Origin of the sequence: Marinobacter sp. Hex_13 (assembly GCF_001566815.1) — a bacterium.
Classification (GTDB): domain Bacteria; phylum Pseudomonadota; class Gammaproteobacteria; order Pseudomonadales; family Oleiphilaceae; genus Marinobacter; species Marinobacter salarius.
Window position 1 is genome coordinate 1 of sequence record NZ_LSMM01000039.1, and the last position, 52,387, is coordinate 52,387.

Sequence of the window (52,387 nt, forward strand, 5' to 3'; positions counted from 1 at the left end):
AGCCGGTGTAGTCACTGACTTCGGTGACGGGTACCTGGTTTTCCTTCAGGAGGCGAAAGGTGCCACCGGTAGAGAGCAGTTCGATGCCGCGATCGGTCAGTGCACGGCCGAATTCAACGATACCGGTTTTATCAGACACGCTGATCAGCGCACGACGGACGGGGGTATTAGCCTGATTTGCCATGGGTCACTTATTTCTGCTGGGTATGAACGAATGAAGGCCTCGCGAATGATGTCCGGGAGGCCCTCGTTGCAATCGGGTAGCTGGATTATAGCAGACCGTACTGTTTGAGCTTCTTGCGCAGGGTGCCGCGGTTCAGGCCAAGCATGGTCGATGCCTTGGTCTGGTTGTTGCGGGTGTATTTCATCACCTGTTCGAGCAGCGGGGCCTCTACTTCCGATAACACCAGTTGGTAGACCTCGGTCACCGGGGCGCCATCGAGTTGGGCAAAATAATTTTTAAGGGCAACTTCCACGCTGTCGCGCAGGGTAACCGTGTTGCCGCTGCTGTTCACCGTTTGCAACTGATGAATATCATCGTTGGCCGGTGGGGTCAGGTTGTCTTTAGCCAAAGTCTCAGCGGTCATGCTGCGAATACCTCTCCATTTCGTAAGCCTGCAAAGTACTGTTGAATGCTGTCTTTCTGCGCCATCGCGTCGTCGATGGCGTTGAAGCGTTTTCTGAACTGTTTCTCTTCGTCGTGGGACTGGAGGTACCAGCCCACGTGTTTCCTGGCAATTCGCACGCCCATGGTTTCGCCGTAAAAGCGGTGCAGGGCGTCCAGGTGTTCGCTTAGTACCTGTTCCACCTCATCCACAGGCGGCTCGGCAAGGTGCCTACCGGTTTCCAGAAAATGCAGGATTTCCCGGAAAATCCAGGGCCGGCCCTGTGCGCCACGGCCGATCAGCAGCCCGTCGGCGCCGGTGAATTTCAGTACATGCTGTGCCTGTTCCGGCGAGTTGATGTCGCCGTTGGCAAATACTGGAATGCTTACCCGGGACTTCACATCGGCGATCGTGTCGTACTCGGCCTCGCCCTTGTAGGCATCGGCACGGGTACGACCATGAATGGCCAGGGCCTGGATGCCAGCGTCTTCGGCCATGCGGGCAATCAGTGGCGCATTCCGATGTTCCCTGTCCCAGCCCGTGCGCATCTTCAGTGTCACCGGGATGTCCACGGCGGCCACGACCGCTTTCAGGATATCCCGCACCAGCGCCTCATCTTTCATCAGTGCTGAGCCGGCGGCCTTGTTACACACCTTCTTGGCCGGGCAGCCCATGTTGATATCGATGATCTGGGCGCCGAACTCGGCATTCAGTCTGGCGGCGTTGGCCAGCATTTCAGGGTCGCCGCCGGCGATCTGTACTGAACGGGGCTCGGGTTCACCTTCATGATTCATACGCGTTTTTGACTTGCGCGTATGCCACAGTTTGCTGTCCGCAATGACCATCTCGGATACCGCCAGGCCAGCGCCCATGCGCCGGCAGAGCAGGCGAAAAGGACGGTCTGTTACACCGGCCATAGGTGCAACAATCAACGGATTGGGCAGGGTATACGGCCCGATTTTTGCCGTTGGCAGCATGATCTGAATCCGTGTAACAGCGGGTTAAGCGAACGTCGGAAGTGAACGGCTGCTCAATAAGTAACCGATCCTGATCCGAAGGGCGGTAATGATACCGCTGGCAGAGATCCTATTGAAGGGGCGAAGCCATGAAAAAATTGATTATTTTTCGTCCTTTCTGGTTGACTTTCAGTCTATTCGGTGGCGGTCCCTGGTTTCTGTCGAGTGAGGACTTGCTTACTCCTGATAGGCTCGGAAGGCGATATTGTAGTTCACGGCGTCCTTTCCGGGATCGCGGATATTGATGACAATCCTGACCGGAGTATCAGTCGGCATTGCCTCAAGATCACGGCCGTCTCCCGCCAGATACTCGTCCGGTGTGAACACACTCTGGGCGACCACATCACCATTCAGATTGGAGAACGTCAGGGCAATGGCGGGGAATGGCTGTTCAAAGGCGGCCCGGTTGATGATGACGGCATCAACCACCAGTTGGCTGCGGTTTTCCGGGTTGGTCCTGACCACCAGTTTACGGCTTTGGATGGCATCCACATTGATCAGCGGTTTCAGTTCGCAACCGGCGATCTCGCAGCCCTGTTCGTAAAAGGGGCGCAGTTCCGGTATGGAGGACAGGCGGTCGAACTGGAACCAGGTGACTTGCGCCACCAGGACGCCGAGCAGCGCGAGTATGATCAGGGTCCATAACGCCGCTCTCACGCGCCCCCTACCATTGCCTGCTACAGAGACCGGTTCCCTGCGCAGGTTACTGTAGGGGGAAACGGCGACTAGAGGTTCGTTGTCAGTCACCGGGCCAGCGTCATAGTCGAAGGATGATGATTGAGGTTCATCGACGTAGAAACCATCCGCGTTGTCTACGGGCTCCAGGCTCAGGTCTTCGGGTTGCCGTGGTGTTTCTTCGGGCTCATCCCAGGCTGGCTCCTCAAATGGCTCGTTCTCGGGGGGCTCTGGTTGTGGTTGCTCGAACTCCGCAGGTTCTTCTGGTGGCTCGGGTTCCGTGGGTGCGGGCTTGGCTTTGCGCCTGGTGTCGTCTTCTTCGGACAACATTGCCTCGGCCCAGCTTTCATCGATTTTTTCGTCGGTTTCGTCGTCGTTGTCAGTCTCGAACGTGCCACCGCTGCGCTCGTCGACGGTGCGAAAGCTGTCGCTCAGTTCGTCGTCGGAGAAGGTCAGCCGGGTACCAGCGTATGGGCCCTCGGCCGCATCCTCCTCAGGGTTGTCCGCAAAAATCAGGTCATCATCCGAGGCGAACCCCTGATGCGCTGGAGCATCCTGCTGTTCCAGGGCTGCCGGGCCGCTCTTTGGGCTGGAGGCACCTGAAGAGCCCTCGCTTATCCGGTGTTCGACGGCATTGAACACCGCCATGCAGTTGCCGCAACGCACTTTTCCGCTGGCTACGCTCAGCTGTGCGTCGGTGACCCGGAACCGGGTTTCACATTTTGGGCATCGTGTCTGCAGGCTGCTCTGGGTCATGCTTCTTTCCTGTAAGCGGCGTCGCTACGAGTCACGGAGTTTAGTTGGTTCGTAAGAGTTCGTCACCTGTCGTTGCGCCGTCCTGTGAGCCGTATCCACTCCTCGCGTTGTTCCGGCTCGTCCATGATGAACCAGGGCTCGTAGGCCTCCATGACCTCCCGGGCCTGGTTGGACAGTATGCCGGACAACACAATATCACCGCCCGGTTTTACCTTTGCAGCCAACCTGGGCGCCAGGCCAATCAATGGCTGGGCCAGTATGTTAGCCAGCATGATGTCCGCCATGGTATCGGGTTCATCCCCGGGCAGGAACAGGTCCAGCCGGTCTTCTTCAACCTTGTTGCGGCGCGCGTTTTCGCGGCTGGCTTCCAGTGCCTGGGGGTCTGTATCGACCCCGATAACGTGGTCGGCGCCCAGCAACAGGGCCGCAAGACCCAGTATGCCGGAGCCACAGCCATAGTCGATCACCTGCCGTGAGGTCACGTCCTGACCATCAAGCCATTCCAGGCATAGCGCCGTGGTGGGGTGAGTTCCGGTGCCAAAGGCCAGGCCGGGATCCAGCAGCAGGTTGGCGGCGTGCGGGTCCGGAGCGTCATGCCAGCTGGGCACAATCCAAAGCCGGTCACCGAAGCGCAGCGGCTTGAAATCGTCCATCCATTCACGCTCCCAGTCCTTGTCCTCCACCAGGGTAACGTCGATGTCGGGCAGTGACTGTTGTGTCTGCTGGTGCCAGGCATCCTTAACGGCGGCGCAGAGCTCTTCGATATCGCGATCGGACCCGAACAGGCCGGTGACGCTGGTCTGGTGCCAGAGCGGTGTTGTGCCCGGGTCGGGTTCGTACAGGGGCTGGTCGGCGGCATCTTCCATGGAGACGGCCTCAGCGCCCATCTCCATCAGCAGATCCTCAAGCTGGTCCGCGTTATCGGGATCAGCCGGGATCTGTAGTTGTATCCAGGGCATGTGGGTGTCCTGTTTGGTAGACGAATCAACGGGTCAGTCCCGTATCAGTTTTTCCAGATAATGGATAGTGAAGTCTACCTGTTTAAAGCCGCCATCGCGTACCAGTTTCCTGTGCAAGGCCTGGTTGGTCTTGATACCTTCAACCACCAGTTCGTCCAGCGCGTTCTTCATGCGGCGACGGGCTATTTCCCGGTCATCGCCCCAGGTGATCAGTTTGGCCACCATGGAGTCGTAGTACGGCGGTACCGTGTAGCCGCTATAAAGATGCGAATCCACTCGTATGCCGTTGCCACCTGGCGCATGGAAATGCTTGACCTTGCCTGGGCTGGGAACGAAGGTTTGCGGATCTTCTGCGTTGATACGGCATTCCAGCGCATGGCCGGAGATCTTGATTTCGTCCTGGGTGTATTGCAGGGGCAGGCCGCTGGCAATGCGCAGTTGCTCACGAACGATATCGACACCGGTCACCATCTCTGACACCGGATGCTCCACCTGCACCCGCGTGTTCATCTCGATAAAGTAGAAGGCGCCGTCCTGGTACAGGAACTCGAACGTACCCGCACCCACGTAGCCAATTTCCTTGCAGGCGTCGACACAGGCCTTCAGGGTCTTCTCGCGCGCTTCCGGGTCGATATTCGGTGCAGGGGCTTCTTCGATGACTTTCTGGTGCCTGCGTTGCATGGAACAGTCACGGTCGCCAAGGTGAATGACGTTGCCGTGGGTATCCGCCAGTACCTGCACTTCGACGTGGCGGGGGCGTTCCAGATATTTTTCGAGGTAAACCGTAGCGTCCCCGAAAGAGTTCTTGGCTTCCGACTGTGTGACCTGCACGCTCTTCAGCAAGGCCGCTTCGGAATGAACCACCTGCATACCACGACCACCACCGCCAGATGCGGCTTTGATAATGACCGGATAGCCAATTTTACGGGCGATTTCCAGGGTGCGGTTGTCGTCATCCGTCAATGGGCCGTCTGAGCCCGGCACGGTGGGAACGCCTGCCGCAATCATTGAGTTGATGGCAGAAACTTTGTTGCCCATCAGGCGAATGGTATCGGCTCTGGGGCCGATAAAGCGGAAGCCGCTTTTTTCAACCTGTTCGGCGAAATCCGCGTTTTCGGCGAGGAAGCCGTAACCTGGATGGATACCGACGGAGTCCGTCACTTCTGCCGCACTGATAATAGTCGGGATGTTCAGGTAACTGTCTGTTGCACTGTTGGGGCCGATACAGACCGACTCGTCCGCCAGACGGACATGCATGAGGTCACGGTCGACCTGGGAGTGGACAGCCACGGTTTTGATGCCCAGCTCCTTGCAGGCGCGCAGGATGCGCAGGGCAATTTCGCCGCGATTTGCGATCAGGACTTTTTCTAACATAGCCATGAGAGTATCACCGGGTTCAGGAAATGATGATCATCGGCTGGTCGAACTCGACCGGCTGACCGTTCTCCACCAGGATCTCGGCGATGGTGCCGCTTTTATCTGCCTCGATCTGGTTCATCATCTTCATGGCTTCGACGATGCACACCACGTCGCCGGCTTTCACTGACTGCCCGACTTCCACAAACGCTTTCGCGGTGGGTGAGGGCGAGCGGTAGAAGGTGCCGACCATTGGCGACTTCACCGCATGGCCGGAAGGCTCTGCCGGCTTTGCGGGCTCGTCGGCGGCTGGCGCGGACGGCTGCGGTGAGGCGGGCTGGGGTGCTGGTGACGGATACTGTGCCATATACTGTGGCGCAGCCAGTTGTTCACGACGCCGGGAGATGCGAACAGAATCATCACCCTCGTGAATCTCCAGCTCCTCGACGTCGGATTCCTCCAGCAGTTCGATAAGTTTCTTGATCTTGCGAATGTCCATAGTCAGTCCGATCCCGTTTTAATCAGTTCTATCGATGAATTCGTTGCAGGGCGGCTTCGAGTGCAAGGTCGTACCCCAGGCTGCCCAGCCCGCAGATAACGCCATCGGCGATATCAGAAAAGTATGAGTGATGACGGAATGCTTCCCGCGCATGCACGTTGGAAAGATGGACCTCAATAAACGGTATGCCCGAGGCCAACATGGCGTCCCGCAGTGCAACACTGGTGTGGGTGAACGCCGCCGGGTTGAAGATGATGAAATCAACCCCTTCTGATCTGGCTTCATGTATCCGCTCAATCAGTTCATATTCCGCGTTTGACTGTAAATGTAGCAGGTGATGGCCATCTTCGGCGGCTTTCCGGTGCAAACGGTCGTCAATGTCCGCCAACGACTCGTGGCCGTACACCTCCGGCTCGCGGGTTCCCAGCATGTTCAGGTTGGGGCCATGAAGTACGAGTATGGTCGACATGATTTTGTCTGCCTTGCTGACTTTTTTACAGGATCGCCGAATTTAGCGACATTTTCCCACAATGGTGCGTTCTTGAAGTCTTCAGATCAACACTTTTTGACAATCGGGTGTGTGTCGAAAAGTATCTTATCTCTGTGTCGAAAAGAATCTTACCCACGCACAAGCAATCTTTGTCGTTTGCACGGTCATTGTCGTGAAGGGGGATCAGGAGTTCTATAAGACGTTGGTTTCATAGAACGGCCCCGAGAGCGGGGCGGGGCCGTTGCTGGGGAGAGCCCGCCAGTGGCGTTTGGGCTCAGTCGCCGGCGGCGGTCACGCAGTTTCGGCCCTCGGCCTTGGACCGGTAAAGAGCCTTGTCCGCCCGTTCGCAGAGAGCCTGGGAGGTATCACCCTTCCAGGCGGCAACGCCGCAACTGAAAGTGACATTAAACTCCCGGTCGCCAGCCGGTTGCAGCAGCTCCGAGAAACGCTCGCGGATTTCGTTCAGCACATTGCGGGCATCGCTCTCGCGGGTGTCCGGCAGAATAATGGCAAATTCCTCGCCACCGTATCGGCCAATGTGGTCGGTCTTGCGCAAGCGCTGTTTCAGGAACATGGACAAACTTCGCAGCACGCGGTCGCCAATGGGATGGCCAAACGTGTCATTCACCTTCTTGAAGTAGTCGATGTCGATCATTGCAAAGCACAGTTGCTGGTCTTTCTGCCGCGCCCGCACGATCTCCTGATCGAGCAGGTGCAGGGTATGAGTGTGATTGAATAGGCCGGTGAGGCTGTCGCGGATCATCAGCGCCAGCAGTGACCGGGCGCGGCGGCCCCGATTGTGTATGGTGGAGATCAGGTGTTTCGGGTCAATCGGCTTGGTCAGGAAGTCATCGCCCCCCAGGCTCATGGCATGCAGCTGTTTGGAAACGTCTTCTTCGGCGGATAGGTAGATGATTGGCACGCTATGAAAACGGTCCTGCTGGCGGATTACCCGCGCGATTTCCATGCCGGTGCAGCCGGGCATGTACATGTCCAGAATGATGATCTCCGGCGAGAACGACTCCAATGCATGAATGATTTCCATCGGATCGGTGATGATGTGGGCATTCATGCCCGCTTTTTTCAGAACCGTTTCCATGAACTTGGCCTGAGCGCGGGAGTCATCCAGCACCAGCACTTTGTAGGGCTCAACGGTATTGCCGTGGGTGTAGGTCTCGATCTTCTCGATCAGCTGGCCGGGATCAACCGCCGGGTAGAAGAATTCCTCGCCACCGCAGCGGGACGCCCGCAGGCGGGTTTGGATGGTGCCATCTTCGTCGCTCATGAAGATGATGGGGATGGGTGTGTCGTGTCGCTCCTGAAGCCGCTCGATGGTGGCAATTCCGCTCAGCGGCTCGCCGCCGTAGTTAACGTCCATCAGGATGGTTTCGGGTTTGTGAAGTGCGCAGGCTTCGATCAGCTTGTCGGCGGTGTTGAACGCTGACGCACGGAAGCCGAAGAACTCAAGCTGGCGGATCAGGCGGCTGGCCATCTCTTCACTGGCCAGAGCAATATAGACGGGCGTGCGTCGATACTGTTGGGGAGCCTCGCTGGCTTCCTGGTCGGTCCGTCTCAACGTGCATTGGGACAGCTGCTCTATGGCGTCCTGGAGCTTGCGATCCAGGCTTTCGGGAAGCGCGGTGCCTTCCGGCCACTCACCGATCAGGTCAAAAACCTGGCGCCCGGAATCGGCATGGCTTTCCATGTCGAAGCGCTTTGCGTAGCGAACCAGCTTGTCGGCTGCCCTGGCAAAATCGCCCCTGAAGGCGGCAGACTGGCCGGTGTCTTCGTGGATCTTTTGCCATGTATCCAGGACGACGCGCGCCTGGGTGGTGACACGGCGAGCGAAGTGCTGCCTGAGTTTGTCTTTCTGGCTATCGTCGTTCATTGTGCTCCGGCCTGTGTTTTTCTCGTTCTGAGCCGCCCGTTTCCGGTACAAGCGGATATTTTCAACATTAGTCTTTTTGCAGAGTCTATAGTGTTTAATGTTGTCGGCGTAGGTGACGCTGTGTAAATGTTTGTCAACTCTGCGGGGCAGGTCACACCAGATAGCCGACAATCGTTGTTTCAGACTAGGGGCTGCCAGTGATGGCACGGACGCAAAACGACCGACAGATCTCTCGCCAGCAAGGTGTTATTACCTTGCGCAGTCTGCTGTTGCTGTTTACCGGTGGCATGTTGCTGCTTGTGCTGGTGGCGGCGGCCAGCGTCAGTTTTGACCGGTTCCGGGACTACATGTCGGGTCAGCTCCAGGGCCATGCCCGGGATGGTGCCACGGCCATTGGCCTGTCCCTGTCCAATGCCATTGACGGTCGCGATCCAGTGGCCTCGTCTTCATTGATCGATGCGGTTTTCGACAGTGGTCGTTATCTCTCGGTGGTCTACGTCAATAATCAGGGTGAGGAGGTGGCCGGGCGGGAAACCTCCCTGCGTGAGGTGGATGTGCCGGGCTGGTTTGTGGCGCTGGCGGATCTGCCACTGCCGGTGGGTGAAGCGGAAGTGGTGCGCGGCTGGAGTCGACTGGGTAAGGTGCGGGTCGTAAGCCACCCTGGCCGGGCCTACGAAGACCTGTGGGTGGTGACGGTTAGAATCGTGGCCGGCTCTGCCCTGATTGGTGGCCTTGGGTTGATCGGCCTGTTTTGGATGATGACACGCCTGATGCGTCCGCTCAGGGCTGTTGAGAAACAGGCCAGGGCCTTGGGTAAACGGGACTTCAGGCGTCGGGTCGACATTACCTCCACGCGGGAGTTGAACCAGGTCACCCACGCTATGAACCAGATGGCGGATGACCTCGGGCGACTTTTTGAAGGGCAGGCCAAACTGATCCAGCACCTGCGCAAGGTGAACAACGAAGACAGCCTGACCGGTCTTGCGAGCCGGCAGGCGTTCGAGCAACGCTTGAAGGTTGAAGTGGAATCGGAAGAGCGGTCCGCCCCCGGGGTGCTGTTCCTGATCCAGTTGGAAGAGTTCGCCCAGTATAACCAGAGTTATGGCCGCGACGAGGCCGACCGCTTGCTGGTTCGCATTGCGGGGGCGCTGAATACGTTTGTCCATGCGCACAGCGATTCGTTCGCCGGCCGCATGACGGGTGCCGGGTTTGCTGTCTTCCTGCCTGGTGTTTCACGTGCCGATGGGGTGATCTGGTGTCGCCAACTGGTCGAAGAGCTGGATGGCATCTATTCCGACCTCTCCGCTCCCATGGATGTGTCTGTTCATGCAGGCATTGCCCAGGCTGCTGAAACCCGCAAAGCGGGCGAGCTTATGTCAGCGGCCGACGAAGCGCTTCGGCAGGCACAGATGGAGGAGGGATCTGCCTGTCATGCCGCTGATCGCGACCGGCCTGAGCACCATGACAGTGAAAAGTGGCGGATCATGATTGGCGAAGCGATCACCCAGGGACAGATGTCGCTGTGGATGCAGCCCATGATCAGCAATGGCGATAACGGGGTGCTGTTCCATCAGGTCTTTTCCCGGATGAGAACGGAGGAAGGCTGGATCAAGGCTGGTATTTTCGTGCCCATGGCGGAACGCTTTGGCATGATCCCCGACATTGATCGCTGGGTCCTTGAGCGTTCCCTGGCGCTTCTGCATACGGAACCAGACACTCGCCTGGCGTTAAGCCTGGGCATGGTTTCGGTGGCCAGTGAGGCATTCCGCAAAGAACTTCTGGAGCAGCTGTCCGCTGCCGGCAAGGAGCGCCGGCGATTGCAGATTGGTATTTCCGAGCAGGCTGTTCACCACCACCGGACGGCGGTAGGACTCCTGGTGCGTGGGTTGAACCGGCTCAAGGTGCCGGTGATTGTCGACCGCTTCGGTGTAGGCGGGGTGCCCTTCAGCTACCTGAGGAATCTGAGGTTCCAGGCACTGCGTATTGATAACAGCTTCGTTCATGATATCGACAGCCATGAGGACAACCGCTTCTACCTCGAATCCGTGACGACCATCGCCCACAGCCGCGGCGTGCGGGTCTACGTCACGGGTGTTGAAACCGCCGGTGAATATGCGGCACTGCAGGGTGTCGGTATCGATGGCGCAATGGGTTACCATCTGGGTCGGCCGTTTGAGGCGGGACATTAGCGAGTGATTGAGGCCCCAGGGCCGAAAAACGCCGCAAATTGCATAAACGTTGCCGTTGCTTCATGGTATTCGCAGTGCGCGAACGGATAGCGTCCGGGATAAAACGACAAACAGGGGAACTGAAAACCGATGCCAGGAAAAATCAGACAGTATTTCAGTGATCGCAAAGACGACGTTCAGGACTACACCGGCGGAGGGGTTGTCGGCAAATTTATACTGGCCGTTGTGGTTGTGTACCTGCTTGTTGCCCTGGTGCTAGGCATGATCTGGAGCAGCGAGCCAGACGTTTTCTCGGTACGCGAACACACACGTGCCGTGGCCAATGAGATGCAGCGTGAACCGGTGGCCGGGTTCGCAACAACGGCAACCATGATCCGGGTGGCGGAGACTCTTCTCGATAAGCCTGGCGGTTACGTTTCGAACGACATCTTCCCCCCAGGGCTTTGGCTCGACAACATGCCTAACTGGGAGTACGGGGTGCTCGTTCAGCTTCGCGACCTGTCCCGTGCCATGCGCAAGGACATCAGCCGTTCCCAGAGTCAGTCCGCTGAGGACCCTGACCTGACGATTGCTGAGCCCCAGTTCCACTTCGACAGCGGTAGCTGGGCCATTCCCTCCACCGAGGCGGAGTATCGTCGTGGCATCCAGGCCCTGTATAGCTACCTGGATCGCTTATCACGCCCCGATCAACCCAACGCCCAGTTTTTCGCCAGGGCTGACAACCTGGCCAACTGGCTGGCGGACCTGGAAACCCGCCTGGGCAGTCTATCCCGAACGCTTGGTGAGAGTGTTGGCAAAGCGTCAGTGTCCGACGCCGTGTCTAACGTCAATCCCGGCGACCCGCTTTCGGAAGATGTCATGGGCGAGGAGGTCAAGACCTCCTGGACGAAGATAGACGACGTGTTCTATGAGGCGCGCGGCAGTGCCTGGGCTCTGTTGCATATCTTCCGCGCCATTGAAGTGGACTTCCGCAAGGTGCTTAACGACAAGAACGCCCTGGCCAGCGCCAAACAGATCATTATCGAACTGGAAGGTGCGCAGGGTGAAATGTGGAGCCCCGTGATTCTGAACGGCAGCGGCTTCGGTGTGCTGGCCAATCACTCATTGACCATGGCGGCGTACCTGTCCCGCGCCAGCGCTGCGATCAGCGACATGCGTGACCTGCTGACCCGAGGCTGATGCCGGTACAGCATCGCCGCATAAAAAAAACCGGGCCACGCAGCCCGGTTTTTTTGTCATCGACTGAAAGCGTCGCCGATCAGCCTTTGTAGGCCTTCACGGACGCTTCGATGGCCTTCTTGGCTTCGGCGGCGTTGGCCCAGCCCTGAACCTTGACCCACTTGCCCGGCTCCAGCGTCTTGTAGTTCTCGAAGAAGTGCTGGATCTGGTCGCGGAGCAGTTGCGGAAGATCTTCCACATCTTTCACGTCGGTGTAGCTCTTGGTGAGCTTGTCGTGGGGTACGGCAACCAGTTTGGCGTCGCCACCGGCTTCGTCTTCCATGTTCAGCACGCCAACCGGGCGGCAGCGAATCACGGAACCGGCCTGAACCGGATACGGGGTCACCACCAGCACGTCAATCGGGTCACCGTCGTCAGCCAGGGTGTGGGGAATGAAGCCGTAGTTGGCCGGGTAGAACATTGGCGTAGCCATGAAGCGGTCTACCAGCAGGGCGCCCATGTCCTTATCCAGCTCATACTTCACCGGGGAGCTGTTGGACGGGATTTCGATGGCCACGTAGATGTCTTCCGGCGGGTTCTTGCCAGCAGGGATATGGTCGAAGTTCATGGTCGATCCTTTCTGAAGTGCGTTTAACTGCGTTTAAAAAGTGGGCGCAATTATACGGGACAATGGTGTGGATCGAAACTAAACGTTGGTATCGCCTTACCGCTACAACCGCATCTGCTTGGCGATCAGTTCCTTCATGATCTCATCGGTACCGCCGCCAATCGACAGGATCTTGCCATCCCGGTAAAGCCGCTCTACGACGGATTCACGCATGTACCCCATGCCGCCGTGAATCTGAACGGCCTCGCGGGTGACTTTCTCGCACACCTCCACCGCAAAGTTCTTCGCCATGGCAACCTGCTTAATCGGGTTCTTGCCCGCCTGCATCAGCGCGGCACAGCGATAGGTATACTCCCGCGCCACGTCCACTTGGGTGGCCATGTCGACCAGCTTGTGACGGGTGACCTGGAATTTGTTCACCGGCCGGCCAAACGCCTCCCGTTGGCCGGCCCAGGCTATCGAGGCTTCAAGGGCGATTTCGGCCGTCATGTAGGCCATGATGGATAAACTGAGGCGTTCAAACAGAAAATTGCTCATGATCGCGATAAAGCCCGCATTCTCGGCACCGATCAGGCGGTTGGCAGGCACCCGGCAGTCCTCGAAAAACAGCTCCGCCGTATCGCTGGCCCACCAGCCCATTTTCTTGAGCTTCTTGCCGGTGGAAAAGCCGGGCATATCGCGGTCAATCAACAACAGACTGATGCCACCATGGCCCTCGCCACCGGTGCGTACCGCAACGGTGTAATGATCGGCACGCATGCCGCTGGTGATAAAGGTTTTGCTGCCGTTGACGATGTAGTCATCGCCGTCCCTGACGGCCCGGGTTTTGATATTGGCAACGTCGGACCCGCCGCCGGGCTCGGTAACTGCCAGCGCGGCAATCTTCTCGCCTCGCAGCACCGGGGGCACAATCGCTGCTTTTACGTCCTGCTGCGCCCACTTCGCCACCGGAGGCAGGCCGATATCCAGCGACCCCAGCCCAGCCACCAGGCCGCCGGAGGTGGATCGCATCAGCTCTTCGGAGACGGCGACTTTCATGAAAATATCGCCTTCACCAATGCCGCCAAGACTTTCCGGAAAACCGACCCCAAGCAGCCCGGCCTCCCCAGCGGTCTTATAAAGCTCCCTGGGGAACTCGCCAGCTTCCTCCCAGTCGTCTATGTAGGGCAACACATGAGTGGCAACGAACTTGCGGGCACTCTGGCGAACCTGTTCGTGGGTATCGTTGAAATAATCAGACACGGAAAGCCTCCCTGTGATCAAAAATCATGGAAGCAGTCTCACTCAATTTCAGCAACCAAGCAAGCGCTTGGTTTGCAGAAGGCCCGAAAAGAGTCCAGGCCGTGGAGAGACAGGGACATCAGGGGACGTCAAAAACAAGGATGTTTTTGTCGAGCGTACACGGACGTATTAACAGCGTGCCCCTGATGTCCCTGTCTCTTCACGGTCTCCTCCGTAGTCAGCCGTCCTGTCGGGAGAAACTCTTTACCCCGTCTTCGGTACCCAGCAACAACAAGTCCGCAGGACGCCGAGCAAACAGGCCATTGGTCACAATGCCCACAATGTTGTTCAACTGCTCTTCCACCTGAAGCGGGCGGGAAATATCCAGATTGTGGATGTCCAGGATGATATTGCCGTTGTCGGTGGTGAAACCCTCGCGATAAACCGGGTCGCCGCCGAGCTTGACGATTTCGCGGCCAACGTGGCTGCGAGCCATGGGTACCACCTCCACCGGAAGCGGAAACGCGCCCAGAATATCCACCTTCTTGGACCCATCGGCAATGCAGATAAACGTCTTGGCCACCGCCGCTACGATCTTCTCACGGGTCAGGGCGCCGCCGCCCCCCTTGATCAACTCCAGGCGTTCATTGGTCTCATCGGCACCATCGATATAGAACTCCAGGGGGCCGGCACTGTTGAGGTCGTAAACCGGAATACCATGGCTCTTCAGGCGCTCAGCCGTGGCGTCGGAACTGGCGACGGCGCCATCGAAATCGGTGCGGATATCCGCCAGCAGATCGATGAAACAGTTGGCCGTACTGCCGGTACCCACGCCGATAACGCTCTCCTGATCCAGGTGCGGCCTGATATGGTCCAGTGCGGCCTTGGCGACGGCTTTCTTCAGTTCGTCCTGATTCATCGATCGACTCCGGTTTTGCAGGAAAGTGTGGTTAAAGTCGCCATTATAGCCCTTCTGTGGGGCGAGCTTATAGACGGAACCCCGGCAAAGTTTCTACACTGTCCGTTTTCCCAACGACAATCCAACTCCGGACGGACCCATGCCGCAACGCTACATAAAGAAAATCCTCGATGCTCGTGTTTACGACGTGGCCATCGAGACTCCGCTGACCGAGGCCCGTAGCCTCTCAAAGCGCTTTGGCAACAACATTCTGCTCAAGCGCGAAGACCTTCAGCCGGTGTTTTCTTTCAAGATTCGTGGCGCCTACAACCGGATTGCGCAGCTCTCTGAAGAGCAGAAAGCCAAGGGCGTGATTTGTGCCTCTGCTGGCAACCATGCCCAGGGCGTGGCCCTGGCTTCCAAGAACCTGGGTATCAAGGCGGTCATCGTCATGCCTCAGACCACGCCAGAGATCAAAGTGCGGTCTGTGCGTGATCACGGCGCCAAAGTGGTTCTCAAGGGCGACGCTTTTGACGAGGCCGCAGCTCATGCTCAGGAGCTGATCGCGAAGCACGGCTACACCTACATCCCGCCTTATGATGACCCGGACGTCATCGCCGGGCAGGGCACTGTGGCCATGGAAATCATGTGGCAGTTCAGCAAACCCATCCATGCCATCTTTATCTGCGTTGGCGGCGGCGGACTGATTGCTGGTATGGCGGCCTACATCAAGTACCTGCGCCCGGAAATCAAGGTGATCGGCGTTGAACCCGAGGACTCCAACTGCCTGCAGGCGGCCATGAAGGCTGGCAAGCGGGTGGTACTGGACGAAGTGGGCATCTTCGCGGATGGCGTGGCCGTCAAGCAGATCGGCAAATACCCCTGGGAGATCTGCAAGGATCACGTAGACGAGGTGATCACCGTCTCCACCGACGAAATCTGCGCCGCCATCAAGGATGTCTTCGAAGACACCCGCTCCATCGCCGAACCGGCCGGTGCGCTCGGCGTGGCTGGTATCAAGAAGTACATCGAGCGCGAACAGATCGAGAATGAAAACCTGGTGGCCACCCTCAGTGGGGCCAACATGAACTTCGATCGTTTGCGCTATATCTCGGAGCGCACGGAAATCGGTGAAAAGCGCGAGGCCATCCTGGCGGTGACCATCCCGGAGAAACCGGGGGCCTTCAAGACGTTCATCAACGCCCTGCACAAGCGCAGCATCACCGAGTTCAATTACCGCTACGCCGATGCCACCAATGCGACCATCTTCGTGGGCATCCAGATTGCGGCGGGCGGCCATGGCCGTGAAGATCTTATCCAGGATCTGCGGGAAACCGGATATTCCGTCATAGACCTGACTGAGAGCGATCTGGCGAAGCAGCACATTCGCCATATGGTGGGTGGTCATGCGCCAACCATCACCAACGAGAAAGTTTTCCAGTTCGAGTTCCCGGAGCGCCCGGGTGCCTTGCTGAAGTTCCTGATGTCCTTGGGCACGCGCTGGAACATCTCCATGTTCCATTACCGCAACCACGGTGCGGCCTACAGCCGTGTTCTGCTGGGCGCCCAGGTGGAAGACGACGAAGTGAAAGACTTCGAGAAGATGCTCGACAAGGTTGGCTTCCGCTACGAAAACATGACTGACAATGAGGCTTATCAGCTGTTTTTGGGAGCCGGGAACAATAAGTCTGGGTAACGCGGATTAGGATTGGGTACGGCTGGCCTTCCAAAACTGTGCGGAGCCATGGATGGCGGAGCTCAAGCGCCACATGGATGTGCTTGAGCGTGTTTTGGAAGGCCAGCCGCACCCAATCCGGACGGTGAACTCCTGCTCTAGAAAGTCTTACAAAACTTTAATCTGTGAAAAATTGTAAAACACGGGATAGGTGTTAGTCTTTCGTCTAATTCTTGAAAACAAGAATAGTCAACTGATTTAGATCGATTTTACTATTTAAAATACCGGAGAATCCCCTCATGGGCCGCAAGCCTGACATTATCCGGACGGTCGTGCTGATTTTCGCCGTTGGCCTTGTTATTACTGGCTTCACATCACTTCAGGCCTCTGATGATGAGCCTACGGCCTCCGATAGCGAAGCCTTTACAGTGTCCGCCGTTCGAGACTAAACCTTACCGAAAGCTCTTTGATCTCATTCGGTAACGCTCTCTGTCAGTCACCACACTGTGCAGAGGGATATCCCAGGGTTCGAGCGGTAACTCCGATACTTTCTGACAGTCATGGGCCAGCCCGATCAGCTTGGGGGCCAGTCGTGGCCGGATTCGCGTGAACGCAAAGGTGCGATCATAGAAGCCGCCACCCATGCCCAGCCGGCCACCGAAACCATCAAATCCCACCAGCGGAAACAGCACTGCATCCAGCGCCCATGGTGGCCGCTCCAGCCCCTTGTGGAAGGGTGGTTCCGGAATGCCAAAGCGGTTGGCTGTCAGCTCGGTGCCATCGGTAAAAGGGCTGAAAACCAGCCTGCCGCGGTGCACCGGATGCAGCACCGGCAAATAGAAGTGAATGCCTCGCCTGCGGGCAACATGAACGTACACCTGGGGATCAATTTCACCGTCGTTGGGCAGGTATACGGCAACGTGGCGGGCCCTGAAAAGGTCAGGATGTTTCAACAGGTTCAGCGCAAGCTGGTCAGCGGCAATCTGTTGTTCTTCCACAGACAGCGAGCGGCGCTTCTTCCGAAGGGCCTTGCGAAGATTGCTTCGGGATTGCGAGTCAGGGTGCTCTTCAAAGGGCTGGGGTGAGACAACGTTGGTCAACATAGAGCTTTTTCTACCATCGGGCTGCCCCCGTTGTACAGAAAAATGTCGCCTGTCACCGGTCTCTGGTTATGTCGGTGTGGCGAGCCGATAGGCTATCATTGGCCCTTCAAACTTTTCGTTCAACAGCAGGTCGACCCATGAACCATGATGCATTAACGAGTGTCCTCGAATCAGACGGCGAAGAACGATACGACTATTTCCTGAGCCAGGTCGGGGAGGAGCGTGAAATCTGGATTCTGGTGAATGCGGAGAATCGCTTCCTCAAGATCGTGTCTGAAGATGGCGATGTGGAGTACCTGCCGGTATGGCCCAGTGAGGCATTCGCGGTGGAGTATGGTAAGGGTTCCGACGATCTCACGCCTAAGCGTATTCCGTTGCCGGATTTTTTCAGGAAATGGGTGCCGGGTTTGACGAAAGATGGTCTGGACGTCGGAGTGCTGCCTGGCCTGGATGAAACCCTTTGGATAACCGAGCCGGAAGAGCTGAAACGCGACCTGCAGGATGAATTGTCGAGTTTCTGAGGATCCTGGTTGAAAGTAAAGCTTCCCGGGCTGCCGTTATCGGATGTGGCCCTTGAACCCAAAGTTCAAGGTCGGTGGCCGCTGTGACATATTAGGCTTTCCCCGTATGGGGACGTGCTCACAATGCCCTGAAGTAGCCACCTGGGTAGTGCGCATCGGCTCGAGGACGAATCCGACCAGCGAACAGCCCAGGAAGTTAATTTCATTATACGGGCATTGCCGGGGCTGATTGCAACACCTGAATCGGATTCCTGTGTAAGGACTAGTTACCGGTGCCTTCACCCAGTGCGGTATCGAGCTTTTCGTCCATGGCGTTGAGAATTGAACTGGCGGTGTCCGACATGGTGTCCCGCTCAAGCATCTCATTGGTGATGTTGAGTGCCGCCATCACGGCGATACGTTCGGTACCGAATACCTTGCCGCTGGCCCGTATTTCCCGCATTTTGGTGTCCAGGTGCCTGGCGGAGCGGAGAAGGGCTTCCTGCTCTTCCTGGGGGCAGGCGACCAGGTATTCCTTGTCGAGAATCTTGACTTCGACGGTTGTCGGCTGCTGTGGCATCAGTGGTGCTCCAGGGCCCGGAGGCGGCCTATCATGGCTTCAATCTTGTTTTTGGCAAGATCATTCTTGTGCATGAGCTGCGCTCGCTCACGGTTCCAGTCGTCCTGCAGCTCGCGCAGCATCGCGTTGTCACGTTCCAGTTTGCGACAGTGTTCGATCAATCTGTCGAGTTTGTCCGCCAATGCCTGTAGTTCGGACTGTTCCATGAGTCGTCCAACGCCTGTATCAAAGAAGTGAACTAACTATAAGTGTGGACTGCAAGCTGGTCAATTTACAGGGATGTCATGGCCCGCGTTGCGTGATGTCCGTCACTCTGGGGCCACGTGTCCCAGCCCCTGTTTTCGGCTGCCTCGCCAGGCCTGGAGTGCTGGAATCAGTCCCACGAGCAACGCTGCAAGAGGGACGCTGGCGAGGATCGACCATTCCGTTGCATTCAGCGGCCGCAAGCCTACCTGAGCGCCCCATGTATCCAGTAGCCAGGGGCTAAGAGCCGCGATGCCGGCCGCTCCGGCCAGGATCGCGAGCCCGCAGGCCGCAATGGCCAGCAGAATGCATTCGATCACGTGCAATGCCGCGATGAGGGCGGGCGAAGCCCCGGTAGCCCTGAGAATCGCCACTTCCTGCCGCCGCTGCGCTTGCAGAGTCAGCAACACGGCCACGAGCCCGACCAGGCTGGTGACCACGACAAAGCCGGTGATGCCCAGCAAGGCTTTTTCGAACTGACCCATGATTCGCCAGAGTTCGCTGAGCGCCACCCCCGGGAGAATCGCCGACAACGGTTCGAGCTGCGATTCGTTGATCTGGCGCTGAACCTGAAAAGTCAGCACTTTCCGGTCGATGCCCACGAATGCCGCGGTAATCGCGTCCGGTGTGAGGTCCCTCTGCCTGGCCTGTTCGGGCGTGACGGTTCGCCCGGGGATGGCAACACCGGATTCCCAGCCAATATGGATGGCTTCGAGGCCCTCCAGGCTGACGTAAACTGCCTGGTCCACCGGTGTGCCAGTGGGAGCGAGGATGCCAGTGACCGTAAACGGAGTGTCCTTGTGGTTGGAGAAGCTGGTCTTGCCGCCGCCATGGGACAGGACAACCCTGTCGCCAGTCTGGTGAGCGTGCTTGCGGGCTACTTCGGCCCCCAACACCACGTCGAAGACATCGGCGAACCATTCTCCCTCGGCCAATGCGGGTTTCTGGTCCCGACCGTAGCGGAAATGTTCCGGGAACTGCTCGCTGGTGCCGACAACCCGGTGCCCGCGATAACTGTCACCCAGGGATATGGGCACCAGCCAGCCGATGCGCTCATCCTCCTGCAGTTTCTCGTAGGTACTCCAGCGGATGTTGTTGGTGGCGTCACCGATGTGAAAGACCGTGTACAGCAGCAGGTTCAGCTGACCGCTGCGAGCGCCCACGATCAGGTCGGTGCCGGAGATGGTGCTGGTAAAGGACTGCTTCACTTCGGTGCGAAGGTACTGAACGCCCAGAAGCAGGGTGATGCTGAGCGTCAGGGTCAGGGTTACCAGCGCCAGTACCCTGCGCCGATACCAGAGGCTTGCCATGGCCAGAGACAGTGCCAGCCGCAGGTTCATGGGGTCACCTCCAGGGCCAGTTGGTGGTTAAAGCGTTGGGCCAGGCTCTTGTCGTGACTGACAAAGACAACGGATGAGTGTTTTTCCGCCGCCAGCCCCAGCAACAACTCGATAAAGCGGTCCCGGTTGTCGCTGTCCAGGGCCGAGGTGGGCTCGTCGGCGAGGATCAGTTCCGGGGCGCCGGTCAGTGCCCGGGCGGCGGCTACTCGCTGTTGTTGCCCGACGCTGAGGGTGGTAACACGCCGGTGCCAATGGCTCTGGGGGATGCCCAGGGCAGTCAGCAGGGATTTCGCTTCTGCCTCCGGCGAAGACAAGGCCCGCGCTCGGCGTTTCCGTGAAAGCTTGCAGGGCAGTGTGACATTGTCCAGCGTGCTCAGGTAGGGCACCAGGTTGAACTGCTGGAAGATAACGCCCATGTGGTCGGCCCTGAATCGGTCGCGTTGGCCGCTGGTCAGGCCTGCCAGGTCTGTGCCCAGTAATTCCAGGCGACCGGTGTCCGGCACGATCAGGCCTCCCATCAGGCTCAGGAGTGTGCTCTTGCCGCTACCGCTGGGGCCTCGCAGGAAAAGGTGTTCACCGCTGTTCAGTGTTACGTCAGGATAGCGAATGCCCGGCTGGGTCCGGTCCCAGCGAAAAGTGAGTTCGCTGATGCGGAGGGTTTGCCGTGGGGTTACGGAACTCTCTGAGGTTACGGAACTATCTTTGTGCAAGTCTGTCTTGCCGGTCATGTCAGGCATTGGTCATCCGGTGTATGATCCCTGAATCGTTACAGGAGACGTCAGTTTTATGTCAGAACCTCTGGAATCCCGCTCGCGGCAACGCTCTCTGTTTGCCATCCTGTGTATGGTGGCGCTGGTCGCGGCCTTCAGTCTTTCAGCCGCCGTTAGCGCAAAAGACGCCTCGCAAGAGATCGACTGGCTGGAATTGATGCCAGAGGAGGATCTCAACCTACTCGAGAATATGCCAGAAGTCTCCCACGAGGGTGACGGCCCTGCCACATTGCCGGACGAGATCATGACAGGCCGCGTGGTGCCTGAAATGGATGGCCGGTCGGGCCGGATTCCGGGTTTCGTCGTGCCGCTGAAAACCACACAGGATATGCGCATTCTGGAGTTTTTCCTGGTGCCATACTATGGCGCCTGCATACACGTGCCGCCACCTCCTCCAAACCAGATCATCCATGTGAAGTACAAGAAGGGCTTCAAGCTGGAAGCACTCTACGATCCGGTGTGGATTGAGGGCACCCTGAAGATCGAGAAGACCGAGAACGACATTGCTTCGTCCTCCTACTCCATCGTGGCGGAGAACGTCTCACCCTACGAGGAGTAATGTCTCTGCAGGGCGTTCATAGGTCAGTTGTTGACAGTAAATGCCCGGTTTGAGGGTGTCAGCCGGGCACTACCCTGGCCAGAGGGGCTGACCCATTCGACGGTGAGCTCCTCCATGCCCTCGAACCTCTCCATCAGTGCCGATGTGAATTCCTGATCGGCGTCGATGCGGTTGCATTCCAGTTGCTGGGATACGTCGTATTCCCGATGAGTGGCTTCCCCATGATGTTCTTCGTCATGATGTCCTTCGTCGTGATGTTCGGCCTTGTGATGATCGTGCTTGTCGTGGCCGTGATGAGTCTCCCCACCATGGTTTTCGTCTTCCCCGCCGAGTTCCACGGCTGCGGCTGTCACGCGGCAGTCGGCCGCTGCGGTGTTGACCAGCGGCGTGGTTTCCAGCCAGCGGGTAATGTCCGCCAACCGGCTTTTTTCCGCCTCTGTGCGGGCGCCATGCTCGAACCCGGCGAGGTTGTAGGCCGGGGAATTGAGCATCAGGTCAATACGGTTTTCTTCCACCGCCATCTGCAATCGGGCATGGCCGTGCTCGTGGGCGCCGGGATTGTCGGCGGCCAGCGCCATCGGTGCCAGGCTGCAGGCGGCGACCATACATCCAAGTGTATGCAGCGAGCGTGGACGGTTGGGGGGTAAGCGTTTAGCGGACATGGCAGGCGGCTCTCCTTGAAATTGATATGTTATAACATAATTTACTCTTTCCCGCTCCGGAATCAAGAGGGCAAGTGTCTTAAATGCGCCTGAATGCTAGGATAGGGCCTTCACTCATTCATACAGGACCGTCCCGTTTCATGTCCGAAACCGACACCTCCAACGCCCGCGCCGTCGCCTTTGAGCGCTGGGCGAATATGTTCACCGCTCACAAGGCTTTCAGTCATCCATCAGAGCTCCATGGCGTGCTTTGTGGCCGGCTCGCTGCCGGCGCTCGTATCAATGAAGAAGAATGGCTGGCCATGGTGTGTGAGCACATGGGCCTGCCCCAGACTGCGACCGACGAATCGGACGAATTGCGGGAATTTATGGCCTCGGCCTATAGCCAGACGCTCGAGTTGCTCAAGGCCACCGATATGAGTTTTCAGCCCTTGCTGCCGGACGATGATTACGCCATCGAGCAGCGACTGGAAGCACTCACCTCTTGGGTGCGTGGGTTCCTCGAGGGCATGGCGCTGTCCGCTGGTCAGGCACTGGGTGAGGCGCCGGACGAGATTCGCGAACTCATTGAAGATCTGGTGGCGATCAGTCAGGTGGCCGATGATGACGAGCCGGACGATGAAAGCGAACAACAATTGATGGAAATCGTCGAATATGTACGGCTGGGGGCGCTAGCGGTGTTTACTGAGTTCAATCCGCCGGAAAAGCCGTCACCCAATACCCCGACTTTGCACTGAACAACGCTGATACCCGTGGGAGACTTCATGGCTTCACTGATACCCGTCAAGGAATTCAACGATCGCCGGCACCGGCTGATGGAAAGAATGGCGCCGGATAGCATTGCCATACTGCCAGCCGCCCCTGAACGGGTGCGCAACCGGGATGTCCTGCATCCGTTTCGCCAGGACAGTGACTTCCATTACCTGACGGGGTTTGGTGAGCCGGAAGCGGTCCTGGTTCTGATTCCCGGCCGGGAGCATGGAGAGTCCGTACTTTTCTGTAAGGAACGAAACCCGGAAAAGGAGCTTTGGGATGGCTTCCTGGCAGGCCCCGAGGGTGCCATCGAGACCTTCGGCCTGGACGATGCCTTTCCCATTGCCGATATTGACGACATCCTGCCCGGCATGATCGAAGGCCGCAGCCGGGTGTATTACCCACTGGGCAAAGATCATAATTTTGATGCCAAGGTGATGGACTGGGTCAAACTGATCCGCAGCAAGGTGCGTTCGGGGGCCCATCCGCCCGGCGAGTTCGTAGCCTTGGAACACTTGCTCCACGACCTGCGCCTGTACAAGAGCGCGGCGGAAATCAAGGTGATGGCAAGGGCCGGCGAGATCAGTTGTGAGGCCCACAAGCGGGCGATGAAGAGGGCCGGCAAAGGGGTCTTTGAATATGCCCTGGAAGCCGAACTGATCCACACGTTTATGGAAAACGGTGCCCGCTCCACGGCCTATCCGTCGATTGTGGGGGGCGGCCAGAACGCCTGTATCCTCCACTACATTGAAAACAGCGCCCCGTTGAACGATGGCGACCTGGTGCTTATCGATGCAGGCTGTGAACTGGAATGCTATGCCTCCGATATTACCCGTACCTTCCCGGTCAGCGGAAGGTTCAGCGATGAGCAGCGGGCCCTGTATGAAGTGGTGCTGGCGGCCCAGTACGCGGCCATTGAGGAAGTTCGTCCCGGGAATCACTGGGACCATCCCCACCAGGCCGCACTGAAAGTACTTACCCAGGGCTTGATCGATCTTGGCCTGCTCAAGGATACGACGGTAGAGCAGGCCATCGAGGAACAGGCATTCAAGCCGTTCTTCATGCACCGTACCGGCCATTGGCTTGGCCTGGATGTGCATGATGTTGGGGACTACAAGGTGGGCGATGCGTGGCGCGAACTGGAGCCGGGCATGGCACTGACCGTGGAGCCCGGGCTATATGTGGCGCCGGACAACACCAGCGTGGATGCGAAATGGCGTGGTATCGGCATTCGCATCGAGGATGACGTGGTGGTGACGAAAGAGGGCTGTCGGGTACTCACCGAGGCGGTCCCCAAGACCATTCCCGAGATTGAAGCGCTGATGGCCGACTGACCGTGAACCAGCACGATACCGATATCATCATCGCCGGTGGTGGGCTGGCAGGAGCCACCCTGGCATTGGCGCTGGCGAGAACCTTGCCGCAACTGCGGGTGACCGTGGTAGAGGCGTTTCCGTTGTCTCCGGACGCCCTGCCTGACAGTTACCAGCCCAGCTACGATGCCCGCTCCACGGCGCTGGCCTGGGGCTCAAGATTGATCTTTGAAGAACTGGGCCTGTGGCAACGGCTTTCCGAGCATGCCACGCCCATTCGCCATATTCATGTATCGGATCGTGGGCATTTCGGGGCCACGCGCTTGAACGCCGCCGAGCACCAACAGGAGGCTCTGGGCTATGTCGCGGACAACCGCTGGATGGGGCTGTGCCTGATGCGGGAACTTCTGCAGACCCATGTGGTCTGGGAAGCACCGGCGGAAGTGACAGCCATGCAGCCGCTATCGGAGGGTGTTCGCGTTACCCTGGGCGCCGACACGGGAAATCGGGAACTGACCGCGCAGTGCCTGATAGTGGCTGACGGCGGCCGTTCCGGCCTGCGTGAAACACTGGGCTTCCGGGTCAATGAACAGGCGTATGATCAGCATGCCCTGATCGCCAATGTCTCCACCTCCCATAGTCATGAGTTTACCGCGTTTGAACGTTTCACCGATGCTGGCCCCATGGCGTTGTTGCCTCACGGCTCGCCAGCTCGCGCCGGCACAAACGCCGCCCTGGTATGGACGTTGAGCAGTAAGGCTCTTGATGAACTGCTGTCATTGGGCGATGACGATAAGTGCCAGCGACTGCAGCATCGTTTTGGCTGGCGCCTGGGGCGTTTTACCCGCATCGGGGAATGCAGCCACTACCCGCTGACCCTGAAAACCGTGGATGAGGCGGTTCGCCCCGGTGTGGTGTTGGTAGGCAATGCGGCGCACACCCTTCATCCGGTTGCCGGTCAGGGCTTCAACCTGGCCTTGAGAGGCCTGATGGCTCTGGTGGAACAGTTCCGTGTGGCTGTCGAGCAGCAGCAACCCCTGGGCAGCCTTGGCGTGCTTAACGCTTATCAGGCTCGTCATCGTCGGGACTGGCAACAGACTGCGCGGTTTTCCGACTCACTGATCCAGCTTTTCGGTAATCATCTACCCCTGGTGGCCACCGCCCGCGACGCCGGCCTGATGGGGCTGGATCTGCTACCCGGCGCCAAGCGCTGGTTTGCCCGCCAGGCTATGGGCCTGGGTGGGCGCCGGGCCGAGCTTCGTACTCCTGACAACGTTTTCTCGGAACGCAATGACCATGAGTGAGCAACCGCAATTCGATATCCTGGTGGTTGGCGGCGGCATGGTGGGCTCGGCCCTGGCGCTGGGTTTGTCTCGGCAGGGCTGGAACGTCGGGCTGGTGGAAGGTGCCGACCGAAAGGCCTTGATGCAGGACCCCGAAGAAGCGCTATCTGTGGAAGATTTCGACCCCCGCGTGAGCGCCATTTCGGTCGCCAGCCAACGCCTGCTGGAACAGTTGGGGGTATGGCCGGACATAACCGCTGGTCGTCACTGTCCCTACCAGACGATGACGGTGTGGGACGGCGATGGCACCGGCCGCATCCAGTTCGAGGCGGCAGAACTTCGCGCCCCGGCGCTGGGCACGATCATTGAGAACCGTCGAATTGTGCGGGCACTGTTTGATGCTCTGGCTGACAGCGCTGTGACCCTGATTGACGGGGTCAGGGTGAGTGGCTGGTGGCAGGACGGGCACACGCGAGGCATCCGCCTGGAAGACGGCCAGACCTTCGGCGCCAGGCTTGTAGTGGCGGCGGACGGTGCCCACTCCCGATTGCGCCAGTGGGTGGGGCTACCGACCCGCGAGTGGGATTACGGCCAGCAGGCCATCGTATGCACCGTTCGAACGGCCCAGAGCCACCGTTATACGGCCTGGCAACGGTTCTCGCCCACAGGGCCTCTGGCTTTCCTGCCACTGTTGTCAGAGTCCGGCGATGAGCATTTTTGTTCTATTGTATGGTCCCAGGATACCGAAGAGGCTCGGCGTCTGATGGGGCTGGATGACCATGCCTTCAAAGCGGAACTGGAACGAGCGATAGAGCGTGAACTGGGCGCAGTGGATCTGGTCTCGCGTCGCTACGCGTTTCCTTTGCGTCAACGCCATGCCAAGGAATACATCGCTCCTGGCTTTGCGCTGGTGGGAGATGCTGCCCATACCATTCATCCCCTGGCCGGCCAGGGGGCGAATCTGGGTTATGGGGATGTTCGTGCGTTGCTGGATGAACTTGCCAGTGCCCGGAGCAAAGGCATTGATCCAGACAACGAGCTTGTTCTGGCTCGCTACCAGCGCCGTCGCAAGGGTGAGAACCTCGCGATGATGGCGGCCATGGAAGGTTTCAAGCAACTGTTTGGCCGCGATGAGTTGACCCTGCGTTGGCTCCGCAACACCGGCATGCGCTGGCTGAACCAGCTTGGGCCGATCAAGAATCGTATTGCCGCCGAGGCCATGGGGCTGGATGCCTGAGTATGGTTTGCAGGGCGCACTATAAACATCGTTGAACCAAAAGGAATTCGTTATGGCTGCCAGCAGTCTCCTCGTATTGATTGATGACATCGCCACGGTTCTGGACGATGTGGCGTTGATGACCAAGGCGGCCACCAAGAAAACCGCCGGCGTGCTGGGGGATGACCTTGCGCTTAATGCCCAACAGGTGACCGGAGTGAAACCTGCGCGGGAACTGCCGGTGGTCTGGGCGGTGGCGAAGGGCTCGATGCTCAACAAGGCCATCCTGGTTCCGGGCGCTCTCGCCATCAGCTTCTTCGTGCCCTGGTTGGTGATTCCCCTGCTGATGCTGGGTGGCGCCTTTCTCTGCTTTGAGGGGTTTGAAAAAATCGCTCACCGGTTCCTCCACAGGCAGGAAGATGAACAGCACAAAGAAGAACTTCGCAACGCCCTCAAAAATCCCGAGGTCGATCTGAAAGCGGTTGAGCAAGACAAGATCAAAGGGGCGATTCGCACAGACTTTATCCTGTCGGCCGAAATCATAGCGATCACCCTGGGAACGGTCAGTAGTCAGAGCATCGGAATGCAGTTCATGGTGCTGACGGTCGTCGCCGTAATGATCACCATCGGTGTCTATGGCCTGGTGGCCGGCATTGTGAAACTGGACGATGGCGGTCTGTACCTCAGCCAGAAAGAAAGTCCATTCGCCAGGCGGGTTGGGGAAGGCATCCTCTGGTTTGCTCCCTGGATGATGAAAGCCTTGTCAGTGCTGGGCACCATCGCCATGTTCCTGGTGGGTGGCGGCATTCTCACCCATGGACTGCCACCGGTGTATGAGGCCATTCATCACTTTGTCGAAGGTTTTGGTAGTGTCGCCCAGGCCGTTATTCCGGTGCTTGCGGACGGCCTTTTCGGCGTTGTAGCGGGGGCTTTTCTGGTAGCGGTGATCACACCACTGACAAAACTCTGGAAGGCGCGTTCGGCCTGAGCTAAACGCAGGCGTCGAACAGGCGGCTGACCAGCACAGGTACGGCGGTCTCCACCCGGAGGATACGGTTGCCAAGGTGTACCGCTTCGCAGCCCGCCTCGGTCAGCTTGTCGACTTCATACGGTATGAACCCGCCTTCCGGGCCAACGCACAGGGTGGCGGGTTCGTTGATGTGTGCCGGGCAGGGCGTGCTGGTGCCGGGGTGGGCCACCAGAGCACGGGTATTTCTCAGCAGGGCCGGCAATTCATCTTCCACGAACGGCTTGAACAGCTTGCGGACGTGCAGCCGGGGCAGGTGGGTGTCCCGCGCCTGCTCCAGGCCGAGTACCATGTTTTCCCGCAGATTGTCGTCCGACAGCCACGGCGTTTGCCAGAAGCTTTTTTCCACCTTGTAGGCATTGATCAGCCAGATATCCTTGACGCCAAGGGTTGCGCAGGTCTGCAGTACACGGCGGAACATCTTTGGCCGTGGCATGGCCAGGATCAGCGTCAAGGGCAGTGGGGCTGGCGGTGGTGTGGTTAATTCCACCTGGAGTACGGCCTCGGTATCGTTAAGCCTGACCACGCGACCCGTGCCAATATCGCCGTCCACCAGGCCCACAGGTACCAGGTCGCCTTCCGCAACCTTCAGCACTGAATGCAGGTGTGCCAGCCGGCGGCCCGTGAGCACGGCTGTGTCCGTTGCCACGAAATCATCCTGAAACAGTAGCGCCAGGTTCATTCGTTGGAGGCGTCCATTGCATCAGGGGCTTCCACCTCGCGCCTGGCGAGCCGACCAAACAGAATGCCGAGTTCAAACAACAGCCACATGGGCACCGCCAGCAGGGTCTGGGAGATGATGTCCGGTGGGGTCAGCAACATGCCGATTACGAAGCAGCCCACCACGATGTACGGGCGCTTCGCAGCGAGGTCTTCGGGCGTGGTGGCGCCAGTGAGAATCAGCAGTATGGTGGCGATGGGAATTTCGAAGGCAACCCCGAAAGCGAAGAACATCTTCAGTACGAAATTGAGGTAGCTGCTGATATCCGGCAACTCAACAATGCCTTCCGGGCCGATGGCGGTGAAGAATCCGAACACCAGCGGGAACACCACGTAATAGGCAAAGGCCGCCCCCAGATAAAACAGGACGACCGACGTAAACAGTAAGGGGAACGCCAGTTTCTTCTCATGGGCATACAGGCCCGGCGCAATAAAACTCCAGAGCTGGTAGAGGATCACCGGAATGGCCACGAACACGGCTAGCACCAGGGCCAGTTTCAATGGCGCGAAGAACGGGGAGGTGATGTCCGTTGCGATCATGGTCTGGCCGACTGGCAGCAGGTCCCGCAAGGGTTGCGATATCAGCAGGTAGAGTTCATTGGCAAACGGGTAGATGGCGGCAAAACAGATGATCACCGCCAACACCATTTTCAGCAGGCGGTTGCGCAGCTCCAGCAAATGCTCGATCAGTGGCATTTCCGGCTGTGCATCTTCGGGACGTTGGGCGTTTTTGCCGTCGGGCTGGGTGGTCATGAACGGTTATCCGGCGTGCTTTCCTGTTGTTTCGGGGTGCCATCGGCCGAATGGTCGTGCGTGCTGTCATCCTCTCGTGGCGGATCATCAGGGGCCAGAGAGGCATGTCCGGAACCGTTGGCTGAGGTAGGGTCTTCCTCAGGGTCCATTACGGGCTCTTCGGGTTCGGCAATCCGACGGGTCGCAGGTGCGGGCCGGTGTTTGGGCTTATCGTCGTCGGACAGAACCATGTGTTCGTATTTCTTGGCCTCGTCCAGGGCGCCGCGCACCGACTTCTGGACATCTTCCAGACCGACGTCGCCGGCTTTGCGCAGTTCTTCGCGAAGCTCTTCCGCCTTGAGCTGACGGTCGAGTTCCGAGGAGAATTGGCTCACCATGCGGCGGGCACCACCAATCCAGCGCCCGGCTGCCCGGGCCGCTGTAGGCAGCCGTTCGGGGCCGAGAACCAGTAATGCAATGACGCCGCAGATCAGCAGCTCGACAAAGCCGATATCAAACATTCAGCCCGTCTCAGCTGTGGGACTTGTCCCGTGGCTTTTCTTCGGCGCGGGCTTCATGAGCTTTCGCGTCGGCATCGTCTGCAATGGCGTCCGGGTCATCGTCCTTCTTGTCGTCTTCGTTCATGGATTTTTTGAACCCACGAATGGCACCGCCGAGATCCCCGCCGATGTTGCGGAGCTTTTTGGTTCCGAACAACAGGATAACAATGCCAAGTACGATTAGGAGTTGCCAGATACTGATGCCCATGCCGGGACCCTCGTCTTAAGGTTTCTGTTACGGTTGATTGTACGCCACTTCGGGGGGCTTCCGGAAACCCTCTTCAGGGTTGCCCGGATCACTGTTCCCGGGAGGCTTTTTCTTCAAGGCCAGACAGGTCAAATCGGCTGGCGAGCTCGTCGATGACGTCCTTGGGGCCAAGGCCAAGCCGGGACAGCATCACCATGCTGTGAAACCAGAGGTCGGCGGTTTCATAAACCACGTCCCGGGTTTCACCGGAGTGCTCCGCGTCCTTGGCGGCCAACAACGTCTCGGTGCACTCTTCCCCTACCTTTTCCAGGATCTTGTTGAGCCCCTTCTGGTGCAGGCTGGCGACATAGGAGGTTTCCGGATCGGCCTCCTTGCGGGCTTCCAGCACCTGGGCCAATTGCTCAAGAATGTCACTCATGGTTGCTACCTCCCTGTTTGTCACCGTAAATAGCGCCGGGATCCCGCAGAACCGGATCCACGCTCGTCCATTGCCCGCCTTCCAGTTTGCGATAGAAGCAGCTTCGTCGCCCGGTGTGGCAGGCGATACCGCCTTTCTGCTCAACCTTCAGAAGAATCACGTCTTCATCGCAGTCCAGCCGGATTTCCGAGATCACCTGTTGGTGCCCGGAGGTTTCCCCTTTGCGCCACAATTTGCCGCGGGAACGGGACCAATATACGGCCTGGCCTTCTTCAGCGGTCAGCCGGAGCGACTCTGCGTTCATCCAGGCCATCATCAGGATGTCGCCGGTAGCGGCGTCCTGAGCAATGGCAGGTACCAGCCCATCCGCATTCCAGCGGATTTCCTCTAACCAGTCAGGCGTCCCGACTCTAGCGTTTGAATCTTGCATTTAGATGACTTCCGTCAGTTTTTCCGTTCATGGCCTACAACCAGCCAGGCCGCCACGGCCAGTAGAGCCCAACCATGAACGGGCATGGTCTGTGCGAGGGTGGCAAGGTCGTGGTCGAGGCTCAGCCAGGCCACCCCCGCCAGGGCTGCAGCGGCCAGCCCCCGTCGCCAGCGCCGGTCGGCCCGGGCCCGGTTTTCACGAATAAGTTCCAGTGTAGCGCGACTGGGGTGGTCGTTGGAGCCCGTGTTGCGTAACTGCACCAGCGCGTCGTGTACCAGCTGTGGCATTTCCGGCGACTGCTCCAGCCAGGCGGGCAAATGGGACTGCAGGGATTTGATCAGGCCGGACGGGCCGATGCGTTTGCGCATCCAGGCTTCCAGGAAGGGTTGAGCAGTGCTCCAGAGGTCCAGATCCGGATAAAGCTGACGCCCCAGGCCTTCCACATTCAGCAGGGTTTTCTGCAGCAGTACCAGTTGCGGTTGCACTTCCATGTTGAAGCGCCGCGCCGTCTGGAACAGCCGTAGCAGGAAGTGGCCAAAGGAGATGTCTTTCAGTGGCTTCTCGAAAATCGGCTCGCAAACGGTGCGGATAGCGGCCTCGAATTCGTTGACCCGGGTGTCCGGTGGCACCCAGCCGGACTGGATATGCAACTCGGCGACCTGGCGGTAATCGCGGCGGAAAAACGCCAGCAAATTGCGGGCAAGATAGCTTTGGTCATCCGGTGCAAGAGTGCCAACGATGCCGAAATCGATGGCGATGTACTTCGGGTCCGCGGGGTTGCTGACATCCACGAAAATATTGCCGGGGTGCATGTCGGCGTGGAAGAAACTGTCCCGAAAAACCTGGGTGAAGAAGATCTCCACCCCTTTCTCTGCCAGTACCTTCAGATTGACGCCGGCTTCACGAAGCGCCGGAACGTCGGCAATGGGGATGCCGTGGATGCGCTCCATGACCAGAACGGACTTGCGTGTGTAGTCCCAGTCGATGGAGGGGATATAAATCAGCGATGAGTTCTCGAAATTACGGCGCAGCTGACTGGCGTTGGCGGCTTCGCGTTGCTGGTCGAGTTCGTCATGGATGGTGGAATCGTAGTCCGCCACCACTTCCACCGGGTGCAGCCGACGGCCTTCGGACCAGTAGCGTTCCAGCAGACCGGCCATCATGTACATCAATGCCAGGTCCTGGCGGATGACTCGTTCAATGTCGGGGCGGATGACCTTGACCACGACTTCCCGGCCGTCGAGAAGCGTGGCGGCATGCACCTGGGCGACGGAGGCAGAGGCCATGGGCTCGCGGGAAAACTCCGCAAACAGTTCCGACACCGGCGCACCGAGGGATTTTTCGATAATGCCCTGGGCGACGTCGCCAGGAAAAGGCGGTACCCGGTCCTGCAGGTTTTTGAGGGAAAGCGCCATGTCGTCGGGTAGCAAGTCCCGTCGCGTCGACAGGATCTGGCCGAATTTGACGAATACCGGCCCCAGCTCTTCAAACGCGAGGCGTAGGCGGTCCCCCCGGTCCAGCTTGGGTTTCGGAAACAGGTGCCAGGGGGCCAACAGGAAAAACACTTTCAGGGGGACAGGCAGTTCCGCCAGCGGTAGAAAGGTGTCCAGCCGGTAGCGGCAGAAGACCCAGGCAATGCGGAACAGGCGTTGCAGGCGCGTCACGGCGTCTCCGTTTGGTCTTGTTGTCTGGGATGCTCCAGCCGCGTGACCCTGGCTTCCAGGCGTTCGGTCTGCAGGTTCAGCCGGTCGATATCGGTAAACGTGGCTTCCAGCTCCCGGCGCCCGGGCAGGCTTCGGCTTTCTTCATGAATATATTCTTCAACATTGGCGTTCAGGGACGCAAACGCCTGTCGGCTCCAGCGAACAGCCCCGCGAACGCGCTGGCCGATAAAATGCGCCGGCACATCACCAATATACCCGGCCATGGCAGCTTCCCAGTCGGGGTCGAGTTGGTCGATGGCGCGCTGGAACTGGTGCGCCAGGGCGGTATCGCCAGTCACGTGAATGCGGCCTTCGCTGAAAACTCCGTCATCGCCGGTGGCCAGGGCGGCGAACGCCATGGGGCGGCCGGACAGGATCAAAGCGGGAGCTTCCGAGGGCTGGCTGGCAACCTGAATGCGATCTCCCGCCTGTTGCAGCGTCAGCGTGAGGCCGAGCCCGTCCAGCGAAAACTGTACCGGCCCCGTGAGCGCTGACATCAGCGCCTGCTTGCCAGCGGGGTCCAGCGCCAGCGCTCGGTTGAGCGCGCTCTCAATGATAGAGGTGGCGGCAGACAGCAGGGTTGGGCCGGGAAACATCAGGGCTTGATTCCCACATGCAGGGCGACCACGCCACCGGTCATGTTGTAGTACTTGCAATTCACCAGGCCGGCCTCTTCCATCATCGCCTTGAGCGTATCCTGGTCCGGATGCATGCGGATGGACTCGGCCAGGTATTGATAGCTGTTGGAGTCGCCGGCAATCAACTGGCCCATCAGCGGCAGCGCGTTGAATGAATACACGTCATAGGCTTTGCTGAGCAGCGGATTCTTCGGTTTGGAAAACTCCAGTACCATTACCTTGCCACCAGGTTTCAGCACCCGCGTCATGTCCCGCAGGGCCTGGTCCTTGTCGGTAACGTTGCGCAGGCCAAAGGCAATGCTCACAGCGTTGAAGCTGTTGTCCGGGAAGGGGAGGTGTTCGGCATCCGCCTGCACGTATTCGATGTTGCCGGCGTAGCCTCGGTCCATCAGCCGGCCCCGGCCAACCTGAAGCATGGACGCATTGATGTCGGCCAGCACAACCTTGCCGGTTGGGCCGACCAGGTCCGAGAACTTCATGGTCAGGTCGCCGGTACCCCCGGCAATATCCAGCACCTGGTGCCCCTTGCGGACGCCGGAAAGCTCAATGGTAAAACGCTTCCAGAGGCGGTGGATTCCCATGGACATGAGGTCGTTCATCAGGTCGTACTTGCCGGCCACGGAATGGAACACGTCAGCGACCTGACCCGCTTTCTGGCTTTTCGGCACGTTGCGAAAGCCAAAATGGGTAACGTCGTCTTTAGGTGTTTCCGCCTGCGGCTGGTCGGTAGACGGTTGTTGCTCGCTCATGGGCATGTCCTGTCAGAATCTGAACCCCGTATTCTAACGCTTGCGGGGGTGGCTACAAGTTTAATGCCGCCTTACACTATAAATCGCGCCCGAAATCCTGGAGATATCCGTTTCATGTCAACAATTGATGTACGCCGCACTCATTCCCTCGACAAAGAGCACGCCCGCCAGGCGGCGGAAACCCTGGCTGAGGATCTGTCAAAGCAGTTTGATGTGAACTATCAGTGGGAAGGGGATCATCTCAAGTTCAAACGCAGCGGCGTGAAAGGCCAGTTGGAAATCACCGATAGCAATCTCCATGTTCACCTGGAACTGGGCATGATGCTGCGGCCGTTCAAATCGCGTATTGAGCAGGAAATCCACTCCCAGCTTGATCAGATTCTGAAGGCCTGAGTTCCCCCTATTTCGTTAAAGGTCACTCGGTAGCTCAAACGGTTTCGGGTGGCCGTCCAGGATGTTCTTCATGACCCGCTTCTCTCGCGTGACCAGCCGGTCAATCAGTAGGTCTACATTGTCCATTTTACGGAACGCGGAATAGCCCCGGTGCAGGAAACTGTGCAGATCGCTGAGGCCCGCCATCTCGGCCGGTGCCCGGCTCATTGAAAGCAGCCAGCCAAGGGTGCGGTTGCGGACATAGCGGTCGAGCTGGTGCCCCACCTCAGCCACCAGGGTAATCTGCCGTTCCCGTTGTTCCAGTTGCTGGCTGCTGCGAAAGATCTGGCAGTAGGCGTCGCTGGAAAGTTCGCTGGGAGAAAGGCCGCTCGAATGGCAGAGTTCGGCCAGCTCCAGGTCCAGCCGTTGGGTAATCAGGTTCAACTCCACCAGCCCGGCGAAGGTGTCCAGCAGGTTGTCCGGGAGCCACTTCACCATCTTCGGGAATACGCGGTCGATGTTGTCGTCGCGTTGGGTCATGCCGGCGGGGGCGTAGAGGTCCGTCAGCAGGAATTCCAGGCCGGTGTGGTAGCCGGGGTGTTGGTAGAGGTCCGCGTGGGTGGCCTTCAGGCGCTCCGCCTGCCAGTCCGCTATCCGGAAGGTGTGTTCCAGCAGGGAGTGGGTGGCTTTGTACTGGCGGAAGTCGTGGTAGTCCAGCAGCAATTGCTGCAACCGTCGCGCGCTGTCGGAATGGGTTGGGGTAGCGACTAGGCGCTCACGATACATGGGTGTGTGGCTCCACTGGACCTGCAACAGAAACGCGCCAGTTTAGCGGAGCCGGGGCTCGAGTGCAGCTGTGCTAACCCTGGGCCGTCGCCGGCAGGCTCTCAAATCCCGGCACCCATTCCTTGCTGTCGAGTGTAATAAAGTGGCTGGGAGCCTCGGTTTCGACAATCCGCATGGTGGTCGGGCTTTGGCGTGCACTGGCCAACATGGCCTGTCGGTCCAGTATTCGGTCCACAGCCGGTATCAGGAAGGTGCCGTAACGAACCTTGCTGTACACGCTGGTGTCTGTCCTCTCCATCCAGGCCATCAGGTTCTCTATGTTGCGAACAATGGTCAGGTGGTCCTTGGTGGCGGAAAACAGTTTGCCCAGCAGCTGCTTCTTGCGTGGGTTCATTTTGCCGAAGAAGGTTTGACCATAGGCGGATGAGGGAGCGCTGTTTATCAGGCGAATCAGCCAGGGCCACATGCCATGGCTCACCGGCTCCAGTACCGCCGTTACCAGGGCAGAAAGACGCCCCTGGGGCAGAACGGGTGCTTCCAGCACCAATTCCACGTTTTCATACAGTTCCGGCCATTGATTGATGGCCTCAAGGATGACGGCGCCGCCGCGAGAATGGCCATGTACGCGGATGTTGTCGGTGCTGGGCAGGTTCGCCAGGGCCTGGTTGAGAATACAGGCGTCGTACTCGATAGTGCCGTCGAGGTGTTTGATAGGCACTTCCCAGTCCGGTGCTTCGGGCGTTACGCCGTTTACGGGAATGTGATAGTTGCTGCAGGTCAGCAGGATCAGTTCGGTGGTTGGTGCTTCGTAGGCCTGGGTGAAGTAGCAGTGATTTTCCAGAAAACCGTGGACGCCAATAACGGTCTGTTCGGCCTCGCCGCTGTGATTGCGGACGGACACGGCGCCTGTGCCGACGCGGAAGACTCGCCCTGAGAACATCTCCGAGTATGCGCTATCGATCGGTTTTATCAGTTTTCGTACATGGCTCGCTTTCATGACTGCTCTCCTTCAGCACCTGATGCCTGCCTTTTATTGGTCTTTATGGGCGCTGGTACATTCAGTTGTACCGATTTCTGCCACCGCAGGTATTGGCACTGATTACTGTTTTTACGCTCAGTCAGGGCCAATAGACGTTTGGCGAACAGTGCGTAAAGGCACGTGTAGTGCCTAATAACCATTTCATCAAGCCTTATTCCCAGTATAGGGGTGAAAGGTTACTTCCGTGTAACTTTTTGTAACTACGTGACGCCGACAGCCTTATGGAGCCTTCAGGGCTTGTCTGGCACAATGCGGGGTCAACTTTCCATTTCTTGCAGCATTTATCCGGGGACAGACAGGTTTGAGTCAAAAGGAATCGCATCTGCTGTTGCCTGTGGACTCGGCCTGGCTGGCTCTTGAGCGGCCCGAAAACCCCATGACGATTACCGTTATGTTGCGGGTGGAAGGGCTCACGGAAGCCCGGTTGCTGGAATTCCTGCGTATTTACTGGCTTGCCTGGGAGCGTTTTCGCTATATGCCGGTTCGCCGCGCCCCTGGCTGGTGGTGGGAAGAGGACCCGGTATTTTCGCTCCACCACCACCTGCAGGTGGTCGGCGGCGAGCTGGACCGGCAGGCCTTGCAGGACTGGGTGTCAGCCCGGTTGAACCAGCCATTGCCCACGTACCGTCCGCTCTGGAAATTCTGGTTGCTTCCCGATGCCGAGGGCGGCGCCGTACTCCTTTTGCGCATGCACCACTGCTACGCCGACGGGCTCTCCCTGCAGGGCATATTTGACCGCTTGTGCCCGCCGTCGCCGCAACAGGCGCCGGTGCTTTACGGCGCGGCGGAACAGGCGGACATGGGGCGTTGGGGAAGAGCCGCCAATGCCTGGCTGCGTGAGCTGACGGCCAGCGAGTGGCCGCGGGAAGAGGCGGGTGCGGAGGACGATATTCCCCGCAACGGTGGCACCGCCGGTCGCAATGCCCTGGAGCGGGCGACCTGGAAAAGTGTCAAGCTGGTCAATGAGCTCAGCCAGTTCCTGGTAGAGCCGGAAGATACGGACTCCTCCCTTAAGCGGTCGCTATTGGGACGTCGCCAGTGCCGCTGGTCGCAGCCCGTGGCGCTTGAACGTTTTCGCCGGATTGCCACGCTTACCAGCGTTACCATCAACGATGTGTTACTCAGTTGCGTGGCGTCTGCAGTCCGCAATCGGCTTGTCGCGGACGATACCGATATGGATGAGGCAGTGCTTCACGCGGCGGTGCCAGTGGATATCCGCAACCGCCTGCCGGAAGGGGTAAAGCCGGAGCCCGGGACTCTGGGTAACTATTTCGGGACGGTGTTCGTGCCGTTGCCGGTGGACGGTGAAAGTTCCCTGGAGCGGCTGTTCCGCATCAAGCATGAAACCCGCAAGCTCAAGAAAAGTTGGCAGCCCGGCCTGTCCTGGGCGCTGACAGGCAGCGCACCGCTGATTCCCGAAGCCTGGCGTCAACCTGTGGCGGATCTGTTCTACCGCAAGGCCAGTGCGGTGGTGTCGAACGTGCCTGGTACCCGTGATGAACGGTATCTGGCCGGTTGCCGCATTCTGGAGCAGATGTTCTGGGTACCCCAGGCCGGGGATATCGGGCTCGGCGTCAGCATTGTCAGTTACGCCGGCCAGGTCCAGTTCGGTGTGGTGGCCGATGAGGCGGTCATGGCCGATCCCGAGTGCTTCCTGGATGACTGCCTGCAAGAGTTGGAATGCTTTCCCCTCTGACGGGTAGTAGTCCCAAAGTTCTGTTTTCATAGCCTCCTAAAAGATCAGAAAACCTGCCCCCTTGGCGCATTTTCCACCCCCGCTGCTTCGCCGACCATTGAATTCAGGCGAAAGAATGCGCCTGAGACACGGGTAACCACCCGCTGCTCAACACCCAGATTCAATAAAAACCGGGGGAGTTTATGAACAACAACAATTTCCGAAAGTCAGGGCTGGCCATCGCGATGGTTGGTGCGATGTCGGTCAGTGCCGGCGCAAACGCGGCAATCGAAGTGTACAACGAAGACGGAACCAGCTTTTCCGTGGACGGCTATTTCAACGCCTTCTACGTTAACCGTGACGACAAGCTGAACGACACTCGCAATTCCGACGTGAAAATGGGGTTCCTGCCCAATACGATCGGTTTCAACTTCAGTAAGGAAATGGGCGACCTGACTCTGGGTGGCCGGTCTTCGTTCTGGTCCACCATCAACGACAGCCTGCAGTCACCGACGGATACCGCTATCGATGTGCGTCAGCTGTACGCCACGGTAGACGGTTCTTTCGGTCAGGTGCTGATTGGTAAGGACTTTGGTCTTTACGCCCGCTCTAACATCTTCCTGGACGAAATCCTGATGGGCTTCGGTTCTCCGGGTGCGGCAACCGGCGTTTCTTTTGGCAATATCCGCACTGGGTACCCTTACCCTAATCCATCGGCACAGATTACCTATCGGACCCCGGATATGGGCGGCTTGAAGGTGGCCGCTGGTATTTTTGAGCCTGCCAATACCACGCCGGGTGCGGAGTCGGAACAGTCCGAGCCGCGTTTTGAGGCAGAGGTTACCTACAGTGCGGATTTGAATGGCCTGGCGTTGACAGGCTGGGTAAATGGTCGCCATCAGAGCTCCGAGAATGCAACCACCGAAGTGGACAGCCAAGGCCTTGGTTACGGTCTTAAAGCGTCCGTTGCAGGGCTGTCGCTGACGGCCTCCGGCTTCACCTCTGAGGGCGACGTTCCTGTATTGCTGACCGATGCGGCCCTGACTTCGGAAGAGGACGCCGACGGCTACCTGCTCCAGGGATCCTATATCCTTGGCGCCAATCGGCTGGTGCTGTCCTACGGCGAAACGGACTCTGACCAGGGGGATTTTGAAACAGAGAACACCTCGGTCGCGGTCTTCCATAGTGTAAACAGCAACTTCAAGTTGGTTGCCGAATACAACATGTTTGAGCAGACCACGAAGTCCACCGGCGCGGATGCAGCAGAGTTCGACACCCTGGCGCTGGGCGCTGTGATCACGTTCTGAGTGTTTGAAGAGTGCCCCAGCACCGGCAAGGATTCCCGGCGCCGGGGCCTCGCCCCTAAGACTAAAGTGCCGGTTTGCTTTCCCGCAAATCGGCAGCGCCAGCAGGCATTGATTCAGGAGGGTTTTTAATCAATGGCTTACGATCATTTTGGCGCGCCAATTAAAAGCACTGAAGTCGCATTGGCTCCGTTTGCGGATTCCGTAGAATCGAGTGAAAGCCACTCGGTTTCGGAGCGCGTATCCATGAAACCCGTTACCACGCTGCCTGCCGTTCGGGTAGCCAGCTCGCATGTTCGTGATCCGATGCTGGCCGCTACCAACCTTGCCAGCGAGCTCAGTCATGAACACCTCGGCTGTGTCCTGTTTTTCTGTTCCGCTGAATACGATCTCGGCCGTCTGGGCATTGCCCTTGAACATGTCTTTGATGGCGTGCGGATCAGTGGTTGTACGTCTGCGGGGGAAATTACACCGGAAGGTTACGGCCGGGGCTGTATCACCGCTATTGGTTTCGACCGGCGTTACTTTTCTATTGAATGCGCCCTGATCAGTGAGCTTGAGCATTTCACCCTTCACGACGCCCAGGGGGTCATTGATGGTCTGTTGTCCACCTGTCGTGATGCCGGCCTGGCATCGGTCAAGGGCAACACCTTTGCCATCACTTTGCTGGATGGGCTGTCGAGCCGGGAAGAGCTTGTGCTGGCGACACTGAATGCCGCGCTCGGCACTATCCCACAGTTTGGCGGATCCGCGGGCGACGACGAGCGCCTGGCCAATACCCACGTGTTTTTTGAGGGCCGGTTTCACACCGGGGCCGCCACTGTGATGCTGGTTAATACGCCGTTGGACTTCCGTGTGTTTTCCACGCACCACATGCAAGCCCGCGAAGAAAAACTGGTGGTTACTCACGCAGATGCTAAGAGCCGGACCGTCTATGAGTTGAACGCGGAACCGGCAGCGGAAGCCTACGCCCGCGCAGTGGGCGTAGCGGTGGAAGAGCTTGACCGCAAGGTGTTTGCGCTGCGACCGATGGGCGTGCGGATCGGGGGGCACTATTTCGTGCGCTCGGTACAACGGGTGAACGCCGACGGGAGCCTGACGTTCTACTGCGCGGTGGAAACCGGCATTGTCATGACCGCCATGGAGCCTGGCTCACTTCTTGAGAGCGTGCGCACGCAAATTGAGGCCTCCGAGCGGGTCGTGGGCCCGCCACTGGTAACCATCGGCTGCGACTGCTTTCTTCGTCGTCTGGAGGCGGAGTTCACCGGCGTGGTGGATGAAGTGTCAGATTTCCTTCGCCATCACAAGGTTATTGGCTTCAATACCTATGGTGAGCAGTTCGACGGTATGCATATCAATCAGACGTTTACGGGGGTGGTGATTGGTCAGCCCGATGCCGGTTACAGTCACAACTGAGGCTGATCCCGAAGACCACAGGGATCAGCGGATTGCCGAGCTGGAGGCGGAGAATGAACGCCTCCGAAAGATAAGGGACGCTCTTATTGTTCGGGTGGAATCCGGCTCGGCTCACAAACCCGAACCCTATGCGGCGTTTGAACACTCGGTGGTTCTGGCGGAGCAGGTGCGGGAACGTACGGAAGCGCTCAACCAAACCATGGATGAGCTCAAGCACAGCAACAAGGCCCTGAACAGGGCCCGCGAAGAGGCTGAAACCACGCGCCAGCGTCTGGCAGACGCTATCGAAAGCATTGCTGATGGCTTTGTGCTTTTTGATCACCAGCACCGCCTTATTCAATGTAACAGCCGGTTCCGCAGTTACTGGGCCGATGCCCGGTTGGATGTTCCTCCCCCCGGCACTTCTATCGCCGATCTGAAGGCCATGGCGATCAATTCCGGGCTGGTGGTCGAAGAGCATGTGAATGAGTCCTCAGAAGGGGCGGTGTTCCTGCTGTCCAATAGCCGTTGGGTGCAGATGACGGAAAGGAGCACCCGTGAGGGTGGGCTGGTTGTTCTTTACTCGGACATTACTGACGTCAAGAACAGTGAAATGGCTCGCCGAATCAAGGCGCTTGAAGAGAGCGAACGTTGGATTCGAGTGGTGACAGACCATGTGCCCGCACTCATCGCCTACGTGGGCGCGGACATGACCGTGCAGTTCTGCAACAAGGTTTATGAAGCCTGGTATGGGCGCAATGGCGAGTCGCCGCTTGGTAAACACCTGGAGAACATTCACCAGCCTGAGCTTTACCAGAGGCTAATGCCTCATATGCAGGCTGTGCTCAGGGGTAATAGCGTTAACTTCGAATTCGAGGAAACCAACGACACCGGAGAGACCCGCTACATGCTCCGCGCCTACGTACCAAACGTGGACGACCACGAGGAGGTTATCGGGTTCTTCGTGCTGATCCGGGACATTACCGACCGCCGCAAGACCGCGCTGGCACTGGAGCAGGCGTACGATAATCTGGAACGGCGGGTGAAAGAACGTACCGCAGCTCTTACCGGCCTCAACAGTCAGTTGCGACAGGAAATCAGTGAGCGGGCGGCGGTGGAAGCGCGACTGCGTGACGCCAAGATGGACGCCGAGCGCGCCAACTTGTCGAAAACCAAATTTCTGGCGGCGGTCAGCCATGATCTGCTGCAGCCACTGAATGCAGCTCGCCTGTTCACCAGTTCTTTGTTGGAGCACTCCTTCGGGCCCAAGGCCGAGGGACTGGTGCGATCGGTAAGCACCTCCCTGGACGATGTGGAAAACCTTCTGGGCACCCTGGTGGACATTTCCAAGCTGGATGCCGGCGTGATCAAGCCGGATATCATGGCCTTCGACTTGCGGGACCTGCTCAACAACATCGCCCGTGAGTTTCGTCAGATGGCACTGGCGGAGGGGCTGACGCTGGACTTCGTGCCATCCTCGGCAATCGTGGAGTCCGACTCCCAGCTACTGGCGAGGATTCTTCGCAACTTCCTCACCAATGCCATTCGTTATACCGGCACCGGGCGCATTCTGCTGGGGTGCCGCCGGCATCGGGAGCATGTATTGCTGCAGGTGTGGGACACCGGCCCTGGTATTCCGGAGGACAAGCTGACCGAGATTTTCCAGGAGTTCAAGCGCATTCGCCCCGCTGGCTCGCAGCCGGACAAGGGCCTTGGGCTGGGGTTGGCGATCGTCGACAAGATTTCCCGCATGCTGGGTCACGAGGTGACGGTATCCTCGATACAGGGCAAAGGCTCGGTATTCAGTGTAAAAGTGCCGGTCGGGCAGTTGTTGCCCAAACGGCCGACAGCAGATGATGACCGCGTGGTGTCGAACCATGGGGGACTGGGTGGCGCCAGGATCTGGGTGATCGATAACGACCACGCTATCTGCCAGGGCATGCAGACGTTGCTGGAAGGCTGGGATTGCCAGGTGGTTTCCGCGGTTTCTCTGGAAGATCTTGAGCGGCAGGTGGATCCGGCCAAGTGCCCCGTGGACCTTATTCTGGCGGATTATCATCTGGACAACGACGAGAATGGAGTAGATGTGGTGGCCGAGATCAATGGCCGCCGCCAGCGCCCGGCTCCGGTGGTCATGATTACCGCCAATTACACCAACGAGTTGAAGCAGCACATCCGCGAGCTGGGGCACGTGTTAATGAACAAGCCTGTGAAGCCGTTGAAGTTGCGCAGTGCGCTGAACCACCTTTTGAGAGGGTGATCTCCTACCGTTTCAGGTACTGACTGAAATCCACGTCGCTGGCCGACAGAATCGCCTGCACCCGGTTGTGAACCCCCAGCTTGCGAAGAATCGCCGAGACATGGGCTTTAACCGTGGTCTCTGCGATGTTCAGGTTGTACGCGATCTGCTTGTTGGATTCCCCCTTGGACATGCGCTCCAGTACCAACAACTGGCGGCGGGTCAGGGAGTTCAGCAGCTCTGGTGAAATCGGGTTGTCCTCATGCCGGCTGCGGCGATGGGTGTTTTCCTTGCCGGTTCGGATGATGTCTGAAGGCAGGTAGACATTGCCGTTGAGGATCTGCTGGATGGCCTCCGTCATCTGGGCGCGGGGAGAGGACTTGGTGATGAAACCGCAGGCACCGTAGGTAATGGCCTGCAACACCACCTGTTTGTCTTCCTCCGCCGATACAATGACTACCGGGATGGTTGGCGCTTCGTTCCGCAAGGTAATCAGACCGTTCAAGCCGTGCATTCCCGGCATATTCAGATCCAGCAGAATCAGATCCAGATCATCGTTTTCGCGGGTAATGTCCAGGGCGCTGTCCAGGTCGGCGGTTTCAATGATCTGACTACCGCTAAAACCGGTCGATATCACGCTGCTGATGGCCTCACGAAACAGCGGGTGGTCGTCGGCAATCAATATTTTGTAGGTTGGCTCCATGGGTGGATCCACCGGTTTGTTGTCATTATCAGGGATGGTTTCCGAAACATCATAGCGCTTTTCGGGAGAGAGTGCGGCATCGGGCTCATTCAGCATGGCGGCCTCCTGGGACAGGGGATCTCCCAAGTGGGGTGTGATCCTCTGTTTATTATTGTGATGATTGCATTACACGCTATCCGCGCCCCGGGTTGAATGCGACCATCGCACCAAAAAACAGGCACCAAAGTACTATTCTTGCCGGCCGGCGGGCTTCGTATCGTGGAGGGATGAGTCAACAAACCATAACAATGCCTGATCCTGTGTTTCCCGGTGCTGCTGTCCGCGCTGCCTGGATGGCTATGGTCATCCTGTGGTTGGTTTTTGCGCAACCCGGGGCGGCTCATGCCCGCGATAATCAACCGTTGCCCGTGTTGTCCGTCAGTGTGTTGCAGTTCGGCACCGCTCACTGGGAGTTGGACCACATAGTCCACCAGGGGCTGGATCGGAAGAACGGCTACCAATTGGATCTCACGCTGGTGGCCAACCTGCCCGCGTCCCGACTGGCGGTAACCAGTGGTTCCGTCAACGGGGCTGTAGCCGACCTGCATTGGGCTCAGGCCCGTTTTGAGGACGGGGCGCCCTATCTTTACGTACCGTTTTCATCCCAGATTGGCGATATCGTGGTGGCTGAAGACTCCGATATATGCGCCGTGGCCGATCTGGCCGGCAAGCGTATCGGCGTTGCAGGCGGGCCGGACGGCAAGGGCTGGGTACTGTTGCAAAAGGTTGCGGAACAGCGAGGGATCAATCTTGCGGCATCCGCCGATGTGCAGTTTGCCGCTCCGCCGCTGCTGAGTCAGGCCCTGAGGCGGGGCCAGGTGGATGCCATCGTCACCTACTGGCATTTTGCCGCACGCCTGAGAGGTGAGGGCGGCTGGCGTTCGGCGTTCAGAATGTCGGATCTTCTTGTCGCCATTAATCTCGACCGGAACTTGCCGGTTCTGGGGTATGTTTTTCCGGCTGATTGGGCGGAAGACCATCGCGCGTTGATGAACCGTTTTGCCAGATCGTTGCAGCAGGCCAAGAACGAGCTCTCGGATAGCGAAAGGTTCTGGCAACGCCTGCGGCCACTGATGGGTGAGCCTGACGACGCTGTATTTCAATCGCTGCGGAAAGGGTTTGTGGCAGGCGTACCATTACCGCTAACGGACCAGCGCATTGCGGGCCTGCATCGTCTGCTGGCGCTCACTGGTGCCAATCCTGACAATCGTATGCCCACCGACCTGTTCCACCGGGGCCAGCTGTGAGAGCCTTCTCTGGCCGCCCTCCGGCCTGGAGTTACTGGGTGGTGTTGCCGTCTCTTGTCTTTTTCTGGGCGGCGGTTGCTTGGGTGATCAAGTCCCCCTTGCTGCCGTCTCCCCTCGACGTTTTAGATTCCCTGATGCAGGAATCCGAATCCGGAGCCCTATGGCACCACCTTGGTGCCACACTAGCGCGTGTGGTGGTGGCCTTTGCATTGGCCATGCTGCTTGGTACCGGGATTGGCATTGTGATGGGGCGCTCCCAAACCACCAATGCGCTGTTCGATCCTTTGTTGGTCCTGCTTCTCAATCTGCCCGCGCTGGTAACCATCATCCTGATGTATGTCTGGTTTGGCCTGGTGGAAGTGGCCGCGGTGATGGCGGTGGTGATCAACAAGGTCCCCAATGTGGCGGTGACTGTTCGGGAAGGCGCGCGGAGCCTGGATTACCGGCTCGAGGACATGGCTACCGTCTACGAGTTCACCCGCTGGCAACGGTTTCGTGAGGTCTGGGTACCACAACTGTTTCCCTATCTGATGGCGGCTACGCGTGGTGGCTTGGCTCTAATCTGGAAAATCGTGCTGGTGGTCGAACTGTTGGGGCGTTCCAGTGGTATCGGATTCCAGTTACACATGGCCTTTCAGGTGTTCGATGTGGCTGCCATCCTCGCTTACAGCCTGGCCTTTATAGCCGTTGTACAACTCATCGAGCTGGCCATCCTGCAGCCCCTTGAACGCCGGTCCAGCCGCTGGCGTCAGCCGGAGGTGGCCCATGCTTGAACTACGAATAGCCGGCCGCAGTTTTGGCAAACCCGTGTTGGGCGAGGTTTTCGCCACCATTGAGCGGGGCGATCATATCTGCCTGTTAGGGCCATCCGGTATTGGCAAAACCACCCTGTTGAACGCTATCGCCGGGCTCGACAAGGCACTCCCGTCGGATGCCATTGTTGGCTGTGACACGCTGCGGATTGGCTACCTGTTCCAGGAGCATCGATTGCTGCCCTGGCGAACCCTGAACGCCAACCTCAAGCTTGTAGGGGCGAGTGATGAGGAGGCTGAAATCGTTCTGGGCCAGGTGGGCCTTGCCGGATACGGTCACTACCTGCCGGACCAGCTTTCCATCGGCATGGCTCGACGAGCCGCACTCGCACGTTGCCTGGCGGTTGAACCGGACCTGTTGCTATTGGATGAACCCTTCGCATCTCTTGATCCGGTAATGGCGGGTGAACTGAAAACACTGATTGCCGGAATCCTGGGCGCCAACGCCAGCATGGCCATGATTTGCGTAACCCATGATGGGCGCGATGCCGAGACTCTGGCGAACCGGCTATGGTATCTGGATGGTAGTCCGGCGCAGCTGCAATGGGACGATGCCATTGGCGAGCCCAGTTTGATCAGCGATCTTCTTGGGAAGTTGCGAGACTCGGAGGGCGTGGACCTGGTTTAGTGAAAAAACGTGACACTCGAATTGTTGCCTTCGTGAAACATCGGCTAACATGGCCAGCTTGTCTTTTACCGTCAACAAGGAGTGCTGACGATGGGCTTTATGGACCTGGTCCCGGTATGGGACCTGAAGGCCTACCACCTTCCCCGCATTGAATCCCCCTTTATCGCGACCAATAGGGCTAGGCGTCTTATCCAGGACGATGGCAGTGTCCGCGCTCGCATGGAATCGGCGTTCGGGCCCCAAACCCGCAGCGGCCATCATCTGACCGAAACCGTCTGCCGGGCAGTCAGCGATAATAGGCTGATGCTTGTCTATACCGGGTCCGGACGGCCCCTTTCTCCCGTCGTGAGCTGGCTGCCAGACGACAGCCTGCCCGCGGGAGGACGCTGGCGGTTACGCAGTGGCGGAATGAACTTACCTTATGCCATTCAAAAAGGCGTAGCAGAGCTGAATGCCTGCGACATTACTCCTGAACAGCTGCGCCAGTATCACCCCCAGGGTATAGGCGGGTTGGGTGTAGGGTTGTTCTCGGCGAATTATCGTCAATGGCGGAGATCTGAGCGTGAGTCGCAAGACGGGGCGGAAGATCATCGATTGAGCCTGCCGCTGGGAGCAGCCGCTTTGGTGGCACCGCTGAATGTTTCGGCGGCAAAGGCGGCCGAGGACGCCTTTGCCGATCCGCCCAAAGTACATCTGGAAGTTGGGATATTTACCGACGGCACCATGAACAACGCTGCCAATGCCCGCTCGTTTGCCGAGCAACTGGAACGGGATTGTTTGATTCCCTATGAAAACGATGAGATCAGTCGGGAGGAGTGTGAGTGGCGGCTGTCGATGTTGATGGGTGGCAGTTATGGCAATGCGGTTACCAATGTGGCGAAACTGCGAGATCTATATTTAGAAGGTAAAGTGGAGTCCGAGCAAAAGATAATCTATCGGCGGCAGGTCTACGCCCCTGGCGCGGGCACAAAGACAGCGGATGACGATAAATGGTACGGCGCCGCCACAGGTATGGGGGAAGCCGGAGTCATTCAGCAAGTCGACTACGCCTTTTCAAGACTGGCGTTGCGAGTGAAAGAAGACTTGAGAGGACAAACCATCGACAGATTGACCCTCGATCTTTTCGGCTTCAGCCGAGGAGCAGCGGCGGCCCGCCACGCGGTCCACGAGATCAATCAGGGAACAAACGGCCTGCTGGCAAGGCTGTTTGTAGAGAATGGTATCCTCTGGCCGGCGCAGGTGGATATCCGCTTCGTAGGACTGTTCGACTCTGTCGCCGCCATCGTCAACCCAGCGTCTGGTGACCTGTCGGCTTACAACGACCGAAATTATCCCGTGAAGCTCTATCTGGAGCCAGCCAAGGTTGGCCAAGTGGTGCATCTAACTGCGGCCCATGAGCATCGTAAAAACTTCGCGCTTAACAGTGTAAGAAGCCGAGACGGCTCCCTCCCAGCCAACTTTCGGGAGATCACCCTGCCGGGTGTCCACTCCGACATAGGAGGTGGGTATGGCGACAGCCAGCGGGAAGAGGCTCTCCTGAGTCCGATGCTGCAAGTGCCCCAAAACCGACTGCAGTGGCCGGAGAAGACTGCACAGTGGGATAACCTTGATGCTCAACGGCATCAGGTGGCAGCCCAAGGCTGGATTGGTTCCTATAGTTTGCCGGTACGTCAGTCGGATCAATTGCAGGCTTGGCCGCAGAATCTGGGCTCAGAAGGACCTGCTCGTCTGGAAATTGTCGCCCAAGGCTACGACCATCCGGCACCGGATGGTCGGTTAGAACTGGTGTTGCGGATGTTGCGTCAGGTGCGCGGCGAGTATTCGAGAGTGGCTTTACGTTTGATGCATCGTTTGGCGGTCGAGAAGGAGTTACCTCTAGGTGAAATTGATCCCACTGACGAGACTGTATCGGTGCCGGGTGAACTGGAACCTGTTCTGCAACAAATTCTGGCGCAGGTTGTTCAGGGCAAAGACGAACCTTCACTTGAGTCAAGGGACTTGGAGTTATTGCTTCAGCGCTACATCCATTATTCGGCAAACTACAACAGCATTGAGTCCCAGATAGCGGGATTTCCGGCGAAGCTGGGCGTTATCTTTCCGCATGAACCTGCACCTTCTGGAGAGCGCCTTGTGTATCCCCAAAAGGAGGGAGAATGATGATTCGTAAGGCATGGATAGTGAGTATTGCAGTCGTAGCACTACTGGCGAGTGGCTGCGCTACCTCGACTGAAGAAGATATCCCTTGGAGTATAAAAGTTGTAGCTCCCGAACACTATGATATATGGGGTGTGAATATGTTCCTTGAGAAGACCGGGGAACGGAGTTGGCGTGCACCTGTCGGCTATGCTACCTGTTGTTGGAAAGGCCCGAACGGCCCCAGTGGTTCGCACCACGGACTTGAGCCCTTCCCCGAGCTGATCTTTATTCACTGGTTCTCCTTTGCTGAGCAGAAGTACTACGCCAAATTGATCAAGGTGCCGCCGGACCTACAAGATCGTATGCGGGAGCCCGCGAGCTACAAAACCCAGGTGGATGTGCGGTCGGGGCCTCGTCATACGATGGCCATAGGCTTAGCTCCTGGAGGCACCGTAGTGGTCTGGATCATGAACCAGATCGGCAACGAGATCGAAGTGATGCGTATGCAGGCATCAGAGGGCTACGGTGATCCTTCTGACTTCACGGAACGCACGAAAGGCTATCTAAAACGGCACGGCGACTACCTCCAAGAACACGGCATACCAACGGAAGGTTGGTAAGCCGGTATCCTGCCTGCCGAACGCCTCTCGGTCAGGCGGGCTTTGTCCCCAGTATCTTCGTCCTCTGAGGACGAAACCCCGCCGTTGCCAAAAGCGCCAGCACGACCGTTACACCGGCGGTAATGCCGAAGGCGGCGGGGTTCCACTCCAGATACAGCGAAAACCGGATCGCTTCCACCGCGTGGGTGAACGGATTGAACTGGCAAACCCAGTACAGCCAGGGGCTGGCTTCGTTCATTTTCCAAAGTGGGTACAGCGCCGAGGACATGAAGAACATCGGGAAAATGACAAAGTTCATCACCCCCGCAAAGTTTTCCAGCTGCTTGATCCAGGTGGCAATCAGCAAGCCCAGTGCTCCCAGCATCAGGCTGGTTAGTATCAAGGCTGGCAAGACGGCCAGATAGCCCCACAATGGTGGCTCCACATCCACCAGCAGGGCCAGAAGCAGAAAAACATACACCTGCCCGACCGACACTACGCCCATCGACAGCAACTTGGTTACCAGCAGGAACGGCCGGGGCAAAGGGCTCATCAATAACACCCGCATACTGCCCAGTTCCCTGTCATACACCATGGAAAGAGCACCCTGCATGCTATTGAACAGGATGATCATCCCGCACAGCCCGGGGGCGATGTAGGTCTCGTAGGTGATGTAGGTCTGGTAGGGCGGAATAATGGAGATGCCCAGCACGGCCCGGAAGCCGGCGGCAAACACCACAAGCCACAGAAGCGGCCGGACCAGGGCACTGGCGAAGCGAGTGCGTTGTTGCCAGAATCGCAACCACTCCCGCGTCTGGATGCCGACAAAACAGTGCCAGTAATGGGCCGCTTTCATGATTATCCTGCCCCCGTCAGCGAGTGAAACGTTTCCGCCAGGTTCCGGGTGCCCTCGGCTTCGCAAATGTCCTGGCCGGAGCCATCGGCCAGCAGTTTCCCCTGGTGCAGGATCAACACCCGGTCATCCTGTTGCACCTCCTCGATCAGGTGCGTCGCCCACAGCACAGTCAGGCCGGCCTCGTCGCACAGAATGCGAACATGTTCGTTGAGCGCTCTGCGACTTGCCACATCCAGGCCGACAGTGGGCTCATCAAGCAGCAACAGAGAGGGCTCATGAAGCAAGGCCCGGGCAATTTCCACACGCCGACGGTGGCCGCCATTGAGCTTGCGCACGGGTTCGTTGGCGCGCTCCAGCAGTTCAAAACGAGCCAGCTCGCGATCACCCCTCGTTCGGGCGTCTTTGCGAGATAGTCCGTGCAGCGCGGCGTGATACTGCAGGTTCTGGCGCACGGTCAAATCAAGATCCAGAGCGTTCTGCTGGAACACCACACCAATCTGGCGCATGGCCTCGGATGGCTGTTTTTTCAACGATTGACCGGCCAGCAGTAGTTCGCCTTGTTGGAGCGCCAGAAGCCGGGTTAACAAACCAAACAGTGTGGACTTGCCGGCGCCATTGGGGCCCAGAAGAGCGTGGAAACGGCCAGAGGTCAGCGCGAAGCTGACCTCTTTGAGCACGGGCTTGTCGCCGTAGCGAAAGCTGATATGGCTGGCTTCAATGGTCATGCTGGTGTTATGAGGACGGATCAATGACCACACCCCAGGGGTAGCGGCCGACCTTGATGGATTTGATCACCTTCAGGTCTTCGACATCGATCACCGAAACGTCTCCTGAAACGCCGTTGGTGGTATAGAGATGTTTCTCATCCTTATCGAGATCCAGTTGCCATACCCGACTGCCCACCAGTAGATAATCCAACACTTCATAAGTCTGGGCATCGACGACTGCAACATGATTTGATGGGCCGAGCGCTACGAAGGCGTATTTGCCATCGGAGGTCAGCTCGATACCGACGGGCTGAACGCGGTCCTGATTCACGCCAGGAACCTTGAACGACATCTCATGGATCTGCTCCAGATTGTCCACATCGATGATGTGCACGGTGCCGCCGATTTCCGCCGAAGCCCAGGCAATCTTGCTGTCTTTGCTGAATTCCACGTGGCGGGGGCGTTGCCCGACAACGATGTTCTTTTCAATCTCAAAAGTCTCGGTGTTGATCCAGTGCAGCATGCTGGTGGTTTCACTGGTGTTGACCGCCCATTTTCCGTTCGGGCTTACAGCCATGCCTTCCGGCTCTATACCGACGTCAATCTGGGCCAGGACGTCTTTTGTGTCCACATCCACCACTGTGACGATGGCGTCGTCCTCGTTGGCGATGTACAGATGCTTGTTGTTCGGGTGAAGTGAGAACTGTTCGGGATCTTCACCGGAGGGCAGGGTGTCGACGATCTTGCGGGTCGCCAGATCCAGCACCTGCACAGTATCGTCGTCACTGGCGCAGATATAAAGCTTGGTGTGGTCCTTGGACAACAGGATGCCCCGTGGCCGCTGGCCCACATCAATGGTCTCAACAACTTCCTGAGTCTCGGTGTCGATGATGGAAAGGGTGTTGTCTTTTTCGTTGGACACGTAGGCAAGGCTGGCCATGGCCGGTGTCGACAGGCCGACTATAGCGGCCAGAGCGGTGTGCTTGAGCAGAGACTTCATGATGTAACTCCTTCTTGTTATGGAAAGCTTCCGCCAGAGCGGTCAGCCGTTTATGCGACAGTTGCTCTCGGGTTCGTCGAAACCGAGCGTGTCCATGTTCGTGTTGGGATGCAGAAACCCCTCGAACGGTGCCCTGGCAACCAGTCCCCGTGGATGAATCAGGGGAATTGGCTGTCGAAGTTGGCCGTTCCAACCGCGATAAGTCAGCTTGCGGCCCTTGAAGGCGGCAAGCTGGAATTTGTCGCTGAACAGGAAATTTCGGATTGCGTTGGGGCTTGCGTCACCCAAGTCAGTGACGGCTGTACCGATGGAGCGAATGGCTGCCCAAGTGGCATAGTCCTCGCCGTTCATGTCGCGGCCAGCCAGATCACGGAAGCGGCTTTGCAGTTGAGCGGCGCCCCAGCTTTCTACCACCCGGTGCCAGGTGACGGGAGACATTCCCTGAGTGCCGACGACAGGTCGCGGCAGCCATGTATTAAAAGGCACGTACTCGCCAAAATCGCCTCGAACATCGGCCACCACAACGGCATCGTAATCGCTGGCCTGGGTAAACAACGGCAGTTCCCTGGAGGCGGTGCGGCGAAGGTCGGCGTCAAAGGTCCATGGTTTGTCTTCAATAACTTCCAAACCGAAGCGCTTGGCAGATCTGCGAAAGGCATTGGCCCAGCCTTTGTCGTCGTCAGTGGGCCCGGTAATCAAGAAAATCTCGTTCCAGCGCCGTTGGTTCAGCCACTGTGCCAGTGCGTCCGTCAGCATGGCGTAGCTGGGCATGGTGTGGAGCAGGTTGGCGTTGCATTCGATGGTTCGAAGCTCGTCCGCTTTTGAACCGGCATTGAACAGAAGTGTGTCCGCGCCCGACGTTGCGGTCATTCTCTTCAATGTCTGTGCCGGAGCGTTCACCACGAACAGTTCGATACCGGACGCGCGCAGTTGGTCGAAGGCGGCCACCGCTTCAGCTTCCGACTCGGCAACCCTGCTTTCCAGGGTGTAGGTTTGCCCGAGAAACTTCCCGGTGGTGCTGTTGTCCTGCATGCCCAACTCCGCGCCTTTCAGGCCGGCGTCTTCCGGTTCAGGGAGTACGTTGGACAGAACCGGGCCCTGGTCCGGAAGCCATTGCACGTACCCTATACGTACCTCAAGAGAATCTGCTTTCACCGGGGCGGTGCTGAGGATAGCTGCCAGCATTGCGGTTGCAGTCCTGAACAAAAGAGACATGAAGTTCTCCGGTTTGTTGTTGTGCTTCCAGCTTAGAGAAGGGAAAAAGTCTCAGGAATATTCAGAAAGTAGGAATCTGCCGGTACTAAAGGATGAGATTTCTGCAGCAACCCCT

Annotated in this window: 54 protein-coding genes, 1 other RNA gene and 1 pseudogene; 21 read left to right on the forward strand and 35 right to left on the reverse strand. The window is 58.2% G+C overall.

Going from position 1 to position 52,387, the window contains the following annotated elements; translation table 11 throughout:
- The 9 genes and pseudogenes from purH to AXW11_RS10385 form a co-directional block, all read right to left on the reverse strand.
- Positions 1-184 (reverse strand): annotated as a pseudogene (gene purH / locus AXW11_RS10345) (bifunctional phosphoribosylaminoimidazolecarboxamide formyltransferase/IMP cyclohydrolase); the annotation flags it as partial.
- Between the two features lie 85 nt (positions 185-269).
- Positions 270-587: a DNA-binding transcriptional regulator Fis gene (gene fis / locus AXW11_RS10350; protein ID WP_007154166.1), complete on the reverse strand. Its 318-nt coding sequence runs from the start codon at positions 585-587 to the stop codon at positions 270-272.
- Positions 584-1,579, reverse strand: coding sequence for a tRNA dihydrouridine synthase DusB (gene dusB / locus AXW11_RS10355; RefSeq protein WP_177190624.1), 996 nt, complete (start codon positions 1,577-1,579; stop codon positions 584-586). The genes fis and dusB overlap by 4 nt, the downstream gene beginning before the upstream one ends.
- A 219-nt stretch (positions 1,580-1,798) precedes the next feature.
- Positions 1,799-3,052 carry a DUF3426 domain-containing protein gene (locus AXW11_RS10360; RefSeq protein ID WP_007154164.1) on the reverse strand — a complete coding sequence of 418 codons (1,254 nt, stop codon included), beginning with the start codon at positions 3,050-3,052 and terminating at the stop codon, positions 1,799-1,801.
- 62 nt (positions 3,053-3,114) lie between these two features.
- On the reverse strand, positions 3,115-4,011 hold the full coding sequence (gene prmA / locus AXW11_RS10365) for a 50S ribosomal protein L11 methyltransferase (protein ID WP_007154163.1): 897 nt from the start codon (positions 4,009-4,011) through the stop codon (positions 3,115-3,117).
- Positions 4,012-4,044: 33 nt separating this feature from the next.
- Complete coding sequence (accC, locus tag AXW11_RS10370) at positions 4,045-5,391, reverse strand: acetyl-CoA carboxylase biotin carboxylase subunit (RefSeq protein WP_091642723.1); 1,347 nt, start codon at positions 5,389-5,391, stop codon at positions 4,045-4,047.
- Positions 5,392-5,407: 16 nt separating this feature from the next.
- On the reverse strand, positions 5,408-5,866 hold the full coding sequence (gene accB, locus AXW11_RS10375) for an acetyl-CoA carboxylase biotin carboxyl carrier protein (RefSeq protein WP_007154161.1): 459 nt from the start codon (positions 5,864-5,866) through the stop codon (positions 5,408-5,410).
- A 28-nt stretch (positions 5,867-5,894) separates the two neighbouring features.
- Positions 5,895-6,335 carry a type II 3-dehydroquinate dehydratase gene (gene aroQ / locus AXW11_RS10380; RefSeq protein WP_036210542.1) on the reverse strand — a complete coding sequence of 147 codons (441 nt, stop codon included), beginning with the start codon at positions 6,333-6,335 and terminating at the stop codon, positions 5,895-5,897.
- Positions 6,336-6,630: 295 nt separating this feature from the next.
- Positions 6,631-8,244 carry a diguanylate cyclase gene (locus tag AXW11_RS10385; protein ID WP_091642725.1) on the reverse strand — a complete coding sequence of 538 codons (1,614 nt, stop codon included), beginning with the start codon at positions 8,242-8,244 and terminating at the stop codon, positions 6,631-6,633.
- A gap of 200 nt (positions 8,245-8,444) precedes the next feature.
- On the opposite strand from AXW11_RS10385, the gene AXW11_RS10390 reads away from it, so the two are divergent.
- Both AXW11_RS10390 and AXW11_RS10395 read left to right on the forward strand, forming a co-directional pair.
- Positions 8,445-10,433 carry a bifunctional diguanylate cyclase/phosphodiesterase gene (locus AXW11_RS10390; protein WP_091642727.1) on the forward strand — a complete coding sequence of 663 codons (1,989 nt, stop codon included), beginning with the start codon at positions 8,445-8,447 and terminating at the stop codon, positions 10,431-10,433.
- Positions 10,434-10,562: 129 nt separating this feature from the next.
- Entirely contained in the window at positions 10,563-11,612 is a 1,050-nt protein-coding gene (locus tag AXW11_RS10395; RefSeq protein WP_036210533.1) for a DUF2333 family protein, read from the forward strand.
- A 79-nt stretch (positions 11,613-11,691) separates the two neighbouring features.
- On the opposite strand, the gene ppa is transcribed toward AXW11_RS10395, so the two are convergent.
- The 3 genes from ppa to rpiA form a co-directional block, all read right to left on the reverse strand.
- A complete protein-coding gene (ppa, locus tag AXW11_RS10400) occupies positions 11,692-12,219 on the reverse strand; it encodes an inorganic diphosphatase (protein ID WP_036210530.1) in 528 nt (175 codons plus the stop codon).
- Positions 12,220-12,321: 102 nt separating this feature from the next.
- Positions 12,322-13,461, reverse strand: coding sequence for an acyl-CoA dehydrogenase family protein (locus AXW11_RS10405; RefSeq protein ID WP_041332550.1), 1,140 nt, complete (start codon positions 13,459-13,461; stop codon positions 12,322-12,324).
- 217 nt (positions 13,462-13,678) lie between these two features.
- Positions 13,679-14,359, reverse strand: coding sequence for a ribose-5-phosphate isomerase RpiA (gene rpiA / locus AXW11_RS10410; RefSeq protein ID WP_036210524.1), 681 nt, complete (start codon positions 14,357-14,359; stop codon positions 13,679-13,681).
- A gap of 139 nt (positions 14,360-14,498) precedes the next feature.
- Between rpiA and ilvA the strand changes: the two genes are divergently transcribed.
- Positions 14,499-16,034 (forward strand): threonine ammonia-lyase, biosynthetic, encoded by a 1,536-nt coding sequence (gene ilvA / locus AXW11_RS10415; protein ID WP_091642731.1) that lies wholly within the window; start codon positions 14,499-14,501, stop codon positions 16,032-16,034.
- A 278-nt stretch (positions 16,035-16,312) separates the two neighbouring features.
- Positions 16,313-16,462 carry a hypothetical protein gene (locus tag AXW11_RS10420; RefSeq protein WP_164732102.1) on the forward strand — a complete coding sequence of 50 codons (150 nt, stop codon included), beginning with the start codon at positions 16,313-16,315 and terminating at the stop codon, positions 16,460-16,462.
- 3 nt (positions 16,463-16,465) lie between these two features.
- Here AXW11_RS10420 and AXW11_RS10425 read toward each other — a convergent pair whose 3' ends face one another.
- Complete coding sequence (locus AXW11_RS10425; protein WP_041332551.1) at positions 16,466-17,116, reverse strand: 5-formyltetrahydrofolate cyclo-ligase; 651 nt, start codon at positions 17,114-17,116, stop codon at positions 16,466-16,468.
- A 137-nt stretch (positions 17,117-17,253) separates the two neighbouring features.
- Between AXW11_RS10425 and AXW11_RS10430 the strand changes: the two genes are divergently transcribed.
- Positions 17,254-17,637: a DUF2750 domain-containing protein gene (locus AXW11_RS10430; protein WP_041332552.1), complete on the forward strand. Its 384-nt coding sequence runs from the start codon at positions 17,254-17,256 to the stop codon at positions 17,635-17,637.
- An 18-nt stretch (positions 17,638-17,655) separates the two neighbouring features.
- On the opposite strand, the gene ssrS is transcribed toward AXW11_RS10430, so the two are convergent.
- The 5 genes from ssrS to AXW11_RS10455 form a co-directional block, all read right to left on the reverse strand.
- Positions 17,656-17,835: non-coding RNA, 6S RNA (gene ssrS / locus AXW11_RS10435), on the reverse strand.
- Positions 17,836-17,899: 64 nt separating this feature from the next.
- Positions 17,900-18,196: a cell division protein ZapA gene (locus AXW11_RS10440; protein WP_007153201.1), complete on the reverse strand. Its 297-nt coding sequence runs from the start codon at positions 18,194-18,196 to the stop codon at positions 17,900-17,902.
- Positions 18,196-18,402, reverse strand: coding sequence for a TIGR02449 family protein (locus tag AXW11_RS10445; RefSeq protein ID WP_007153200.1), 207 nt, complete (start codon positions 18,400-18,402; stop codon positions 18,196-18,198). The genes AXW11_RS10440 and AXW11_RS10445 overlap by 1 nt, the downstream gene beginning before the upstream one ends.
- Positions 18,403-18,504: 102 nt before the next feature.
- Positions 18,505-19,779 (reverse strand): ABC transporter permease, encoded by a 1,275-nt coding sequence (locus AXW11_RS10450; protein ID WP_041332553.1) that lies wholly within the window; start codon positions 19,777-19,779, stop codon positions 18,505-18,507.
- Positions 19,776-20,516, reverse strand: coding sequence for an ABC transporter ATP-binding protein (locus AXW11_RS10455; protein WP_081899319.1), 741 nt, complete (start codon positions 20,514-20,516; stop codon positions 19,776-19,778). The genes AXW11_RS10450 and AXW11_RS10455 overlap by 4 nt, the downstream gene beginning before the upstream one ends.
- A gap of 49 nt (positions 20,517-20,565) precedes the next feature.
- On the opposite strand from AXW11_RS10455, the gene AXW11_RS10460 reads away from it, so the two are divergent.
- A complete protein-coding gene (locus AXW11_RS10460) occupies positions 20,566-21,108 on the forward strand; it encodes a DUF3299 domain-containing protein (RefSeq protein ID WP_091642733.1) in 543 nt (180 codons plus the stop codon).
- 23 nt (positions 21,109-21,131) lie between these two features.
- Here AXW11_RS10460 and AXW11_RS10465 read toward each other — a convergent pair whose 3' ends face one another.
- On the reverse strand, positions 21,132-21,770 hold the full coding sequence (locus tag AXW11_RS10465; RefSeq protein ID WP_258955202.1) for a DUF2796 domain-containing protein: 639 nt from the start codon (positions 21,768-21,770) through the stop codon (positions 21,132-21,134).
- Positions 21,771-21,910: 140 nt separating this feature from the next.
- On the opposite strand from AXW11_RS10465, the gene AXW11_RS10470 reads away from it, so the two are divergent.
- The 5 genes from AXW11_RS10470 to AXW11_RS10490 are packed head-to-tail and all read left to right on the forward strand — an operon-like array spanning position 21,911 to position 27,323.
- Positions 21,911-22,507, forward strand: coding sequence for a UPF0149 family protein (locus AXW11_RS10470; RefSeq protein ID WP_041332555.1), 597 nt, complete (start codon positions 21,911-21,913; stop codon positions 22,505-22,507).
- Between the two features lie 27 nt (positions 22,508-22,534).
- Entirely contained in the window at positions 22,535-23,857 is a 1,323-nt protein-coding gene (gene pepP, locus AXW11_RS10475) for a Xaa-Pro aminopeptidase (protein ID WP_036210505.1), read from the forward strand.
- 2 nt (positions 23,858-23,859) lie between these two features.
- Positions 23,860-25,140 (forward strand): 2-octaprenyl-6-methoxyphenyl hydroxylase, encoded by a 1,281-nt coding sequence (ubiH, locus tag AXW11_RS10480; protein WP_091642734.1) that lies wholly within the window; start codon positions 23,860-23,862, stop codon positions 25,138-25,140.
- Positions 25,133-26,356 carry a UbiH/UbiF/VisC/COQ6 family ubiquinone biosynthesis hydroxylase gene (locus tag AXW11_RS10485; protein ID WP_091642849.1) on the forward strand — a complete coding sequence of 408 codons (1,224 nt, stop codon included), beginning with the start codon at positions 25,133-25,135 and terminating at the stop codon, positions 26,354-26,356. Before ubiH ends, AXW11_RS10485 begins: the two co-directional genes overlap by 8 nt.
- Before the next feature lie 52 nt (positions 26,357-26,408).
- Entirely contained in the window at positions 26,409-27,323 is a 915-nt protein-coding gene (locus AXW11_RS10490; RefSeq protein WP_091642737.1) for a DUF808 domain-containing protein, read from the forward strand.
- Position 27,324: 1 nt separating this feature from the next.
- Here the strand turns inward: AXW11_RS10490 and AXW11_RS10495 are convergent, their stop codons facing one another.
- From AXW11_RS10495 to ubiE, 9 genes are all read right to left on the reverse strand, one after another.
- Positions 27,325-28,044 (reverse strand): 16S rRNA (uracil(1498)-N(3))-methyltransferase, encoded by a 720-nt coding sequence (locus AXW11_RS10495; RefSeq protein ID WP_036210496.1) that lies wholly within the window; start codon positions 28,042-28,044, stop codon positions 27,325-27,327.
- Positions 28,041-28,835: a twin-arginine translocase subunit TatC gene (tatC, locus tag AXW11_RS10500; RefSeq protein ID WP_041332556.1), complete on the reverse strand. Its 795-nt coding sequence runs from the start codon at positions 28,833-28,835 to the stop codon at positions 28,041-28,043. Before tatC ends, AXW11_RS10495 begins: the two co-directional genes overlap by 4 nt.
- Positions 28,832-29,335 carry a Sec-independent protein translocase protein TatB gene (gene tatB, locus AXW11_RS10505; RefSeq protein WP_041332557.1) on the reverse strand — a complete coding sequence of 168 codons (504 nt, stop codon included), beginning with the start codon at positions 29,333-29,335 and terminating at the stop codon, positions 28,832-28,834. The genes tatC and tatB overlap by 4 nt, the downstream gene beginning before the upstream one ends.
- Positions 29,336-29,345: 10 nt before the next feature.
- Positions 29,346-29,582, reverse strand: a complete 237-nt coding sequence (gene tatA, locus AXW11_RS10510; protein ID WP_007153187.1) for a twin-arginine translocase TatA/TatE family subunit — start codon at positions 29,580-29,582, stop codon at positions 29,346-29,348.
- Between the two features lie 88 nt (positions 29,583-29,670).
- Positions 29,671-30,000: a phosphoribosyl-ATP diphosphatase gene (locus AXW11_RS10515; RefSeq protein ID WP_041332558.1), complete on the reverse strand. Its 330-nt coding sequence runs from the start codon at positions 29,998-30,000 to the stop codon at positions 29,671-29,673.
- Positions 29,993-30,430 (reverse strand): phosphoribosyl-AMP cyclohydrolase, encoded by a 438-nt coding sequence (gene hisI / locus AXW11_RS10520; RefSeq protein ID WP_041332559.1) that lies wholly within the window; start codon positions 30,428-30,430, stop codon positions 29,993-29,995. Before hisI ends, AXW11_RS10515 begins: the two co-directional genes overlap by 8 nt.
- 14 nt (positions 30,431-30,444) lie before the next feature.
- Positions 30,445-32,094, reverse strand: a complete 1,650-nt coding sequence (gene ubiB, locus AXW11_RS10525; RefSeq protein ID WP_091642738.1) for a ubiquinone biosynthesis regulatory protein kinase UbiB — start codon at positions 32,092-32,094, stop codon at positions 30,445-30,447.
- Positions 32,091-32,729 (reverse strand): ubiquinone biosynthesis accessory factor UbiJ, encoded by a 639-nt coding sequence (locus AXW11_RS10530; protein ID WP_041335193.1) that lies wholly within the window; start codon positions 32,727-32,729, stop codon positions 32,091-32,093. The genes ubiB and AXW11_RS10530 overlap by 4 nt, the downstream gene beginning before the upstream one ends.
- Positions 32,729-33,520 carry a bifunctional demethylmenaquinone methyltransferase/2-methoxy-6-polyprenyl-1,4-benzoquinol methylase UbiE gene (gene ubiE / locus AXW11_RS10535; RefSeq protein ID WP_041335196.1) on the reverse strand — a complete coding sequence of 264 codons (792 nt, stop codon included), beginning with the start codon at positions 33,518-33,520 and terminating at the stop codon, positions 32,729-32,731. The genes AXW11_RS10530 and ubiE overlap by 1 nt, the downstream gene beginning before the upstream one ends.
- Positions 33,521-33,634: 114 nt before the next feature.
- Here ubiE and AXW11_RS10540 point away from each other — a divergent pair, with 114 nt between their 5' ends.
- A complete protein-coding gene (locus tag AXW11_RS10540; protein WP_007153181.1) occupies positions 33,635-33,913 on the forward strand; it encodes a polyhydroxyalkanoic acid system family protein in 279 nt (92 codons plus the stop codon).
- Between the two features lie 15 nt (positions 33,914-33,928).
- Here the strand turns inward: AXW11_RS10540 and AXW11_RS10545 are convergent, their stop codons facing one another.
- Together AXW11_RS10545 and AXW11_RS10550 are read right to left on the reverse strand one after the other, a co-directional pair.
- Positions 33,929-34,678 (reverse strand): DUF8198 family protein, encoded by a 750-nt coding sequence (locus AXW11_RS10545; RefSeq protein ID WP_085678905.1) that lies wholly within the window; start codon positions 34,676-34,678, stop codon positions 33,929-33,931.
- A 73-nt stretch (positions 34,679-34,751) separates the two neighbouring features.
- Positions 34,752-35,675, reverse strand: a complete 924-nt coding sequence (locus tag AXW11_RS10550; RefSeq protein WP_041335201.1) for a hypothetical protein — start codon at positions 35,673-35,675, stop codon at positions 34,752-34,754.
- A 343-nt stretch (positions 35,676-36,018) separates the two neighbouring features.
- Here AXW11_RS10550 and AXW11_RS10555 point away from each other — a divergent pair, with 343 nt between their 5' ends.
- The 4 genes from AXW11_RS10555 (at position 36,019) to AXW11_RS10570 (ending at position 42,351) form a co-directional block, all read left to right on the forward strand.
- Complete coding sequence (locus AXW11_RS10555) at positions 36,019-37,413, forward strand: WS/DGAT domain-containing protein (RefSeq protein ID WP_091642741.1); 1,395 nt, start codon at positions 36,019-36,021, stop codon at positions 37,411-37,413.
- A 182-nt stretch (positions 37,414-37,595) separates the two neighbouring features.
- Positions 37,596-38,699 (forward strand): porin, encoded by a 1,104-nt coding sequence (locus AXW11_RS10560; protein WP_091642743.1) that lies wholly within the window; start codon positions 37,596-37,598, stop codon positions 38,697-38,699.
- Between the two features lie 243 nt (positions 38,700-38,942).
- Positions 38,943-40,112, forward strand: a complete 1,170-nt coding sequence (nosP, locus tag AXW11_RS10565; protein WP_374700694.1) for a nitric oxide-sensing protein NosP — start codon at positions 38,943-38,945, stop codon at positions 40,110-40,112.
- The gene (locus AXW11_RS10570; protein WP_091642747.1) at positions 40,090-42,351 is read left to right on the forward strand and encodes a hybrid sensor histidine kinase/response regulator; all 2,262 of its coding nucleotides are present in this window, start codon (positions 40,090-40,092) and stop codon (positions 42,349-42,351) included. The genes nosP and AXW11_RS10570 overlap by 23 nt, the downstream gene beginning before the upstream one ends.
- Positions 42,352-42,355: 4 nt before the next feature.
- On the opposite strand, the gene AXW11_RS10575 is transcribed toward AXW11_RS10570, so the two are convergent.
- On the reverse strand, positions 42,356-43,033 hold the full coding sequence (locus tag AXW11_RS10575) for a response regulator transcription factor (protein WP_041336792.1): 678 nt from the start codon (positions 43,031-43,033) through the stop codon (positions 42,356-42,358).
- 287 nt (positions 43,034-43,320) lie between these two features.
- Here AXW11_RS10575 and AXW11_RS10580 point away from each other — a divergent pair, with 287 nt between their 5' ends.
- The 5 genes from AXW11_RS10580 (at position 43,321) to AXW11_RS10600 (ending at position 48,515) form a co-directional block, all read left to right on the forward strand.
- Entirely contained in the window at positions 43,321-44,319 is a 999-nt protein-coding gene (locus tag AXW11_RS10580) for an ABC transporter substrate-binding protein (protein ID WP_091642748.1), read from the forward strand.
- Positions 44,316-45,092, forward strand: coding sequence for an ABC transporter permease (locus AXW11_RS10585; RefSeq protein WP_041335208.1), 777 nt, complete (start codon positions 44,316-44,318; stop codon positions 45,090-45,092). The genes AXW11_RS10580 and AXW11_RS10585 overlap by 4 nt, the downstream gene beginning before the upstream one ends.
- Positions 45,085-45,759 carry an ATP-binding cassette domain-containing protein gene (locus AXW11_RS10590; RefSeq protein ID WP_091642751.1) on the forward strand — a complete coding sequence of 225 codons (675 nt, stop codon included), beginning with the start codon at positions 45,085-45,087 and terminating at the stop codon, positions 45,757-45,759. Before AXW11_RS10585 ends, AXW11_RS10590 begins: the two co-directional genes overlap by 8 nt.
- Before the next feature lie 90 nt (positions 45,760-45,849).
- Entirely contained in the window at positions 45,850-47,916 is a 2,067-nt protein-coding gene (locus AXW11_RS10595) for a T6SS phospholipase effector Tle1-like catalytic domain-containing protein (RefSeq protein WP_091642753.1), read from the forward strand.
- Positions 47,913-48,515, forward strand: a complete 603-nt coding sequence (locus AXW11_RS10600) for a DUF2931 family protein (protein WP_309599007.1) — start codon at positions 47,913-47,915, stop codon at positions 48,513-48,515. The genes AXW11_RS10595 and AXW11_RS10600 overlap by 4 nt, the downstream gene beginning before the upstream one ends.
- Positions 48,516-48,546: 31 nt before the next feature.
- On the opposite strand, the gene AXW11_RS10605 is transcribed toward AXW11_RS10600, so the two are convergent.
- Genes AXW11_RS10605 through AXW11_RS10620 form a run of 4 tightly spaced genes read right to left on the reverse strand, consistent with a single transcriptional unit; the run spans position 48,547 to position 52,272 of the window.
- On the reverse strand, positions 48,547-49,350 hold the full coding sequence (locus AXW11_RS10605) for a lanthanide ABC transporter permease protein PedC (protein WP_091642756.1): 804 nt from the start codon (positions 49,348-49,350) through the stop codon (positions 48,547-48,549).
- Between the two features lie 2 nt (positions 49,351-49,352).
- Positions 49,353-50,075, reverse strand: a complete 723-nt coding sequence (locus AXW11_RS10610; protein WP_091642759.1) for a lanthanide ABC transporter ATP-binding protein PedB/LutE — start codon at positions 50,073-50,075, stop codon at positions 49,353-49,355.
- Between the two features lie 7 nt (positions 50,076-50,082).
- Positions 50,083-51,057: a YVTN family beta-propeller repeat protein gene (locus AXW11_RS10615; protein ID WP_091642762.1), complete on the reverse strand. Its 975-nt coding sequence runs from the start codon at positions 51,055-51,057 to the stop codon at positions 50,083-50,085.
- Positions 51,058-51,099: 42 nt separating this feature from the next.
- On the reverse strand, positions 51,100-52,272 hold the full coding sequence (locus AXW11_RS10620; protein ID WP_091642765.1) for a lanthanide ABC transporter ABC transporter substrate-binding protein PedA1: 1,173 nt from the start codon (positions 52,270-52,272) through the stop codon (positions 51,100-51,102).
- Between the last annotated feature and the right edge of the window lie 115 nt (positions 52,273-52,387).

Bases quoted from the DNA above. Each gene is read 5' to 3' on its own strand.
- accB (WP_007154161.1), bottom strand. From the start codon at position 5,866: ATGGACATTCGCAAGATCAAGAAACTTATCGAACTGCTGGAGGAATCC.
- AXW11_RS10450 (WP_041332553.1), bottom strand. From the start codon at position 19,779: ATGAACCTGCGGCTGGCACTGTCTCTGGCCATGGCAAGCCTCTGGTAT.
- AXW11_RS10550 (WP_041335201.1), bottom strand. From the start codon at position 35,675: ATGAAAGCGAGCCATGTACGAAAACTGATAAAACCGATCGATAGCGCA.
- AXW11_RS10455 (WP_081899319.1), bottom strand. From the start codon at position 20,516: ATGCCTGACATGACCGGCAAGACAGACTTGCACAAAGATAGTTCCGTA.
- accC (WP_091642723.1), bottom strand. From the start codon at position 5,391: ATGGCTATGTTAGAAAAAGTCCTGATCGCAAATCGCGGCGAAATTGCC.
- hisI (WP_041332559.1), bottom strand. From the start codon at position 30,430: ATGCAAGATTCAAACGCTAGAGTCGGGACGCCTGACTGGTTAGAGGAA.
- AXW11_RS10570 (WP_091642747.1), top strand. From the start codon at position 40,090: ATGCCGGTTACAGTCACAACTGAGGCTGATCCCGAAGACCACAGGGAT.
- AXW11_RS10580 (WP_091642748.1), top strand. From the start codon at position 43,321: ATGCCTGATCCTGTGTTTCCCGGTGCTGCTGTCCGCGCTGCCTGGATG.
- AXW11_RS10390 (WP_091642727.1), top strand. From the start codon at position 8,445: ATGGCACGGACGCAAAACGACCGACAGATCTCTCGCCAGCAAGGTGTT.
- AXW11_RS10485 (WP_091642849.1), top strand. From the start codon at position 25,133: ATGAGTGAGCAACCGCAATTCGATATCCTGGTGGTTGGCGGCGGCATG.
- AXW11_RS10445 (WP_007153200.1), bottom strand. From the start codon at position 18,402: ATGGAACAGTCCGAACTACAGGCATTGGCGGACAAACTCGACAGATTG.
- AXW11_RS10590 (WP_091642751.1), top strand. From the start codon at position 45,085: ATGCTTGAACTACGAATAGCCGGCCGCAGTTTTGGCAAACCCGTGTTG.
- AXW11_RS10515 (WP_041332558.1), bottom strand. From the start codon at position 30,000: ATGAGTGACATTCTTGAGCAATTGGCCCAGGTGCTGGAAGCCCGCAAG.
- AXW11_RS10440 (WP_007153201.1), bottom strand. From the start codon at position 18,196: ATGCCACAGCAGCCGACAACCGTCGAAGTCAAGATTCTCGACAAGGAA.
- AXW11_RS10560 (WP_091642743.1), top strand. From the start codon at position 37,596: ATGAACAACAACAATTTCCGAAAGTCAGGGCTGGCCATCGCGATGGTT.
- AXW11_RS10620 (WP_091642765.1), bottom strand. From the start codon at position 52,272: ATGTCTCTTTTGTTCAGGACTGCAACCGCAATGCTGGCAGCTATCCTC.
- AXW11_RS10395 (WP_036210533.1), top strand. From the start codon at position 10,563: ATGCCAGGAAAAATCAGACAGTATTTCAGTGATCGCAAAGACGACGTT.
- aroQ (WP_036210542.1), bottom strand. From the start codon at position 6,335: ATGTCGACCATACTCGTACTTCATGGCCCCAACCTGAACATGCTGGGA.
- AXW11_RS10360 (WP_007154164.1), bottom strand. From the start codon at position 3,052: ATGACCCAGAGCAGCCTGCAGACACGATGCCCAAAATGTGAAACCCGG.
- AXW11_RS10600 (WP_309599007.1), top strand. From the start codon at position 47,913: ATGATGATTCGTAAGGCATGGATAGTGAGTATTGCAGTCGTAGCACTA.
- pepP (WP_036210505.1), top strand. From the start codon at position 22,535: ATGGCTTCACTGATACCCGTCAAGGAATTCAACGATCGCCGGCACCGG.
- AXW11_RS10385 (WP_091642725.1), bottom strand. From the start codon at position 8,244: ATGAACGACGATAGCCAGAAAGACAAACTCAGGCAGCACTTCGCTCGC.
- AXW11_RS10530 (WP_041335193.1), bottom strand. From the start codon at position 32,729: ATGTTTCCCGGCCCAACCCTGCTGTCTGCCGCCACCTCTATCATTGAG.
- AXW11_RS10460 (WP_091642733.1), top strand. From the start codon at position 20,566: ATGTCAGAACCTCTGGAATCCCGCTCGCGGCAACGCTCTCTGTTTGCC.
- rpiA (WP_036210524.1), bottom strand. From the start codon at position 14,359: ATGAATCAGGACGAACTGAAGAAAGCCGTCGCCAAGGCCGCACTGGAC.
- tatB (WP_041332557.1), bottom strand. From the start codon at position 29,335: ATGTTTGATATCGGCTTTGTCGAGCTGCTGATCTGCGGCGTCATTGCA.
- nosP (WP_374700694.1), top strand. From the start codon at position 38,943: ATGAAACCCGTTACCACGCTGCCTGCCGTTCGGGTAGCCAGCTCGCAT.
- tatC (WP_041332556.1), bottom strand. From the start codon at position 28,835: ATGACCACCCAGCCCGACGGCAAAAACGCCCAACGTCCCGAAGATGCA.
- AXW11_RS10605 (WP_091642756.1), bottom strand. From the start codon at position 49,350: ATGAAAGCGGCCCATTACTGGCACTGTTTTGTCGGCATCCAGACGCGG.
- AXW11_RS10610 (WP_091642759.1), bottom strand. From the start codon at position 50,075: ATGACCATTGAAGCCAGCCATATCAGCTTTCGCTACGGCGACAAGCCC.
- AXW11_RS10545 (WP_085678905.1), bottom strand. From the start codon at position 34,678: ATGTATCGTGAGCGCCTAGTCGCTACCCCAACCCATTCCGACAGCGCG.
- AXW11_RS10540 (WP_007153181.1), top strand. From the start codon at position 33,635: ATGTCAACAATTGATGTACGCCGCACTCATTCCCTCGACAAAGAGCAC.
- tatA (WP_007153187.1), bottom strand. From the start codon at position 29,582: ATGGGCATCAGTATCTGGCAACTCCTAATCGTACTTGGCATTGTTATC.
- AXW11_RS10425 (WP_041332551.1), bottom strand. From the start codon at position 17,116: ATGTTGACCAACGTTGTCTCACCCCAGCCCTTTGAAGAGCACCCTGAC.
- prmA (WP_007154163.1), bottom strand. From the start codon at position 4,011: ATGCCCTGGATACAACTACAGATCCCGGCTGATCCCGATAACGCGGAC.
- ilvA (WP_091642731.1), top strand. From the start codon at position 14,499: ATGCCGCAACGCTACATAAAGAAAATCCTCGATGCTCGTGTTTACGAC.
- AXW11_RS10430 (WP_041332552.1), top strand. From the start codon at position 17,254: ATGAACCATGATGCATTAACGAGTGTCCTCGAATCAGACGGCGAAGAA.
- AXW11_RS10575 (WP_041336792.1), bottom strand. From the start codon at position 43,033: ATGGAGCCAACCTACAAAATATTGATTGCCGACGACCACCCGCTGTTT.
- AXW11_RS10595 (WP_091642753.1), top strand. From the start codon at position 45,850: ATGGGCTTTATGGACCTGGTCCCGGTATGGGACCTGAAGGCCTACCAC.
- ppa (WP_036210530.1), bottom strand. From the start codon at position 12,219: ATGAACTTCGACCATATCCCTGCTGGCAAGAACCCGCCGGAAGACATC.
- AXW11_RS10420 (WP_164732102.1), top strand. From the start codon at position 16,313: ATGGGCCGCAAGCCTGACATTATCCGGACGGTCGTGCTGATTTTCGCC.
- AXW11_RS10615 (WP_091642762.1), bottom strand. From the start codon at position 51,057: ATGAAGTCTCTGCTCAAGCACACCGCTCTGGCCGCTATAGTCGGCCTG.
- AXW11_RS10490 (WP_091642737.1), top strand. From the start codon at position 26,409: ATGGCTGCCAGCAGTCTCCTCGTATTGATTGATGACATCGCCACGGTT.
- fis (WP_007154166.1), bottom strand. From the start codon at position 587: ATGACCGCTGAGACTTTGGCTAAAGACAACCTGACCCCACCGGCCAAC.
- AXW11_RS10495 (WP_036210496.1), bottom strand. From the start codon at position 28,044: ATGAACCTGGCGCTACTGTTTCAGGATGATTTCGTGGCAACGGACACA.
- ubiE (WP_041335196.1), bottom strand. From the start codon at position 33,520: ATGAGCGAGCAACAACCGTCTACCGACCAGCCGCAGGCGGAAACACCT.
- AXW11_RS10465 (WP_258955202.1), bottom strand. From the start codon at position 21,770: ATGTCCGCTAAACGCTTACCCCCCAACCGTCCACGCTCGCTGCATACA.
- AXW11_RS10470 (WP_041332555.1), top strand. From the start codon at position 21,911: ATGTCCGAAACCGACACCTCCAACGCCCGCGCCGTCGCCTTTGAGCGC.